This is a genomic window from Gluconobacter sp. Dm-44, from assembly GCF_018256175.1.
Taxonomy (GTDB): domain Bacteria; phylum Pseudomonadota; class Alphaproteobacteria; order Acetobacterales; family Acetobacteraceae; genus Gluconobacter; species Gluconobacter cadivus.
The window spans coordinates 173,015-230,685 of the sequence record NZ_JAERLZ010000004.1; the positions used below are offsets into that span (position 1 = coordinate 173,015).

The window sequence follows — 57,671 nt, forward strand, 5'->3', positions numbered from 1 at the left end:
ACCGTTCCGGCGATGATTGTGGCAGTCGTGCTTCTCACACTCGCCATTTTCTTCTTCATCCGACTTTCCCGAAAAACGAAGGCCTGAGGCCTTGCGAGCTTTCGTTCCACGTCTTCAGGAGCTTCCAGAAATGCAAAGATTGTGCCTGCTTTCCTGTGCCGCGCTTCTTGCGTTCGCATCCCCCCTGCATGCCCAGACGGTCGTCTCGGCTAATGATGCCCATTCCATTCTTCAGAATGGTGTGCAGGTCCTCCCCCACCCCCTCACACCGGACTCACTTTCCTTTCTTGAAAAAACATCGGACGGCATCTGGAAAGTCCGGACCAGCATCGATGTGCCTAGCAGCGTTGTCGGACCACCAACCGCTGTTACCTTCAGCCCGGACGGTAAAATCCTGGTCGTCTCCGCTGCATCCAAGGCTGATACGACAAGCGGAAAAATTGTTCCGGATGACGAAATCACGGTGATTGATGTTTCCGGTCCACAACCCAAAATCATCCAGCACATCGCATCTGCACCCGGCGCAACGACCCTGCGCTTTACACCGGATGGACATCACCTCCTCGTCGCCAACGGAAAATCCGACGTTCTGACATGGTTCTCATTCGACGGGCGAAACCTCAGCCAGCGACACGTCATTCCCCTGCCTGTCTCCGGATTTCCAGGGGGATTGGCCATTCTCCCGGACGGAAAGCGCGCCCTTGTCAGCCTGTGGCAGGCGGACAAAGTTTATACGCTTCATATTGAAGAAGATCAGATATCCGTCGATCCACATCCTTTAAACATCGCCCCAGGCCCTTGGAATATCCGGATCAGCCGGGACGGCCGTTACGCCGTCATGGGAATTCTGGGCCATGGCGAAGGTTTACCAGGCGCCCTTTCCGTTCTGGACCTGAAGAGCAATCCGATCCGTGAAATTCAGAGAGTTCCTGTTCCCAATGCGCCGGAAGGACTGGATATCTCACCGGATGGGCAGTATGTCGCCGTCGTTTCGCAGAACGGCTCCGCCCTGCCCCCTTCGTCGCCCCGCTATCATGAGAGGGGTATCGTGACGGTTCTCTCATTCCACGACGGACATCTGGCTCCCCTTGCCCAAGCACCTGGAACCTTATGGCCACAGGGGCTGACCTTCTCGCCTGATGGTCATGCCATTCTGGTTCAGGGTGTTATGGATCGCAGCCTCCTGACCCTGAACTGGAACGGAAATCAACTCAGCAAGGCAGGTGAAACGCCCCTTCCGGGTGGAGGCGCTGACCTCGAAAAGACATCGTCATGGTAAAAGCCGGATAAAATCTTTTGGTTGGGTGTTCCTTTTTGCTGCTCTTCGCGCGGAGCAGAAAGGCCTGTCCTCCCTAATATTCAGGGCCAGCTTTGAGCCCCCTGAGTGTCTGGGCAAACCACACACCCGTAAAAGACTGGTGGAAAGGCAGGCAGCGCCACGTTCAAGATTTGTCGCCGCGACATACCCGTTCCGGCAGGCAAAAGGGTATGTCACAGGACTAAGGCCCAGTCTGGAGCGATTACGAAACGGGTTCCGCGTATATCCGCGAAACCCGAAGCCAACTGAAGATCAGAAATGAACCCCGGCCTGCAACTCGAATGCACGCCCGAGAATGACATCGTAATACCGTGCCAGCCCCACTGTACCAACGTCTTTTGGCAAGGCATCAAACACATTGTTCATCATGAAATTCACATTGAAATTCTTGGTGATTTTATACCCGATCGTTGTATTGAAGTAAAAGAAATCCGGACGATTATTATCCGTTTCCGCATACTCTCCTGCCGTGACGTTGAACTTGGACGGGCCGTAATAAATGGTCTGCCACTGAATAAATAGCGGGCCACGAATATAGTTCAAATTGGCCGTAAATGAATCCTTCGGAGAACTGGTACTTCCTACTTCTGGGTAGGTTGTTCCCAGGAAAGTCTGGGTATTTTTGACGTAATGATTGTAATTTACACTAAGATCGAATGCTCCCCAGCTCTCAAACTGCCTGCCAAAACGCCGAAGCGGGAGATAGTATTTCAAAGAAGCCTCCAGCGCCTGCATGTGCTGGTTGGCGATATTCACAAACCCTTCCTCATAGCCTGTGACCTGATGGGTATTCGGATCGCGCGTGAACATATCGCAATAGGCATTGGGAAATGATTTTGAGTCGTAACAAGAACTCATAATATCACTGATCCCCAGATCCATGATTTCATTGCTGATTTTTACATCAACGAAGGATGCATCAAGCTGAAGTCCTGGTACGAAATGTGGGGTAAAATGGAAGGAACCCGTATAGCTGTGGGACACTTCGTTTTTCAGACGTGCATTGCCACCATCAGATCCATATATCCCGTAGTTGACGATATCTGACACAAAACCCGACGGAATACCCTGCTTCGCGCAATTCGCAGCGCGAATAGCCGGATTAGGACCAGACGCAATATCTTCAGCCGCACAGGGATCACTCGCCATGCTGTTTACGCGACTTTTGGGAGAAAACAGCTCCGTGACGGATGGATTACGGACTGACTGGGCATAATTTCCGCTAAATCCAAAATCTCTCGTCGGCCACCAGCTTCCCCCGAACATATAGGTCCAGTAACTGCCGGTCATAGTGTTGTAGATATACCGTCCATTCGCCGTTGCTGAAATATTATAGGCTCCGGGAACATGCATTGCCGGAGACACAATAGGAACGTCCAGCTCTCCAAAAACTTCATGCGTTCCGTAAGCGCCATAAGTATTGGGAACGGGAATTTCATCACCATACTGACGAACACTTCCATCCGCCAAGGTCTCGCCATTCAGAATGGACCCCGCATTGAAGTCATAGGACTCCCGGCGATGTTCATAACCCAGATCCCAGCGAACATCACCTGCGGGCAACCGCATGACCGTACTGTGCATTTCCGCCTGAATGTCAAACTGGGTATTCTTGTTCTTGGGATTGACCACCGATGTAATATAATTAAGCGCCGCTGGAGTTTCCTGCCCCCGCCCGAAGACATTCAGTGGCGCACAGGTTTCGCTGCGGGTTTTGGCCGTCGAATTGATGTAACCCGGCGCACAGCCAATCGTCCCATCAGGCAGCGTCACTGCATCCAGAGCATTAATGAGGTTGTTTGTATCAACCATCAGGGTGTGCGTATTGCTCAGATATGCGCTATATTCCCCTTTCACGCTCCAGTCGAAATGGCGACCGACCGCATTGAAATCGCCATTCAGACCGCCCTGAAAACGATACATCTGGTTGGTTGTGGTAAAAGCCCCTTCTCCGAAATCCTGATTGGCACGGGTGAGATAAAACGTGTCCGTGGGTTGGCCGGAGGCTTTCAGGGCATTCACGATGGTTGAACGCTCTGCTGATGTAAGAAACGGGTTTGACGTGCTCAGCACCAAATTTCCGTTAACGTAACTTTCTGGAGACGAATCGAAATTTGCTCGCGTCAGGGGAGAACCCTCAAAGGTGGCGGAGTAATAAAGCCCCTGGTTCACCGAACTTTTAGCCTCTCCCCTTTGATACCAACCCTGCCATGTCGCATGTAAATGGTCGGTAAAATCGTAATGACCCAGCGTCGTCAGGTTCAGGGATTGCTGAGGGGTATAAAGCTGATCATAATCTTCAAAAGAAAGACCATTGCCACCCGCTGTATAGTAATTACTCCGAGTTACTGTTCCCGTCAGCGGTACCAGAGATTTTCCATCCTGGCTAAACTGTAAGACTCCCCCACCTGCCGCTGCGATACCACCCGAGGCCACACCAAAAGTTGAAGGATTGAGGTTCCCGTTGACCAAGGGAATACCGGTAGCACTCAACTGACTAAAACGCTCATTGCGAGTCAGAACATAATAGTATGGAGAATCGCTGGTCTTGGCTGGCCAGAGATATGTTTCTGCCCCACTCCCAATAGTGTTGCGGCGATCGTTGTAAACCAGCCCATCGGCGTTCCGGTATTCAACATCGAATACGATACCACCTTTATCGTGGTCAAAGCCGGTCCCATATTTCAGATAGATTTTTTCTTTTCCACCATCCAGCTGTTGCGTCCAATCCCCCTGCGCATTGAAATCTACGCCCTTGAAATGATCATCCAATTGATAATTCACAACGCCTGCCACAGCATCAGCGCCATAAGCTGCGCCAGCGCCGCCATAACGCGTGTCAATTTTCTTTACGAGGGACGTAGGAATAGTGCCAACATCGACCTGCGAACCACTGCCAGCGCCATAAAGCGAAGCGGTCGCCCCTCCAACCATGCGCATGCCATCGATCAGCGTCAGGGTCCGCTGGTCTCCCAGCGCAAGAAGTCCGGTGAAGGTCTGTCCCGCGCCCCAAGATCCCTGACTACCGACCGGACTGTTGGAGGGGACAGAAAAAGCCGGGTTTTCACGCAGAAGAGCCATGCCAAGGTTGGAATACCCGCGGGCGCGCAACTGCGCCGCATCCAGCGTGCTTCCTGCCGTCACCTCATTAAGGCGCGTCTGCGAAAGACGTGTGCCCGTGACCGTAATGTCTTCACTATGCTCATTCAGAGTACCAGACGACGCTTGTAAAACTGTGGTGGATTTCTGACGCAGACCGTTTGTCGCGACGGCAGGAGAAGTCGAGAGTCCAGATGTTGGAGCGGCAGTCGTATCATGAGCAGTTGTTGCCTTCCGAACTACCTTCTTTTTATGCTTGGCAGCCTTAACTGCTCCGTGACGCGGAGAATCTGAAGTCGCGGCATAGGTATTCTCAATATTCCAGCCAGAAACCGTCATTGCGGCTCCAATCAGCAGTACCGCATTCAGTTTTGGTTTGGATGGAAGGCCCGTACACATGTCCATAAACTCCCCAATGCGCCACGGTGGCTGCAGGCAAAGCTTTGCCTTGGAATGAGTCCACCTCGCTTTATTTCGGTATCATTCCAAGTTTTGGGTCGTCTATTTCCAAAATGTTTTGACACATTAACCTTCGGTACATAGTGCTCTGGACCAAGCGAGCGGCACCGGTGCCTTACAGTAAGTCATTTTATGATCTTTACGCGTGCACAACCTCCGTTTCGATATCGCGCCGGTTATATTTCGGCTTCGACATGGGCGTGTTTTCAGTTATCAGCCCTTACCAGACTAAACTGCCAGACACTTTCGGAAGCCGGGCAGCGTCCTTTCAGCCCGCCTGCAACGTCCCGAATTTGCAAGCACCTGATTTCGTACACCTTGCCGTAAGCCGCGCGTACAAAGTCCTCGTCAACGGAAAACGGCGGCCCCTTCAGACAGGACTGATCATAAGTCAGCGTTACAAGCAGTTCGGGCACAGGACCGGTCAGGGCCAGAAGATGGGCGACATAAGCCCGCCGCAGATCTTCCGGAAGGGCAATCAGCGCAGCACGATCATAAATACCTTCCACCGGGCCAAGAAGATCCGGCGTCAGATCAAAAATATTGCCTGTAAAAATACAAATGTCTGAGGCCGAAAAACACCGCAGCGTCCCAACCTGCACGACATCAGGCGTAACACCGAGATCGCTGAAAAACCGCTCCACCGCAATCTCGCTGAGTTCACATCCGATCACCCGATACCCCCATCCGGCCAGCCAGACCATGTCCTGACTCATCCCACACAGAGGCACGAAAATCCGCGCACCGACCGGCAGATCCAGCGCACCGAAATGGCGGGTCAGAAGCGGATTGGCATGCGCTCCATGAAAGCCCGTCTCCCCACGTTCCCATTTTTCCTGCCAGAAAACGGCATTCGACGCTGCATCCATCACTCCGGCGATCCTCCTGTTCAACTTGGCCGATCCTGTGCTTTCTTCCCTCGATGAAGCAATGGCCTCTCCGGAGAAAATATGAGAAAAGCCCCGCATGGTCATGCTCACCCCCTCCCAGCGGCAGGCGCTTGATGAAATCATTGCCGCCCACGCCTCAGGACTGCCCACGCACCTGCTGACGGGATATGCGGGCAGCGGCAAGACGACCCTGATGCAGGCCGTCGCCCGGCATTTCATGGGCGAGAAAAAAGTCGTAGTCATCACGGCCCCGACCCACAAAGCCACGGCCGTCCTGCGCTCCAAAGTAGACCGGGACGTCGACTGCCGCACGATCCAGAGCCTGCTGAGCCTCCAGCCCTCCTCGCAGGGCACGACCACGACCCTCGTCCGCTCCAAGCGACCGCAGACGATCGCCGACGGTATCGTCATCGTCGATGAATGTTCGATGCTCTCTGCGGAATTGATGAACTGGATCCGCGATCTGCTGCGTTACTGCTTCGTGCTGTTCGTAGGCGACCCGGCCCAGCTTCCGCCCGTCGGGGAAGCCGCCTCCCCCTCGTTTTCCGTGCCCTCTCGTTCCCATCTCGACACCGTCGTACGACAGGCGGCAGGCAATCCGATCCTCGAAGCCGCGACCCTCATCCGCCAAAGCCAGGGCGGTGAAGCCGACTGGAGCTGGGTCCGCGATGCCCGTCAGGAACAGACCGGCCTGTTCCTGCCCAAGGATGTGGAAAGCTGGGTCCGCAAGGCGTTTCTGTCCGACGCGTTCGACGAAGATAACGACTGGTGCCGCTATCTGTGCTGGACGAATGCGCGGGTCCATCAGATCAACCGGATGGTCCGGCTCTGGCGCTATGGCGGCGAAACACCCACCCCCTTCATGCCCGGCGAGCGTGTCGTGTCCCGCGCACCGTTTTCCATCCAGCAGGAAGAAAGCGGCCCGCGTCAGGCGATCGCCACGAACGAGGAAGTCCTCGTCATGGACATCAAGCCCGGTCGGCTGTCCTACAAGTTCGAACTGTGCAAGGACGTTCCGGCGTGGGTCGCCGATCTGGCGTCATGGGAAGTCACGCTGCTGACGATGGCGGGCGAGGAAATTACCGGCCATATCGTGCAGAACCCGAAGGATCTGGAGGCCGTGGACCGGCGTCTCGTGCAGGAAGCGAAGCAGCAGCACCGCCGCTGGAGCCACCGTTTCGCCTTTCAGAATGCCCTGCTCCAACTTCAGGCAATCTACGCCATGACCGTCCATACCGCGCAGGGCAGCACGTTCAAAAACGTGTTCGTGGATCTCGGCGACATCGGTCGCCGCGCCCGGCAAAACCCGCTGGAGACGCAGCAGCTCTGCTATGTAGCGGTCACACGCGCGACGGACATGGTGTTCCTCGTCAACACGGCGGGTCTTTCCGTACAATAGGCCGCGACGCCCAGAGCGAGGCCAGAATGGACCCCGAAACGTTGTGCCAGACGGAGAACACCGCGCCCGGCAGTGCAGCCAGCGGGGAGAAATAAAGCCGCCCCAGTGTCGCGGCGAGCCCGGAATTCTGCATCCCAACTTCCAGCGCCAGCGTCCGGCAGACACTCTCGTCAAAACCGAGCAACCGGCCGCCCCAATAGCCACCCAGAAGCCCGATCCCGTTATGCAGGATAACGGCCAGCAGCATGATCGGACCAGCTTCTTTCAAGGACGGCCCCACACCCGCTACGATCGCCCCGATAATGAGCAGGATCGACACCATGGCCACCAGCGGAAGCGCAGGCTCGACCCGGCGCACCGCGCGATGCCAGAACGTGTTGAGCACAACACCCGCCAGAACGGGGAGCGCCACCATGGTTACGATGCTGCGAAACAGCGCCCAGCTATCCACCGCCACCCCTGCCGAGACATAGAACCGCACCAGAAGGGGCGTCGCCACGATCCCGACGAGCGTTGAAAATGCGCTGATGCTGACCGAAAGCGCCACGTCCCCGCGCGACAGATAGATCATGACATTGGACGCCGTACCACTCGACACGCACCCAACCAGGACCATGCCTGTCATCAGTGCAGGCGACAGCCCCAGCAGATGCGCGATCCCCCACGCCGCAAGCGGCATGACAAGATAATGCAGCCCCACCCCGGCCAGAACCGGCGTAGGCCGACGCAGGATACGGCCGAAATCGGCCGGTGTGAGCGACACGCCCATCGTGAACATAACAAACGCCAGAAGCGGCGTAATAAAGGGAACGAGCGTCAGGAACGCTCCGGGCAGAAGGAGTGCAAGCCCGGACACCACAATGGCCCAGAGCGGGAAAAGACGCATCACCACCGCAACCGGACCATTGCGCAGAAACATTCTTCAGGTGGCATTCGATCCCTCATGACAAAGAGGACAAAAAAGTCCTTATGCCGGGAGATGGCGATTGCGTCACCCACCCCGAAGAAATACCAGCCTGAAAAATGCCATTAACCTCAAGGTAAGGTCGAGCTGTCTTTATTGTTTTTGTGAGGAATCGAAGTCTGTCCATCAGCGTTTTCGGGAGTGGCCTGTGAGGCCTGTTCAATAACCCATGCAGTATCCATGACACCTGATCCGCCCACTCTGCTTGGGTACAGCACGGTTATTTTCCTGCTTCTGGGCGTCCATTTCATCCTGTCAGAATTTTCCGGCAGACGATGGTCCCGCATGGCGTGGTACGCTGCTCCCTTCTTTCTGGGCGCGATCTCGGGCCTGTTCTCCACTGTCCAGAGCATTCTGCCGGGACAGTGGGGGCTCCGGATGAGTTCCCTGTTCATGATCATGGCCTACGGAGCCGCATGGCAGGCCATGCGAATCATCCTCGGCTATCGCACCCGGGTTCTGCCGGTGCTGCTGGCCTGCATCGTCTTCTTTGTTCTGTCAGCCCTCTCGGGCCGGACAGGGCTGTTCCACATCCTCAGTACGGCCTGCCGTCTGGCCGCGCTTGCAATGCTCCACATTCTGGGACTTCGGAATCTGCGGAACGCAGACCAGATCAAAACCCCGGCACGGCGCAACCTGCAAAGACTTCTGACCCTCTATGCAGGGTTTTATCTTTTACTGGTGGCGCTCGTACTGTGGATGCCAGCTCCTCTTGGAGCCGCTCCAGCAACCATCTGGGCCGTGGCAACCTATAATTTCCTGACCGTTATCGAAGTAACGCTATTCGCTCTGGGCATGATTGCAATCCCATGGGAGCAACTGGCCTTCCAGCAGAAAGAACTGATCCTTCAGGACCCTCTGTCAGGCGGCGGCAATCGCCGGGCCTTTCAGGAGTGGCTGGAAAATGACGGAAAAAACTGCGCCCATGAAGCGCTTCTCATGGTCGATATCGATCATTTCAAAAACATCAATGACCTCCATGGCCACGCAATCGGGGATCAGATCATCATTACCATGGGGCGTGTCTGCAGGGATCTTCTTTACCCAACGACGAGCCTGTTCCGTATTGGCGGGGACGAATTCGTTATCGTTTTCCAGTGCGGGAGTGTCGACGAAATGCTCGCAACCGCCCAGCGCCTCCGCAATACGTTCTCAACCGAAACCCGTCTGATCGGAGAGGACGGTATCACGGCAACACTGAGCATTGGCGCTGCCCTCTGTCCGGGCACGGGGATCAGTCGAACAGATCTTCTAGCCCGGGCCGACAATGCTCTTTATGCCGCCAAACAGACGGGTCGTGATCGCGTGGTTCACTTTGCACAGGAAGAAGACAGTTCACTTCCGGGAATATAAGATCTTTTCGAGCCCTGTTCCTGAAAACCCGGACCTTCACTCTTTTCCAAGCGTTTTTGCCCTGACGTTCGAAGTCGAGATCAGAAGTTCCCGGTATCGGGCCAGTCCGGACCACCCCAGCGCGACGAGTAACCCCGCGACTGAAAATGTCGCAACCCAGACTGGAACTGCTGTCGACGCACGCTCCGCAAAACACAGTGCAAGCGCCGCGAGAGGCAAGACAAACCGGAACCCCCCTGCCCTTTGCAGCCACGCAGGTTTCTGAAGCCGCGCATACCGCAGCATTTTCGGCTCATGGCAGGCCTGCAAAAGCAGAAACAGGCTCCATAGAAACATGCAGAGAACAATCGTCACAGCCGACGCGCCATCTGGAACGAGACGAGCGCCAGAAAGAACGCCACCAGATCCGTTGCGGCAAAAACCGTCGGGACATGAAAAAATGTAACCCCCTGTCGGGTCGCAACGTCCAGCGGTGTCAGAAAAAGACCAAGCCCTGCCAGACAGAAAAGCTGAATTTTCCAGCCCTGAAACGGACGCCCCAGAAGGCTCCACACCATCCCCGAAACGGCACTGAGCACCCAAACGGCCAGAAAAACATGCCCTTCCGCAAGCGGACGGTCGTGGAAAGCGACAGGCAACAGACGATTGGCCCAGAAAAAAGCCAGTGCCCCCAGCGGCAAACCCACAACACTTCCGATAGCCAGACCTTCAGCAATCCGGAACATGAGCCGCTCCCCTGACTGACGACGGCGTTTCATCAGAAAAATGATAGAGCCGCTCGCGAACATGACGGCCCCCATGGCGCCCGAAATGAAATACAGCCAGCGCATGCCCACCCCCGTCCAGCGTGCGTAATGCAGCCCTTTCAGAACCTGCTCCGTATGGGTAATGGCGCCGGGCAGCAGGACATGACGCAGAACATGACCGTCCACCGGGCTGAAATCGACATGCTCGCGTGTCAGTAACGGGCCGGACGCATCGGTTCGGGATATGAGGATATTCTGCGGCTGGAACAGGATATATCCGGTCTGGCCCGCCCCAATCGTACGCTCGGCCTCCGCCACAAGGGGAGCCAGCGGGGGGAAGGTTGAAGGGATTGAAACAGCCGGTTTCTCGGATGTGTGGTGCGTGGATGGCGCAGAGGCCCGGAAAGCGTTTTCAACGGATGCGAGATAGGACACGGGCGGAAAAAGCGTCCGCGCACGAATGAAAGTGCCGCTATAGGCCATCAGAAGAATGAACGGCAGAAACACAACAGCCGCCACCACATGCACATCCAGCCATGCCCGCAATCTGGCGGCAAAAGGACGCAGAAGCATCAAGTCGGAGACGAGCCCTTTCAGATGGATGATGATGCCCGAGCCGATTGTCAGCAGAAGCGCCAGACCTGCAAACGCAACAACCGTTTCTCCGTAAACGCCGGAACGCATCGTGTAATGCAGGTCGTAGAAAAACGTCCCTCCGGCCGTAGCGCGGACGTTCAGACGTTCTCCGGTCTGTGGATTGTATGGAACGGTCAGAAACTCATGCCCGTCATGATGCTCCAGACGCAGATAGGGGTCCCGTGCGGAAGGCAGGGTTATGAACGGCTTTTCACCCTGCGCCAGCAGGTCGTGCACAGCAGGGAGCAGATGGTCCAGAGATTGCGGAGAAAATGCCTCTGTCTGCGGCGGGGCTTCCGGCTGGAGCCAGCGCGTCAGTTCGGTGTCGAACACGGCAAGACAACCCGAGGCAAACACGCAGAACAGCAGGAGCCCTGCGGCAAAACCGACCCAGGCATGCAGCCATCCCATCCGGGTACGAAGCGTATCCTGCATCACGAATGCAACAAAACGGCCAGAAGGGCTACAACGCCGACCGCTCCGGCAATGATCCCGCCACGCAACGGACTGCGTGTTCCGAAAGCGAGCAGAAACAGCAGCGGAAACGCAGCGACCGCAATCATCTGCCCCAGAACCGTCGCGTCATGCCGTACAGGAGGCCCCCATTTCAGGGCACCCAACGTGATGAAATGCGCCGCCATCCAAACCAGCGCAAACACGAACACCGCACGCCAGATCCACCGGCGCGCTGGCGACGACGCACGTCTCCCGGAACGACGGGAGGATACGGCTATGGGAGCTTCGGAGCCCATCAGAAATTCGAACGCAGGGTAAACATGAAATTCCGGGGCTCACCGTAATAGTTGTAATAATAGAAATTGCCGAGCCGCTGATAATAGCGCGTATTGGAGATGTTGTTGAGGTTCATGGTCAACGCCAGATAGCGGTTCCACTGATATCCGACCTGTGCCGAGGCGGTGATGTAACCGGACTGCGTGACAAGACGATTGGTGCCGAACGTCCCGCTCTGTGCATTGATGCCGCCCCCGATGCTCCAGATGTTTTTCTGCGCACCACGATAGGGTTCGAACCGATAATGCGTCCAGAGTTTCCACAGATGACGCGGCGAATTCCCGGCATAGGCAAGGCCTGCATTCGAGGGCGTGCCGTTATCAACGATGCGGTTATCGTTATAGGTATAACTGGCATTGATGTCCCATCCCGGCAGGGGACGGCCAATCACTTCGGCTTCCGCACCCTGACTGCGCGTTTTACCTGCCGCGACGTAACAGGTAGCGGTATGGCTCGGGCCACAGGTCGGGTCCAGATCGCTGTTGGCAATCGCATCGTTCCGCTGCACGATCTTGTATCCCGCCATCGTGAAGCTCAGCATCTGGTTGAACAGCGCACCTTTCATGCCGCCTTCAAGCTGCCCACCCCGCACCGGCTGAAGCTGGCGTCCGTCCACGCCATAGGCAGACTGGGGGCTGAACGTGTCCGTATAGCTGGCATAGAATGTGATGTGCGGCAGGACGTGATAGACCAGCGCGGCATAGGGCGTCAGGATACCCTGCTGGTCGATGGACGTGCTGGTCACGGCCCCCGGCACCAGATCGCGCGATTTCTGCACATATCCGCTGATGCGCCCGCCCAACGTCAGGAAAATGCTCGGCATGAGCTGAAAGCGCCCCTGCCCGTACACGCCCCACTGTTCGGTCGGCTGCCAGCTCCGGCTTTTGATGGAGGGGAGAATGGCCCCTGAAATGGCGCCATAATCGCTGATCGGCAGACCGGCCAGAGCCGCGTTTGTACGGGAATTGACGCTCGTTCCGCCGCCTTCATAGACATAGCGGTTATAATTCGCGCCGATCATAAGCGTATGCGTCCGGTTCAGCAGATGCAGCGGTCCGGTCAGATACCCGTCCACACCATCATTGGTTTCGCTGTAAATGGAGCGGGCCGCCACATAATTCGCTGTCTGCGCCTTGGCATTATAAGCGTTGATATAGCTGTATTGCAGATCAGTATCGGCCGTCCTGTGCCGCCCTGTGACACGCCCGACCCAGCCCGCACCAAAGCGCCGTTCGAGCTGCGCCATGACTTCGGTCGTCGGCACCTGCCCCTTGTTCCAGTCCGAGCCGATGAACGTATTGCGCGGCAGATTGAGGTCCGCCCCCGTACCGCTCATGCGCGGCAGGCCCATATAGCGGGTCGTGTCATTGGACTGCGACGTGACGGAAACGGTCAGGGTAGTACGCCGATCGATATGGACGTCTGTCACGCCATAGATCGTCCAGCGGCGATCATAGGCGTTTTTATAGAAGAAATCGCGATCGGTCCCGGCCATGACCAGACGGGCAGACACGATTTTCGAGTTTCCGATCGGCCCACCCACATCGACGCTGGCATGATAATTATCCCATGATCCGGCGCTGAAAGACGCATTGCCCTGAAATGTTTCGGTCGGGCGTTTATGGACGAAATTGACGCTGCCTCCCGGTGCGCTCGAACCCTGCAACACACCATCGGGGCCGCGCAGAACCTCGATCCGATCATAGATCGCAAGGTCGAACTGTTGGGCAAGCTGAAGACCACCTGTCGCGGGTGATCCATCATACTGGGCCGCGAGTTGGAAACCACGGGACGAAAACCCCGCCGTACCATCGCCATACAGATTGACGTTGACGCCCGCGACCTGTTTGAGCGCGTTGTCGACCGTGAAAAGATTCTGGTCCTTCATCTGCTGCGTGCTCAGAACAGAAATCGACTGCGGTACGTCTTCGGGCCGCAACAACATGCGCGTCGTAGACACCGCACGCACGGTATAGGTTCCAGTGCCGTCTGTGGTAGCGGTTGCACGATGTCCATGGACCAGAAGCTGCTCGACACTGCCGGGAACATCTGACTCTGCCGTTACGACAGAAGACGGTTTTTTCTTCGTGGAGACCTTCTTCTGCTCCTGTCCCGCCGCAGAGAAATCCACGGGCGCTGCCTGCGCCACAGCTTCCTCCCAGCCACCGGACAGCAGCGCGAGAGCATACAGGGTTTTTCTGAACCCCGTTCCCGGACGGGAACGTGAAGCCGGATTATTCCCTGTCTGCATCATACGCGCTTTCGAATGGTCGTTTCTCGGTGCCTCCTACAGAAGGACTGACGCAAACCTATATGAGAATAGTTCTTATTAACAGAGCGCTATTCCGCTTTTGTTGGCAAAAAAGCCTTTACGAAAACATACGAAACACTTTCGACGCCTGATACGGGGGCCCGGTACAGGAATAACCTTCCAGAAAGCTTCTGGAGATGATCCATCGAATCCAGAATATCATGCCGGAAAAACGAAACCGGACATCTTCATAAATCCCTGACAAAACGGGCCTTGCGGGCCATTCCGCCCCCCTTAAAACGATCATTGCATCACCCTGCATTTTTGGGTTTCCGTGATGCGATCAAAGTGCCAAAAGCCCTCGCATTCGGGACGCTCAGGTCACCGTTCCAGTCAGGAATTGCATCGTGTTCAAAACGCTCTCCGGCCCGGCCATTGCGGGTCTCTGCGCTCTGTTCGCATCGACCTTCATTGCGGTGACAACCGAAGTCGCACCGGTTGGCCTGCTGATCGACATGGCCAAGTCTTTCAACATCACCGAAGGTCATGCCGGATTGGCCGTGAGCGCCTATGCCCTGCTCGTCGCATTCGGGGCCGTCCCCATCACGATCGCCACGAGCCGCATGGACCGAAAGATGCTCATGGTGCTCTGCCTCGTCGGGTATGTCGTCTCCAACCTGATTTCCGCCATGGCACCCAGCTTCGGCATTCTCTGCGTCGGCCGGGCGCTGGGTGGCCTGTCTCACGCGCTGCTGATGTCCATTGCCGCCGCCTATACCGCCCATCTCGTACCCGAACGCATGACGGGACGCGCCATTTCGTTCGTTTTCGGAGGGACGTCTCTGGGGTCGGTTCTGGGCGTTCCGGGAGCCGCCGCAATCAGCCAGTTCACAAGCTGGCGTGTGGCACTCTACGTCATTGCAGCGCTGGCCGCGATGCTGACGATCTTCATCGCACTCTATCTCCCGCCCGTACGCGGCGCCGATACCAAAGCCCTCAAAGTTCCCACCCTTCGCTCACCCCATGCCGCGCGGATTTTCGGCATCGTAATCGGCGTGAACGCCATTTTCTTCTTCGCGCATAACCTGCTCTATACTTACGTCTCTCCGCTGCTTCTGGCGCATGGTCTGCCCGAACATCTGTTAAGCATTGCGCTGCTCATCACCGGACTTGTCAGCATTTCCGGTCTGTGGGCGGCAGGACAGGTCGTGGATCGCTGGCCTGCGGGCGGTCTGTTCGGTGGCGGCATCGCCATGCTGACTGGCATGACCCTGGTCTACGGACATTTGCTGTCCGCCTGGCCAAGCGTCGCGGCGATCGGGCTGTGGTGCATGGGCTATGCCGCCATTATTCCCTTCGTCATGTCCGGTGCCATCCGGGCCCGCGCGACCAGTGCGGACGTGGCGGGTGCTGCGGTCAACAGCAGCAGCAACATGGGCATCCTGCTGGGCTCGGCGATTGGCGGGCATCTTCTCAATACACTGGGATTTGCAGTGCTCTGCCCCGCCTCAGTGGTGATCGCTCTGGGCGGCATCCTGCTCGCAGCGTTCAACCCCGCTGCCTTTCCACGCAAACTCCAGCACGACTGACACACTCTATTCAGGCGTTGCGAAAACGCTCTTCAATTCCGCAACGCGCAGCCCGGATGGCCTCGGGTAGATCTTGTCCCTCGGCCAGTCCCGCCGCCAGAGCACTGGCAAGCTGACAGCCCGTTCCCCTCAACTCGAATGCAAAACGGGGAGAACGGAAAGCCACGGGAGGAGAATCCGTTTCATACAGGACATCCTCAGAAACCGAGGACGGCAGATCATGCCCGCCCTTGAGCAGAACACTCTGACAACCCCGAGACAGCAGCGCGTTGACGATTTCCTCGCGTTCCACCGCCGGAGCCATTCCCAGTGCAGCAGCCAGCGCCGCCAGTTCCGGCAGATTGGGAGTGAGAATAGTGGTTCGGGGCAGAAGCAGGGCGATCAGAGCCTGCATACCCTCCGGGTCCAGCAGCGCATGACCGGAGCTTGAACAGAGCACCGGGTCCAGCACCACCGGCACATCTGGCAGAAGTTCTGCGACAACACTGATCAGAGGCGCGTTGAACAGGGCACCGATCTTGACGGCCCCGATCCCCGTTTCCAGCGCCGCTTCAATCTGAACGGCCAGAAGCGATGGAGCGACAGGCTCCACCGCCAGAACGCGACGATCCGTCTGAGCCGTGACGGCGGTGACGGCAAGGCGGGCTGTCTGTCCAGACGCTTGAACAGACAGCAGATCCCGTGCAAGGCCAGCGCCCCCGCTGGAATCCATCCCACCGATCAGAAGAACAGGCCGCGTCATCGTCCCGTCGTTGCAATAAACGCAGGCACACCCGCCTGCGCGGAAAAGCGTTTGGCGGCCCGCCACGCCCGCAGACCACTCGCACAGACAAAGACGGTTCTGCCCGGCCCTCCAAGCAGAGTTTCGGAATGCTCAATCGGCCCGCGAACGGCCCAGGACACGGAAGGCGGTCCCTGTTCCTCCAGCCCCCGCAGATCGAAAACGCGGTCTTCCGCGCGGATCTCTTCGAGCCCGAGAATGAAGGGACCCTCATTTTCGGCAGAAACCGCAGTATCGAACCGGAAAGACGAACTTCTCCAGCGTTCCAGATCCAGCGTCATGATCTGCCCCAGCGGAGAAGGCTGCGTTTCAAGCAGAACGGACAGCACCATCTGTGCCTGTATGGCCCCGAGTGCCGCAACAGCAGGCCCCATCACACCGGCTTCCGCACAATTCGGCAGAATGGCGGGCAGATCCGGGAAAACAGCCCGGTAATCCGGGGCCGTGCCGCAGAACCCGCCCGCATATCCCGACCGTCCAAGCACCGAAGCACTCACGAGGGGCAGGCCCGCTTCAGCACACAGATCGGACAATAGATAGGTGACGGCCACACTGTCCGCCGCATCCACGACAACGGACACATCCGTCAGAAGACGCCGGGCCAGTGTCGGCTCCAGACGCTCCGCCACGGGTACGATCTGACAGTCCGGGTTCAGGTCCGACAGCCGATCGGCCACGCAGGCGGCCTTGAAACGGCCGATATCGTCCATGCGAAAGAGCGTCTGACGATGCAGGTTGCTCTCATCCACACGATCATGATCGACCACCGTGATCCGCCCGCATCCAGCACCGACAAGCGCGGGCAGAACAGTCGCGCCCAGACCACCCGCGCCCACAACCAGAACATGGGCCTCCAAAAGGCGCTTCTGGTCAGCTTCCCCCTGCGGGAAAAACCGGGTCTGCCGCACATAACGGCTCATCGTCTGTAGGCCTGCGTCGCGGCGACCCATTCCCGACACCGCGACACCGGGTCTTCCGCCTGCTGGATGTCCGTCACAACGGCCGCACTGTCCGCCCCCGCCGCAAAAACCCCTTCCAGACGCTCCGGCGTAAGGCCGCCGATGGCGACAAGCGGCGTCTCCCCGGCGCGGGTTTTCCAGTCCCGGACGCGCTCCAGCCCCTGCGGCCCCCATTTCATTTTCTTCAGCAATGTCGGATAGACGGGGCCGAGTGCGACATAGGCCGGTTTGAAGGACAGAGCGCGTTCAAGCTCCGCCGGGTCGTGAGTGGACAGCCCGAACCGGATGCCCGCACGCCGCAGAGCGTCAAAATCGGCGGTCTCCATATCTTCTTGCCCGAGATGGACGAAATCGCATCCCAGTTCCAGCGCCAGACGCCAGTAATCATTGATGACAAGCTGCGCGCCATGAAGGGCGCAGAGTGCCCGGGCATGGCGGATCTGACGGCGGAGCTCTGCGTCCGGCTTGTCCTTCAGCCGAAGCTGAACCAGACGCACACCACAGGGCAGCAGCGTTTCAAGGAGCGAAACGTCTCCCACCAGAAGATAAAAGGGATCAAGCGTCATCATACCAACTCCGCCAGACCGAAAACCGGGGTTGAGGCGCAGGCCATGTCCCGTCTGGGCATCAGCCCGGCCTCGAACGCGTCCCGCCCCGCCTGAATGGCACAACCGAACGCCCGCGCCATGGCCGCCGGGTCCACCGCCTTGGCCACCGCCGTATTGAGCAGAATGGCGTCCAGACCCATCTCCATAGCCTGTGCCGCCTGACTGGGTGCACCAATCCCTGCATCCACAACGAGCGGAATCCCGCTGAAATGTGCCCGCATGGTTCGCAGACCTTCAGGATTACGCAGTCCCTGCCCCGATCCGATGGGCGCGCCCCACGGCATCAGCACCTTGCATCCTGCTTCCAGAAGTTTTTCCCCCACGATCAGATCTTCAGTCGTGTAGGGAAACACCTCGAACCCCTCAGCACACAGCACGCGCGCGGCTTCGACGAGTGCGAACGGGTCCGGCTGAAGTGTGTCGGCATGGCCGATGACTTCCAGTTTGATCCACGATGTTCCAAACACTTCGCGCGCCATACGGGCCGTGGTGACGGCTTCGCGGGCCGTATGACACCCGGCAGTGTTCGGCAGCAGGCGGCAGCGGCTTTCGGACAGGATGTTCCGGAACGCGGCCCCCGCAGCGCCTTCCCGCCGCAGCGAAACCGTGATGATCTCCGCACCGGACGCCTCGATCGCCTCCAGCAACACCGCGGGCGACGGATACTGCGCCGTCCCGAGCATCAGCCGCGACGTCAGATCAACGCCGTAAAACATGTCAGCCTCCCTGCATCGGAGACAGGACTTCGACCTTCATGCCCTCGTCCAGACGGGTTGCATCACGCATGGAACGGGCAATGAAATCACCATTCAGGGCCGTGGCCACGCAGGGAGCTTCAAACCCCTGTTCGATCAGCAGGTCGGCCAGCGTCCGGGCCTGTGTCCTGATGAGCTCGCCGTTCAGATCAATCCGCATGCGCGTAAACCTCCGCAAGTTCTGCCACCAGTTGCTCGGCGCAGACGGGCGCCATCAGGAAACCGTGGCGGTACATCCCGTTGACGTAACTCCGCCCCCCGACATGGCGGACAGCCGGGATATTGTCAGGAAAAGACGGGCGCAGCCCCGCGCCCAGTTCAAGGATTTCAGCCTCGGCAAAGCCCGGATGAAGCGTGTAGGCCGCCGAAAGCAGTTCCATCGCCGCTCGCGCGGTCACCGGGCCGGGCCGGGCGCTTTCCACCATGGTCGCCCCGATCATGTACCGATCCCCATCCCTTGGCACAACGTAACAGGGAAAGCGCGGATGCAGCAGCCGGACCGGCCGCGTCAGCGATACGTCCGGGGCATGCACGATCAGCATTTCCCCCCGCACGCCGCGCAGATCGGCGAGACTGTCTCGGGCAGCCAATCCCCGGCAATCCACGACATGACCGCGCGGCGCATCCGACCGGAAGGTCACGCCTTTCGCAAGCAGCTTGTCGCGCAGGCTGGCAAGCGCTTTGCGCGGGTCCAGATGCGCTTCGGTCGGGAAAAACAGTCCGCGCGCAAACCGCCCCTCCAGATCCGACTCCAGATCGCCGGGAACGACCCAGTCGTGCTGCTGCGTGGCGCGCGCAAAACGATCCAGTTCGGCGCCGTCACGCGGCGGGGCAACGACAAGCGTGCCACGCTTTGTGACGCCCGGAACATGAGCCGCCCACCAGTCCACCGCTGCCTGTCCCTGCGCCACGATCAGGTCGGGCGCGCTTTCTCCCTCGCAGAACGGGGCCAGCATTCCCCCCGCAAACCGTGATGCCGCCTCTGGACTGCCCTCCGGGACAATGACTTCCACGTCAAGACCCCGGTCGGAAAGAGCCGTGGCGCAACATAGCGCCGCAACCCCCTCCCCCAGGACGGAATGGATCATTCCGCCGGTTCCGTCACGGGTACATAAAGCGCGCCGCCTTCCCGGAACTTCCCGGCCATTTCTTCCATCCCAGCCTGCTTTTCCGCTTCCGCCCGGATGTCATGGGAGATCTTCATCGAACAGAATTTCGGCCCGCACATCGAACAGAAATGCGAGACCTTATGCGCCTCTTTCGGGAGGGTCTCATCATGCATAGACCGCGCCGTATCGGGGTCCAGTCCCAGATTGAACTGGTCTTCCCACCGGAACTCGAACCGCGCGCGGGACAGCGCATCGTCACGCATCTGCGCGCCCGGATGTCCCTTCGCCAGATCCGCCGCATGCGCTGCGAGCTTGTAGGTAATGACACCAGTCTTGACGTCATTGCGGTCCGGCAGACCCAGATGTTCCTTGGGCGTCACATAACAGAGCATCGCCGTGCCGAACCAGCCGATCATGGCCGCGCCGATGGCGGAGGTGATGTGGTCGTAACCCGGCGCAATATCGGTCGTTAGTGGGCCAAGCGTGTAGAAGGGTGCCTCGTGGCAATGTTCGAGCTGCTTGTCCATGTTGGCCTTGATCTTGTGCATCGGCACATGGCCCGGCCCCTCGATCATGACCTGACAGTCCTTCGCCCAGGCGATTTTTGTCAGTTCGCCAAGGGTTTCCAGCTCTGCGAACTGCGCGGCGTCATTGGCATCTGCAATCGAACCGGGGCGCAGGCCGTCGCCCAGCGAGAACGACACGTCATAACGGCGGCAGATATCGCAGATTTCATCGAAATGCTCATACAGAAAGCTCTCGCGATGATGATGCAGGCACCATTTTGCCATGATGGAGCCACCGCGGGAAACGATGCCCGTCACGCGGCGGGCCGTCAGCGGGATCATGTGCAGACGGACACCGGCGTGGATGGTGAAATAATCCACCCCCTGCTCCGCCTGTTCGATCAGTGTGTCGCGGAAAATTTCCCATGTCAGGTCTTCCGCAATTCCGCCGACCTTCTCCAGCGCCTGATAGAGCGGAACCGTCCCGATCGGCACGGGTGCGTTGCGGATGATCCAGTCGCGGATGTTGTGAATGTTACGGCCCGTCGAGAGATCCATGACCGTATCCGCGCCCCAGCGGATGGACCACACCATTTTCTCGACTTCTTCTTCCATCGAAGACGTCACGGCCGAATTGCCGATATTGGCATTGATCTTCACAAGGAAATTACGGCCAATAATCATCGGTTCGAGTTCGCAATGATTGATGTTGGCGGGAATGATGGCGCGACCCGAGGCAATTTCCTGCCGCACGAATTCCGGCGTCACGAAATCCGGGATGCTGGCTCCGAAATCCTCGCCGTCGCGCGCCTCTTTCAGGGCTTCCGTCCGGCCGATATTCTCGCGAATGGCGACGAATTCCATTTCCGGCGTGATGATCCCCGCACGGGCATAGGCCATCTGTGTGACGGCGCGATCTCCAACAGCCCGCAGAGGACGGCGCTGCTGCGGAAAGCTCGGTGTCAGCCGATCCCCCTGTGCAAAACCGTTATCGGCTGCCGTGATCGTCCGCCCCTCATACTCTTCCACGTCCCCACGATCGCGAAGCCAGTTTCCCCGGCTGTCCGACAGGCCCTTTGCAATGTCGATGCTGACGGAGGGATCGGTATAGGGGCCTGAACTGTCATAGACATTCAGCGGACATTCACCCGAAACCGCAATCTGCCGCAGCGGCACCGCGATGTCATGATGCACGCCACGGACATGGATCTTGCTGGAAGCCGGCAGAGGGCCGGTCGTAATAGCGGGAATGGAAGCGTTCATGTGGTGTCTCCTCAAGCGCACTCGAAAAGACCCAAGAAACGTGAGGCAGAAAGGGAGCCGCTGCCCCCAGTGCCCGATCACGGACACGGAAAAGGCCAGATCGGCCCGAGAGGGACATGCCCTCCGGTCTTCCTACGCCAGCATCAACTGGGTCAGGTTCAAAGGGTCGCCTCACCGTGGCGCCGGTTTCCCGACGTCACCAATTGGCCTCTCAGTCCCCTAGGCGGGACTCCCCTGACAGGAAGCGACAGTGCTGGAGAAGCGTCAGAAGATCAAGAGCAGAGTGCGTCTGCCGTGCTCTTATGGTTCTGCAGCATGAGTGGGAGAATTATCTGACCACATATCTCGATGGATCTTCCATTTGCCATCCTGCTTGAGCAAAACGATCGTCTGTTTGCCGCGCTCGATAACCTGACCTTTGGTATCAAGCATCCTGATTTGAGAAAGGCTGGTTGCAGCATTTTCGCCACCATAAATCTCATAGTGATCGAATGTGGCACCGCCAACGAGATCAGGCCGCAAGGTCTTCTCAAAATAAGCAAGAATGGCAGCGCGACCGGAAATTGGGTCCGCGTTGGGGGGCAGTAGTCTGGCGTCATCAGTGTAAAGACGCGAAATTGCCTGAAGATCGCCCTTGGCGAGATCGGCAGCAAACTGCTCGGTCACAGCCTTCACGGCAGCCACATCCGGCGATTGCGTGCTGGCCGCCATGGCAGGTGCGCATTGCAGAACGAGCGCCATCGAGGCGCCGAGAAAAGAAGCGAACGGTTTTGTAAATATCATGACAAATGTCCCGGTGATAAAAAGTCGTTGAAGCGATCGGCCCTGTATTTCAAAGCTGTGAACAGCCGCCATCGACCACCAGTTCTGTGCCGACGACATATTGGGATTCGTCGCTTGCGAGGTAGAGAACTGCAGCGGCGACTTCTTCAGCCCGGCCCATGCGTCCAAGAGGAACGCTCGCAGCGAACTGGGTTTTGAAGTCTTCCACTTCGGCTTCAGAAAGACCGATCTTGTTCAGAAGCGGCGTTTCGATCCCGCCGGGTGCGACCGCGTTGACACGGATTTTGCGACCGAGCAGCTCATAGGACCAGCTCCGCGCGAAAGACCGGACTGCCGCTTTGGCGGCGGCAACCAGCGACAGGGCATGTTTGCCGGTCTGGTCGATAAACGAGGTCGTCAGAATAACGGATGCCCCCTCACGCAGTACGGGGAGTGCCGCCTGCATCGTGAATACGGCACCTTTGACACTGACATCCATGACGTCGTCATACTGACGTTCATCAATTGACTGTAAGGGTGTCGGAATGACGTAACCGGCGTTCACAAACAGAATATCGAGGCCGCCGAATGCCTTCTGGACCTTGTCCGCAACGGAGATCATGGCGTCGACAGACCGCACATCGGCCGCCAGAACCAGCGCCTCTCCGCCCAGTTCTGCATGCACATCGGCAAACCGGGTTTCATCGCGCCCCGTGACGGCAACACGCGCTCCTTCTGCGACAAACCGCTTTGCAGTCGCAAGGCCGATACCGCTCGTACCGCCCGTGATGAGGGCAGTTTTTCCCGAAAGTCTCATATCAGATCCCCATATTAGAAAAACGTGACAGGCGTCCCGGACGCGATCACCGTTCCCGTTGATCCTATCAAAACGGGTTATGACCTAAAGGACATATTTCCCTCTCTTTAAGACATATCGCCTTGCTATCCACATATGGCGCAAAACAAGGGAAATAGGTCCTTTAGGAAATTCTCACAGAGCATTACGTCTCAAGACCGTCCAGAAACCAGCCCTATGGGGCAGGAGACATGAGGAGACGGAGATGCTTGAAATTTTCGATGAAACCTTCCCGGAAGAATTGACCGAGGCAGGGAGCGCACGGCGCCGCATGATGCTCATGGGGAGCGCTGCGATTGCTGCAACGGCGGCAACGCGCCTTCTGCCGGAAAGCGCACGGGCGGCCGTGTCGGGGACAGCCGAAAAACCTATAGATTTTCTGTTTGCGATTTATCCGAACGGAACACTTCTTGATTTTGCCGGCCCCAACGAAATCCTGTCGCGCATTCCCAACACGAATGTTCGTTTTGCCAGTCCTGAGGGCGGTTTCGTCACGCTGGAAAAGGGCATTGTTTTCGGGCCAACGGAAAAGCTTTCCGATATCGACAAGGTCGATGTCATTTGCGTGCCTGGCGCCCTGAATCTTTCGGCCATGATGAAGCCCGAGACACTGGGGCATGTCCGGCGTCTGTCCGAGACGGCGAGATATGTGACCTCCGTCTGTACCGGCTCTATTATCCTTGCGGCTTCAGGGGTTCTCAAGGGGCGGCGAAGTGCCTGTCATTGGGCATTTCTGAACATCCTCAAAGAATATGGGGCCATTCCTGATCCCGCGCGTATTGTGAAGGATGGACGCTTCATGAGTGGGGGCGGAGTAACGGCCGGTATTGATTTCGGTCTGGCGATCGCAGCTGAACTCCGTGGGGCGCAAGCCGCGCAGGAAGTACAGCTTCTTGTGCAGTATGATCCGCAGCCACCTTTTCATGCTGGCAATCCTGCGGAGGCACCCCCGGCAATTCGTGACGTGGTTTATAAAAAACTTCCGGGCTCTCAGAACGGCCTGATGCGCCCGGTTCTTTAATCTGTAGAGACCAGATACGCACCAGAAAATGGTGCGTATCTGTTTCAGGCCGCAGGAGATGGCAGAGTGTCGTCGGCGATCCATTCTCCGTGAAAGCCAAACGGCACCCGGACCGGCAGGCGTATTGTAGCGACAGGCTCCCCAGTAAAATCCTGAGCATCCAGAATAACAACATCGCTCAGATTTCGGGCCGCATCGTACACATAAGACATGATCCAGCCTTCATCTTCGGCAAGTGCCTCTGGCTTGCGCACGAAGATGGGCTCTAACGTCATGCGGTCGGGGCCATAATGATGGATTTCCGTGGTTCCCCGCAGCATGTCGTGTTTCATGGCAGGTCCGAAACGTACGTCCCGCCCCCAGTGAGCTGTATAGCCGAAGCGATAGGACTGACCGCCGAACCGGTCATTGATCCGTGGGAACTCAGTTCCGTGATCGTCAAGAAGCATCTCGCTCAAGCGCCCGGAGCGCCGGTCTAGCGTCCAGCGGACGAGCGTGGGCGCGCCTTCGTTCGGGCCATTGTGATCACGCTCGAACATCCGGGGATGACGCACGAGATCGATGATTGTCAGATCCCCATCGTCATAGGCATTCACGAAATGGAAAACGAAGCAGCGTGGGGCTTCGAACCACTGAATGTTCGTGCCGTCTTCATTGCGGGGCAGCAGCCCGATCCGCGCATCCCGTCGCTCATCCCAGAGCCAAGGGAATTTCGCCTTCGCATGTTCGGGCTGAAACGTAACCGGCAGATCGGGGATGACGATGAACGACGCGGTAAATGCCATATCATGGATTAGTGGAATATGGGGCAGATCGATCCGTGCTTTCGTCGTGGCATATCCGTTCTGGTCGAGCGAAATATAGCGAACCGGCTGTCCGGGTTCATAGGCAAGAGCGTGCTGTTCGCCGGTTATGGGATCGAATTTTGGATGGCCGGTGAAGCCGGCTTCAAGAGTCCCGTTGAAATCCGCACGCGCGACGCTTTCCAACTCATAGTTCAACTCGACTGGAAGGCTGCCCGCTTCGACAACAGCATAGAGTTTTCCTCCAACACTGGTAAAATTCGTGTTCACGCTGCCATCGCGCAAACCCATGCCGGGCCCTTCGAGCGGTGGCAATTTCAGAGCGGCGACCACGGACGCATCCCTGACATAGCGGCTGCGATACCACTCTGCCCTTCCCTTACGCAAACGCAGTCCATGCGCCATGCCTGACCCTGAAAACCAGTGATATTGCGCAGGGTCTGGAACACTGACGGGGTTGGGACCGATACGCAGAAGCCGACCATTCAGGGCTTCAGGAATATGGCCGATAACCTCCAGATCGAAAGCGGTCGTTTCAATCTCGATCGGTTTGAAATTATTGGCGAGATAAGGCCCCCCGGAATGCGTGGGCGCATGGGATTTCGAGATTAGAGTCATGACGATGTCCTATGTGATAGATCATCACATCGTCATTCGTTGATCCAATGTCAACTTAAATGTTATACATCATCACATGAAGCAAATCACAGACGCAAAACCCTCCGGTGCTCGCAAAACCTATCATCATGGTGATCTGCGGAAGGTATTACTTGATGCAGCCTTAGCGGAAGTCGCCGCTCATGGGGCGCAGGGTCTTTCCATGGCATCGCTGGCGCGCAGGGCTGGCGTTGCGCAGTCGGCGCCGTACCGCCATTTCAGCGACCGTGAAGACCTCCTTGCTGCCGTTGCGACGGATGGATTTGAACGCTTCACCGAGGCTCTTCTCGAAGCCGCGTCGGACGGAGACGACGTGACCGCGCTGAACAGGATGGCGGTCGCCTATCTCGTGTTCGGGGAGAGGAATGTGGAGCTTTATCGCCTCATGTTCGCATCGGGTCTGGTTCCGGGGGCGGCACCCGATAGCGCCCTGAAGCGCGCAGCAAACACCAGTTTTCAGCCGCTTCTTGATCGCGTCCGGACCTCAGACCCGGCGGCATCACCTTTGTCGGCACATGTCAGATGGGGACAACTTCATGGTCTGGTCATGCTGAAGGCCGACGGGTTTATTCATGATCCGTTGGAGGCACTGGTGGGTGTCCTCTCTCTTTAAGATCATACCCTCGTCATCACTCAGCCTGAACTGTCCTGACGACCTGCGCGCCGGATCGCCTGCGGCGGGTGGCCGTGCAGCTTGACGAAGGCGCGGCGCATGCGCTCCGGATCGGAAAAACCCACGGATTTTGCGATCTGCTCAATCGGTTCCGACCCGCTTTGCAGGCGGGAACAGGCTGCCTCCACGCGCAGACGCTCGACCGCTCGGGCCGGTGTCTCGCCCGTCTGACTGCGAAAGGCACGCCCGAACTGGCGCACGCTTAACCGTGCTGCTTCCGCCAGACGTTCGATCGGAAGCGGCTCGACCAGATGTTCCCGCGCGAAGGCAAGCGCCATACGGATGCGGTCCGATTCCGGCTCCATCTGGGACATGGCCGAGAACTGCGACTGCCCACCAGAGCGCCGATAAGGGACGACAAGCTCACGGGCGACGTCGCGGGCGATTGCAATGCCGTGGTCGGTTTCAATGAGGGCCAGTGCCAGATCGATCCCCGCGGAAATCCCTGCGGACGTCCATACATTATGGTCCGAGATGAAGATACGGTCGGCCTCAACCTTGATCTGAGGATAACGCTGTTGCAACTCCGGTGCGAGACGCCAATGCGTCGTTGCGCGGCGGCCGTCGAGCAGCCCGGTTTCCGCCAGCAGGAAGGCACCTGTGCAGACGCTCGCGACGCGGACGGTTCGTGCCGTAAGATCCTTTGCAGCAGCGATGGCGTCGGGGTTTTGGAAAGGCCCGATGTCTCCACCGATGAACAGAACCGTGTCAAAAGCCGTGTCGCGGCTGGATTGCGTGTCGATGGGAACCCCAGAGCTCCCGACGACGATGCCTCCGGGTTCGGAGATGACCGTCAGCCGGTACGCCCCACCCTCAATGAGGGTGTTGGCCTCTTCGAAAGCCCCCAAAGGGCCTGCGAGATCGAGAATCCGGTGGTTCTGGCAGATAAAAAATCCGACGTGATGCATAGTCCTGATTTAAGGGAAAAATAAAATTCAGGCCATAGATTTCTTATTGTCCCTCGAAAGCGAGATCAGCTTGCACGAACGAAAATCGCAGCTTCACGCTTTCACAATCAATATCCACACAGGATTGTAACAGCGAGACAGATCGCGCCATAAACAATCAGAAAAATCCACGGCAAGGAGGAAAGAATTACCTCCACGACCGCATGCAGACTTCTGAAATTATGTTCAAAATCTGTACTGCCGCTCCGCTTGATCTCTCTTTTCATGTCTCGGCACACCGTTTGACGAACGCGTGCATCACGTCGAAACCCAGCGCGAACAAACCCATGGGCTCCATAACGTAAAACACGGTCAACTCAGCCGCAGTAAACGCCAGATGAAAACAGTGCGCTTTCACGACACACCTCCAGAAACAGGTTCCAGCCAGATCAGCCGGTCAGTGCCTGTTCTTTTAGGAAGCGATTCTTTCACACGTATGTCGCAAATATCTCGGCCCTGAAATATGGCCGTACCGTCAATTCCGAACAGCTCAGCCCCCACCGGAATCAAATGAGGACATCAATAGAATGGCGGGGCATGAAGAATGTGTCTGAGCTGAAATAAAGCGCTCATATAAGAGACATCATGAGTAGAAGCTGGTGTGATATCAGGAGAGAATGACAGTCATGCCTCATCTCCTTATCGTGGACGACGACAGGGACATTCTCTCCCTGCTCACCCGATTTCTCGGCAAACATTCCTATACCGTCTCGGTCGCAGAGGATGGTCCTGCCATGTTCTCATGCCTGGGTTCAGAAACAATTGATCTGGTCATCCTTGACGTCATGCTGCGCAACGAGGATGGCTTCAGTCTCTGCAGACGCCTCAGAACCAGCTCCAACATTCCGGTCATCATGCTCTCTGCGATGGCCGAGCACACGGATCGCGTTGTCGGTCTCGAGATTGGAGCGGACGACTATCTCACCAAACCCTTTGACCAAAGGGAACTGCTGGCCAGAGTAAAAGCTGTCCTCCGCCGAACAGCAGACAGGACTGACAGCATTCCTGTGAGCGAAGCGCGCCCGATCCTGTCTTTCGGAGGCTGGCGCCTGGACGTCGCACGCAGGGAACTCCGCTCGGAAGATAATGCGCTCGTTCTTTTGTCTGGTGGAGAGTTTGAGCTTCTTCTGGCTTTTGCAGAACATCCCCAGCGGGTTCTGACCCGCGACCAGCTCCTCGATCTGGCAAGGGGGCGAAATCATACGGCATATGACCGCAGCATCGATGTTCAGATCAGCCGTCTGCGCCAGAAGCTGGAGGAAGACCCCAAAAATCCAATCGTGATTCGGACTGTCCGGAACGGTGGCTATCTGTTCTCTCCGGAAGTCAAACGTCTGTGACCCGTCTTCGCTGGTTTGAAGACACCATTACACGCCGTCTGGTGACGACGGTGGCTCTGGCCGCAGCCACAACGGTCGGGTTGTTGCAGTTATTCTTCCTGTTTGGTGGGCACTGGGCACAACCCAACATCGAGCAGACCGGCCTTCTTCAGGAAGTCGCTGCCATCACACGCGTCATTACGGCGGCTCCTGCAGCTGTACGCCCGAAAATTGCGCAGGCGGCTTCCACCGAAGGTTTTCAGTTCAAGTGGTTTGCCGCAGACAGCCGTACCGCGGAAATGCTGAAAACCGCGCATTATAATCCGTATGAAGTCCAAATGGGACATGATATCATTGCATCCCTTATCGGCGGAACGACAAGAAGCATGGACGCATTTTCCGTCGATAATCCCGTCGCGCAGGCTCCTGATATTTCCGTTGATCCTAAAAAATATCCTGATGCATCGTTTATGGCCCTACAGCTCGACGATGGAAGCTGGCTGGTCTGTGCCGCTTTGGTGCGATACTGGGGTTTTTTCTGGCGCGAACGCCTCTTGCTGGAATTCGCCACGATTGCCGCATGGGTGATTGCCGTCTCTCTCATTGCCTCTCGCCAGCTTTCCAGGCCCATCGAAAATCTGGCGAAAGATGTTCGTCTTGCCGGAATGAACCCATCATCCGCTCCCATTCCGGCAACCGGTCCGCGCGAACTTCAACTGGTTGCCCAGACGATCAACGCCATGAGGGATCAGATCCAGAAATTTATCGCGGCACGCACCACCATGCTGGCAGCCATCTCGCACGATCTCAGAACGCCACTGACGCGACTGCGTCTCCGAGGAGAGTTCATCGACGATATGGAACAGCAGGCACGGCTGTTCCGGGATGTCGACGAAATGCAGGCCATGGTCGATGGCGCCCTGTCGTTTTTCAGGGATGATGCTGTCTGCGAAGAGATGACGACCTGCGATCTTCCAGGGATTTTACGAACCATCGTCAATGATTTTGCGGATCAAAACATTATTCTCGAATATTCCGGACCCGTAAGGGCAACCTCTCAGGGCCGTCCTTTTGCTCTCAAACGCGTTTTTACCAATCTGGTCGAAAATGCCGTCAAATATGCCACGGTTCCTTCCCTCGAACTGAGATGCATGCCAACGCAGTCTGTCATCACGATCAGGGATCATGGTCCAGGCATCCCTGACGATCAGATCGGGCGAATTTTCGAACCCTATTTCAGAGGCGACAAATCCAGAAATCGGGAAACGGGCGGCATTGGTCTGGGGCTGACATCCGCCCTCAGTATTGTCCAGACCCATGGCGGCGAAATCAAAGCGTCCAATCACCCGGAAGGCGGCCTCGAAATTCAGGTTATTTTACCGAAAACACCCTCAGATTTCCCTGATCGCATCGTGGCGATATTTTGAACCGACACCAGTTTTCCTGTATGGAAAATTATCACTGAAATAATATTTCATCCTCGACATAATAGCGAGATAATCTAGAAATCCTCGCCAGATAAACCTCCTCCAGCAGCGTCGCTTCTACCAGCAGAGCGATCTGCACACTCAGTGTTCTGCTGTGGGGAGAGTTAAAAATGACATTATTACCTGCGCCATATCGCGCCCAGTTTCGTCAGGCAGCGCACGCACGGGTTCTGCCCGTTGCAGAAACGTTTTCACGCTCCCGGTTCGGACACTTTGCAAGCACAATATTGCTCATATCCAAGCCCCACATGCGAATCACCGCCTACAACGCTCCCATGATGGCGTTACTCGCGCTCACCGGTTGCGCCGGGCAGAACGTAACGCATTCCGGCTTCCTGCCAGAAAAAACCTACGGCGACATGACGCCGCAAAAGGGACACGTTGACGACCATATCTACGTTAAACCCGGTCTGGATGCCTCAAAATACCAAACCGCTGTCATTGATCCCGTGACCTGGCATCCGGTGGCCAACGCCCCCCATCTCAAACCGGAAGTCGCGGCCCGCATGACAAATGCCTTCACAGCCGAAATCAAAAAGAATATCGGCAAGATCTATACAGTCGTTGATGCATCCGAGTGTGGAACCTGCGCGGACGCCGTTCATATCCGCGCCGCCATCACGAATATCCGTCGCAGCAAATGGTATTACAATGCCATTCCCGTTGTCGCCGGGTTTGCAGCCGGTGCGGCTGGTGGTGGCCTGCCCCCTATTCCACCCCCGTTTCCCGGCGGAGCCAGTGAAGAACTGATAGCTGTCGATGGCGCAACCGGAGAAACCTTGATTGCAATCGCGACCTATAATAACGGAATGCCCTGGAATATGATGGGCCAGTGGATGCCATATCTGCATGCCAAACGGGCGTTCCGTCTTGCTTCAGAGCTTCTGCTCGAAGAATTCAAAAAGAGTGGCGCACCACCGCTTCCGGAAAAATAATACTTCCCCCGGAATGACTTTTACCGAAGCGGAGATAATGATGAAATCTCATAGCCTGTGATCCCGCCCGTCATGCCTTTTGGAAGATGGCCGGCAAAACAGCCGATAAAATCGGACTCTGCTTCAAACCACCAATGGTCCGTTCAGGACCGCGGCACCACACCGGCGCGCTTTATGACAAGGCTGAGCGCTGTACCCTTGTGAAAAGCGATATGGCCGGTTTTAAGACTCTCTATTTCATATTGAGGTTGCTCTGACGTTGCATGATGCTCATAGCCATTGACCAAAAAATGCGCCGAATGGACGGCTCTGATCCGTCCACTGACATATCCCGCTTCTGAGTTCCAGGAGACGATATCTCCAATTTCAAACACCTGCGATTGCATAGAAACTCCTCATCCTGTGTGAATTACGAAAGAAGAGCGAGATCCTCCACCTGCCCTTACCAGCTGTAAGTGATCTTTCCGCTGCCACCGCTCGTGGTCATTCGCCCGCCATACTGCCCGACATAATCCACCGAGACATCAAGACGATCCGCCAGTTTCGCGGTCAGACCCGTCTGAACCACGGCAGTATCAATCGAAAGCGGCACCCCGGTCACATCCATTCCATAGCCCTGAGCCTGCGGAGCAAGACGAAAGCTTTCCTTCGCCGTCATATCCGTCATGCCAAAAGCCCGACGATAGGCCGCGCTCAGATGCGGCGCCACCGTCACACCTGCGACATTCAGACGCGTTGCCACCTTCATGCCAAAGGCCGAATAGCCAATGCTCTGATCCATCCCTTTGACCCGCAGCGCCGCCACACCACCATGCTCTCGCACGTCTTCAGACTGGTAATTGACATAAGCCATCCGTACGAAAGGCTCGAACTCCACCGGCGTGCCCGCCGCCTGAACGGCAAAACGATATCCCGTCTCTCCATAAAGCTGTCCGGTCCCGCCCAGAGAATTGCTGCTGACATGCGCATCATATCCCGAAATGCGGATATCACGACGGGTATTCAGCACATTCCAGGTATAGTCGGCTCCCAACTTCAGCGTGATCAGCGCATCCTGCGTCAGGCCACCCACACGCCATGCAGTCCCCCCATAGGCGCCCAGTGTGACATTATTGGAATGGCCGCCCGAACTGCGACCGCCCCCATTGGAGAACATGCTCCGACCGTAAGCCAGCAATCCACCCACACGCCATTCCCCGACCCTGGTATCGGCCCCCATGATCCAGCCAACGGAATTGTCATTCAATCCGACAGTTCCCGCGGATGATGCATTATGTCCCATGGCCCCATAAACGGTGCCCCAGGTGCTTAAACCCCGTGCAGGTGCGGTGTCACAGATGTTGGTATGTGCGCCCTTCGTGCCGGAAATCTGCTGCTGCAGATCATCATCCGCACAATCCAGCCGGTTCAGCGCAGCATTGCGGATATAAAAACTGTCATTGACCATCGCGGTCCGCGTGCTGGCATGAATTTCACCCGACAGGGCATCAAGCGCGCGATAACGCTGCTGGTTCTCAAGCCCCGCAACCAGATTGGTCAGAGCACCTGCCTGGGCAATATTGGCGATTCCGTCCAGCCCGTATCCGGCCATCGTCTGGTTACGGGTCGATGCACCGTAACCGAAACTCAGGACCGTATTCCGCTGCAAGGCAATCTGCACTGAATTCGAAGCAGAATAGGTCGGCTCGACAAGCTGGATCAGCGAATGGGTCTGGACGAGACCGCTCTGGTCATAATGGGCAAATGTTCCACTCACGCCCCCGGACGCCTGAACAAGCGTATAGGACTGGCCGGTTCTGAGGTCTGCCCCCGGCAGTGCCGTCACCACCAGTGTCGCATCCGGTTTGATCGTCAGCACGCCGGAAAGACTGACCTGACTGGAATTCTGGTCAGCCCCCACATTCGCCGCGAAGGTCGAGCCGCCTTCCATGGTAACGTTTCCATTGACGCGCAACGTCCCGAACGAACTGGAAGCCGTCTGCCCTGGCCGGAATAGCCCGAAAATATCCGCGCTCCCGATTACACCCGTTCCTGTCACGGACGTTCCGCTGGCAACCGTAACGGCAGAATTCTCAAGATTGCCCATCACCGACAGGCTTCCCTGTTCAACATTCGTCGAACCCATCAGTGCTGAACCGTCACCGGTGTAAACCAGCGCACCCGCCCCCTGTTTGACGACTGCACCTGCACCAGACATCGCATTACCCAACGTGCCGTCAGTCGCCTGATCCACGACCAGTGTCGTGCCCTGCGCCGTGCTGATTGTCCCCGTCCCGAAGCTGGACACGCTCCCGACCAGCGTTCCGCCCTGGATATCGGTGCCACCGGCATAGGTGTTCACACCGGACAGGGTAAGAGTATTCCCGCCCATTTTCGTAACCGATCCGGATCCGCTAATATTCTGAGAGACGGTCACATCATCATCCCGATATACGGTCAGATTTGAGGACGCATTAACCAGCTGGATCTGAGAGCTGTTATTGATCGAGCCGCTGGTGCCACCATAATAGCCAAGCTCAAGTGTTCCTTCGTTGACAATTGTCGCGCCAGTGTAAGTATTCGTCGCTGTCAGGGCGACTGTTTTATCGCCATCTTTGATCAGATCGCCTGTACCCGTGATGATATTGCTGACCATCTCAGGCCCGGCCGTCTTCTGGCCTGTATAATTGTCCTGACTGATACGCAGCGTCGCATCATTCTGGATCACCCCAACACCCCGCAGGCTCAGCGGAGAAGCGGCAAGGGTTCCCTGCTGGATGATCGTGTTGACGACCGGCCCTGCGCCATGTGCGTACTGATTGTCTCCCGTCAGCGTCAGGGTTCCGCTACCCGTCTTGACGAGATTGCCCGCCCCTGTGATGGCGCCGGTCAGACGGGTGTTGAAACGCCCCGTATCAATCGTTGACGCGCTATTACTGCCGAGGCTGATGTTGACCGAACTGCTCAGATCAGCATTGACATCCCGCAACGTGCCGCCAGACAACGTGAACGTGTAGTCCTTCGACGTGCCCGTCGCCTGAATTCCGTTTGTACCCCCGACTTCCAGAACACTCCCGGCCCCCAACCAGACGGGGTTTGCTCCGAGGCCGTTAGCAGCATCAGGCTGGCCGATGGTAAGTTTTCCATCAACATGTACAAGAGCGATCCCACCGGACTGCCCCGTTGCATTCAGTGCCGCATTACCGCCCCCTGAACCGAGCGTCAGATCATTCGTAACGAGACGGCTTCTATCCGACGCGCCATAGGACGTCAGGTTGATGGTCCCCAAGGTGCCATCTCCCAGACCAGCACTGACAGAAGCAGCAGAAACCTGAGCATCTGAGGAAATATTAAGAGTCGATCCGATATAGGCATCAGGTGCCGCACCGATGACAAGCGACTGGTCCGCATTCAAAGAGGAGCCCGAGCCGGAAACCATTACCAAAGCAGCCCCGGCCGGAGGCGCTCCCGCGGTAATGCTCTGGGCCGAAATCTGCGCTCCATTGCCAATCGTCAAAGCTCCGCTAGCAATAACCGGAGAAGCATAAGACTGACTGGCCGCGGCCCCCTGAAAGCTTCCTCTGATTGTCTGAGTGGCTGCAAAAGCCCCAACAGGAGTAAAACTCAGGGTCGAAACCGTCGCCAAAAGGAGGCAGCTCAGCCCCCGGCTTTTCTGAATGACAACATGTGGAAGACCCTGCAGGCAAAGCATTAATCGCACCTCGTTAAAAATATCTTTCCAAGAAAAAGATATCTGGGTAATAAAAATTATCGTTATTTTGCGGAAAATGTCTCAAACGTAAAGGCGAAAAATTTTATTCCCCTTTACTGCGACCTGATGAAAGTACAGATTTTACACTCTTCACACCCAAATCTACTGGGTTCTTGATGCTATAATGAGACTATAACCAAGACGATAAAGTCCTTTGTCCGTTTAGCGCTTTTCTCAGCGGCATATCAGACATTGAGGCCAGCGAGGCGCAGAGCGATGGCAGGAGCGCGTCTGTTCGTGAAGTTTGTTTGCGCGGTCACATTCGGCCGGAATACGGTCATCAAGACCGACCATAAAAACTCAAGCAGCTGACCAAACATGCGAGAGAAACTCAAAACCTTGAGAAACAGATCGCGCTGCTCCCCAAGGTTCTGAACTCATGAAAGTCTTAGAACTGGATCGCGTTTTAGAAACCCGTCGAGAGCGTCACCATCGCACTGAAAGGCACCTGAAGATAATAACTCGGAGCAGAACCAGCTATTGTGCCGCCGAAAACACCCTTCGTCGCATTGGCATTCGTTGTAAAACCATAAACGCCACTGCGGAACTTGGCCCCCGTCAGGTTCTGCATATTGAGCTGGATCTGCGGCGATTTCAGGAAACCCGCGTTATGGAAACGGTATCCCATACCGACATTGTTCGTGATGTATTGCGGAATGGCGTTATCGTTCGTGAACGTGGCGTACTGCTTGCCCACATACTTGACCTGCCCGGAAAACCAGAAGCTGCCATCGTCATAATCAATGCCAATCCCTGCCATCTCATGCGGCGAGCGAATGGCCGTCTTACCCTTGGTCGGCAGATAGTCCGAGGTCCCGCCGATCGTGGTCGCCGCGATATTGTTGTCGATGGTTGAATGCAGATATTCAAACGTGACGTAGGGACGCAAGTGATGCCAGATCGGACGCGTGCTGAGCTGGACATCCACACCGCGTGTCGTCTGGCCACCGGCATTGACGGTCTGGCTGTAAGACGCCCCACTCAGGTAATAGTTGAGGGACTGCTGGCGGTTCGACAGATTATAGTTAAAGAAGGACACCGACCCGACAATGACATCGCCATTATAGCGATACCCCAGTTCCTCCTCGATCGTATATTCAGGATTGCTGGGGCCGCCAATCTGCGTCCTTTTTTTTGCAGTTCCATAATAATCGACAAGAGAGGTATTGGACGGCATTTTGAAATTGGTGCTGCCAGATACATAAATCTGGTTCTTGCGATCAAAGTTCCAGGACAGCCCGATCTGCGGCAGCGGCTCAGCGCTATGCAGGTTCCGGTTATACTGCGTGCCGGGGGTATAGTTATAAGTCCGACGCGTGACCATCGCCTCTTTGAAACCCAGATCAATCTTCAGGCGATCGTTGAAATATTTCATCTCATCGCCGATGAACAGCATGTTCACCTGCGTCAGGGTCAGGAAGTTGCGAACCTTGTAATCCTGTCCTGTCGTCGTCTGAAGAATACTGCTCGTCCCCCAGATATTGGATGGCTCTCCAGTGGACTGATTCACGCGGCCATAAGGCGAGAACTGAAGTTCGTTGGAATATTCGTACCACCACCCAATGGAAAGATCATGATGATGGTCGGGCTTGTAGTGCAGGGAGAGCGTATTACCCGTCCGGAACTGTTCCTGATTGGACGGCGTCAGGGCCAGAGCGCTACTGGCACCATTCAGATCCAGTGCCACAGACTGATTACCAAGGCCCGTCGAGGCATTCACCAACCCTGCGCCGGTGCCGTTTCCAATCCCATGCCAGAAATAGACAGAATCCTCGATTGTGATTTTCGGGGAAACCACAATATGGGTCGGAAGTACCGCAACCACGTTACGGAAAGGATTGACGTGCAAGCGGTAATAATTGGCACCTGAGCTCACGCCAGTATAATACGCCGCGTAATCGTTGCTGTAACCGGACTTCAGATAACTGGGCAGGCTCGGGTTCAGATAGGAATCATTGACCTGATCGTTATACGAGACCGTCAGGCCGGTATGGCTTCCGTTATTGAAATCTTTTACGGCCTTGAAGTCATAATGAAACTTCTCCGCCTGCCCTGCTCCGCGATACTGGTTCGCTTTTGTATGGCTGAAAGCGAACATGGCCCGAATACCGCTGTTTCCGATATAGCCGGAATTCAGGCGTAGAAATTCGCGGAACGTATCGAACGATCCGAAAGAGACATCCAGAAGTCCTCCCGCACGCGTCGTCGGATTTGTCATGACCATACTGGTCAGACCGGCGGACGCATTCACCACGGGGCTGTTAAGATCAACCGAACCCGGCTGGAGCGAAACACTTTCCAGATCTTCGGATTCCAGCACTTCGTTCGCATAGAACTGGCCGCCGCCAATATCGTTCAGGGGCGCGCCATCGAGCATCCAGCCCACTTCGCTCTGGTCAAACCCCCGGACATTGACCTGCCCGGAATACAGTCCCGCCGGATCCTGCTGTGCGACATTCACGCTTGGCAGCATGGCAATCAGCTGCTGAACATTCGCAGAAGGCATCTGCTTGGCAATAAAATCGCGCGTGACCGTCTGAACGGCCTTTGCCGCTGTCTCGACCCGCATCAGACCGCCGCCCGGAGAACGCGTCCGCGTGCTGCGTCCGGCAACGCTGATTTCCTCAACCCGCCCGGACGCCGTCATGTCGTGTGCAGGGCTTTTCACGGCCGGTGCGGGCGAGGTTGCGGCCTTGGCCGCCCCCGATGTCGGCCTGCTACCGGAAGGCGCGGCACGAGACGGCGTATGAGACTTATGGCCTGAAGACGCCGCATGGGCGGCCACGCTGGCCAATGCTGTACCCGCCAGAAGCGTTACATAACAGGTTCGGATAAAAGGAAGCGACATGGAAACGCGTTTTCCTTCAAAGGACATATCCTGCAACGTTCTGCTGCGGATGAACGGAACTGAAACATTACGAAGCTGACTAAACAGTCAAATTAGTAGCAAGCCTGACGGCAGGACACAATGATTCGAGTCCGCAACAGATAATTTTTACACCAAATTGTCACACAACACGGTTCAGACCCAGATACAGCCCGAACCCGATCAAAACCCCTGCAAACCAGGACACATCTCCCAATGCATGCAGGGCCGGGACCACCTGCCCTGCAGATGCGACGACGCCCCCAACCGCCAGCGTAATGAGTGCCGGCACATGCCAGCCCGCCAGACCACCATAAACATCGCAATGTCGGTAAAGCGCACCAACATCCAAAGTCTGCCGCCGGACAATATAATAATCAGCCAGCATAATGCCCGTCACGGGCCCCAAAGTCCCACCGATAATATCAAGCATCCGGTAGATATTGTCCGCATGATCGAACCAGAGCCAGGGCATGAAGAAAACGCCCAACCCAAGAACAAGCCGACTGGCCCGATTGAAATCGAGATACCGGGGAAAGAGATTGATCAGATCGTAAGACGCGGGAAGAATATTAGCGACTACATTGACAGACAATGTCGCCAGAATGAGCGTCGCCCCGCCAATTACCGTCACAAGCGGCTGATTGAGCGCAAGAAGAAGCTCCGTCGGATTCCAGATCGGCCGCCCGAACAGCAAAACCGTCGCCGATGTGGTGATGATGGCCATCGGTGTGAAAACAAGCGCCGTCAGAGGCAGCCCGATGGCCTGCCCGACAACCTGATCGCGCTGCGACCGGACAAACCGCGAGAGATCCGGAATATTCACGGCAAACGTCGCCCACATCCCGATCATCCCCGTTACGCCCAGCGCAAACGTCGCCAGAAAGGCCAACCCGTGGAGCCGGGAGGGAACGGAAAACAGCGGCCCCAGACCGTGCCCCACCCGTAGTCCCCAGACCGTCGCCACAAGCCCTACGACAATGACCAGCGGCCCCGCGACAAGCTCGAAATTCTTGATACGATGAACCCCATGGCTCGAAATCCAGGCATGGAGCGCCCAGATAATCGCCATCGCTGCCCAGCGCTTTTCCGGCATTCCCAGAACAGGCGTGCTGAAAGACGCCCATGTCGTACTTAACGTGGAGAGGATGGCATCCATCGCCTGTGTCGCGGCATAAGCCTGAACGGAAAACCAGAAAACCGCACAGAAGCCCCGCAAAATGACCGGAATCTGCGCGCCCTTCGGCCCGAAGGCGGAACGGATCAGAACACAGAACGGAATCCCGTATTGTGTTCCGGGCCGCGCATTGAACCACATCGTGACAAACAGGATCGCATAGGCAACAGCCACAACCTCCAGACATTCCCATGCCGAGAGACCAAGAGCCATAAGACCCGCCGCCGCTTCATAGGCCACGATGTTATGGACCATTCCCATCCAGACTGTGGCCATGTTCAGCCACGACCAAGTCCGTTTCTCCGGCGCAACCGGGGCGAGTTCCTCATTATAGAGATCTGCTGCAAAACCCGCCGTCATCAACGCTCCTCTCCCAGTCTGAAAAATCCGCCCCCGCGCCTGTCAGAGACGGCTATCCGTCTCCAGCACAGCCCGAAGAAGCACATTTGCCCCCGCCGTCACATCGTCAGGCTCAGCGCTTTCCTCTTCGTTATGGCTCAGTCCTCCGGCACACGGTACAAAGATCATCGCAGTCGGGGCAACCTGCGCCATATAAGTCGCATCATGGCCCGCTCCCGAAACAATCCGCTGCGCCGGATAGCCCAGTGTATCAGCCGCACGCGCAACAGACCCAATACATTCGGGGTCGAACTGAACCGCAGGCGTATCCCACACCCGCTCGATCTCCACCGTCAACCCGGCCTTTTCAGCTAGGTCCGACGCCTGTGCGTAAAACGCCTCTTCCATTTTCTGGACGATACGATCATCAGGATCACGGAAATCAACCGTAAAAAACACTTCTCCCGGAATAACGTTACGACTGTTCGGCCTGTTCTCGATCAGTCCGACCGTTCCAACTGAATCCGGCCCATGCGCCAGCGCAATGGTCTGCACCGCATCAATCATGCGCGCGGCCGTCACCAGAGCATCAGCCCGCAATCGCATGGGCGTGCTCCCGGCATGAGCGTCCTGTCCCCTGAGCGTGACCTCATACCAACGCATGCCCTGCACCCCCGTCACGATCCCGATCGTTTTATGCTCGACCTCAAGGATCGGCCCCTGCTCGATATGCAGTTCAAAATACGCCGCCACAGGATGCGCGCCACAGGCTTCCGCTCCCCGATATCCAATGCCCTCAAGCGCGTCTCCGAAGCGCACGCCCTCCCGATCCTTCGTATCGAGCGCCTCCTGCTCCGTGAACACACCTGCAAACACACCGGACGACAGCATGGCGGGCGCAAAGCGCGACCCCTCCTCGTTCGTCCAGTTGATCAGTTCGATCGGATGACGGGTCTCCCGCCCCGTTTCATGCAACGTGCGCAGCACCGCCAAACCACCGAGAACACCAACGATTCCGTCAAATTTTCCACCCGTCGGCTGCGTGTCGAGATGACTTCCCATCGTTATGGGCGGCAGCGTATTCTCCATTCCCGGACGCCGCGCAAACTGGTTCCCCATGGAATCATGAGACACCGTACATCCCAACGCCTCGCAGGCCCGGACAAACCAAGCCCGGACCTGACGGTCCTCCTCCGTCAGGGCAAGGCGCCTGATCCCGCCCTTCGGCGTCCCCCCAAACCGGGCCGTCTCCAGAATATCGTCCCAGAGCTTCGTGCCATTCACGGTAACATTGCCAACCGCGCCAGATGCATCCTGTGTGCTCATTGTCGTTCTCCGTTTTCGGGTTTTTGCGGACCGTAGCGATCAGCCCGCTTTTGCGGGGATCTTGCGCATTGGATTGTTGGGATGCTCGTTCCATGTCTGCACGCCCTCAACCGGCTGCGGCACCATCGTGATGCAATCATCCACCGGGCAGACATGCGCACAAAGGTTACACCCCACACACTCCTCATCAATGACTTCATAATGACGCTCACCATTCAGCAGCGTCTTGGAAATGGCCTGATGGGACGTATCCTCACACGCGATATGGCAAAGGCCACATTTGATGCAGGCCTCCTGATCAATCGCCGCAAGCGTTCTGAACTTCAGATTGAGCTGGTTCCAGTTGACGAAGTTCGGAACCGCACGTCCCGTCACATCCGCAATCGTCTCAAAGCCCTTCTCGTCCATCCAGTTTGACAGACCATCGATCATGTCTTCCACGATCCGGAATCCGTAGTGCATCGCAGCCGTACACACCTGAAGGGACGTCGCCCCCATCACCAGAAATTCGGCCGCGTCCCGCCAGTTCGAAATCCCACCGATCCCCGAAATCGGCAGAACGGACGTATCGGGCGTCCGGGCAATCTCCCCCAGCATCCGCAAAGCGATCGGCTTCACCGCAGGCCCGCAATAGCCGCCATGCGTGCCCCGCCCGTCCACAACGGGCATAGGCGCCATCGCATCCAGATCGACCCCAACCACGGACTGAATGGTGTTGATCAGCGAAACCGCATCAGCCCCCCCACGCAGAGCAGCCCGCGCCGGATTGAGAATATTCGTGATATTGGGCGTCAGTTTCACAATCACCGGCATCCGCGTGTACTGCTTGCACCACCGTGTGACCATTTCCACATATTCCGGAACCTGCCCAACCGCAGAGCCCATGTTCCGTTCGGACATGCCGTGCGGACAGCCGAAGTTCAGCTCAATACCATCCGCACCCGTTTCCTCGACCAGCGGCAGGATGCGCTTCCAGCTTTCCTCTACACACGGAACCATGATGCTGACGATAATGGCCCGGTCTGGATAATCCTTTTTGACAGCTTTGATCTCCGACAGATTGACCGCCAGCGGACGATCCGTGATGAGCTCGATGTTGTTCAGCCCGGCCATGCGCTGGCCATTATAACGCGTGGCCCCGTAACGGCTGCTGACATTCACAACCGGCGGGTCCTCGCCCAGCGTCTTCCACACCACGCCACCCCAGCCGGCTTCCAGCGCCCGGCGGACATTATATTCCTTGTCGGTCGGAGGCGCCGAGGCCAGCCAGAACGGATTGGGAGAACGGATACCAGCAAAATTGATGCTCAGATCGGCCATGTCTCAGTTCCCTGCCTTCATCAGATCCGTCGTGATGGCTTCAGCCGCATTACGGCCATCGCGAACAGCCGCCACAGTCAGGTCCTCGCCAGCCGTGCAATCTCCACCGGCATAGACGCCTTTCATGCTTGTCCGCCCCTCGGCATCCACCCTGATGCGTCCAGCTTCGATCACGATATCGTCCTCCGCCAGAGGGTCCGGCAGGAACAGTTGTCCCACTGCTTTGAGAACCATGTCCGCCTCAAGCGTATAGTTTCCCTGATCGTAAACCGCCCGCCCATCCTTCACGACACCACGGGCGAAAGTGACGGACGCAACGCCGTCCTCGGTTCCATCAATCCTCACAGGAGCCGACCAGTACCGGATCGTAACGTCGTTCGTCTGCGCCCATTCCTGCTCCACCATAGTCGCAGACATGTTCTCCGCAGCCCGGCGATAAACCAGCGTCACCTCTTCCGCACCCAGACGCTTTGCCTGCACAGCGGCATCAATGGCGGTGTTCCCACCCCCGATCACAACCACACGCCGCCCGACAGCAACATCCGATTTCGTCGGAGACGCCCGCAGCTCTTCAATAAACTCCACGGCATTATGCACGCCCGGGAAATACTCCCCGGCAATCCCCAGCGCCCTGACCCCCGCATGACCAATCCCGAGGAACACGGCATCATAGTCTGCCCTCAGAGACGTTAGTGTCATATCCCGGCCAAGCAGCATCCCGGTTTCGATCGTGATCCCACCGATGGACAGAACGAATGCCACTTCCTTCTGTGCGAATTCATCCGCCAGCTTGTAAGCGGCAACACCATATTCGTTCAGACCACCGGCTCTGGCGCGCGCATCGAACACCACAACATCATGCCCCTGCATCGCCAGCCGATGCGCGCAGGCCAGCCCCGCAGGCCCCGCCCCCACAACAGCAATCCGCTTGCCTGTCAGGGGTGCCCGACTGAACGGCTGCTTGCCCGTCCGCATCTGCCAGTCCGTGGCATGACGCTGAAGCGCCCCGATCTGGATGGGCCGGTCTTCCTGCGTATTACGGACACATTTGCCCTCACACAGGATTTCCGTCGGACACACCCGCGCACAGGCTCCACCGAAAATATTCGACTCCAGAATGGTCCGTGCCGATCCCGGAATATTCCCTGTCGAAATCTTTTTGATAAACCCCGGAATATCAATCCCGGTTGGACACGCCTCAATACAGGGCGCATCATAACAGAAGTAACACCGATCGGATTCGATGGTGGCCTGTCCCGCCGTCAAAGGCGGATGCGCGTCCGAAAAATTCCGTGCCAGCATGTCCAGAGGCAGGCGGTTTGCAGCGATATTTGGAGTCTGATCCACGAAGAAAACTCTCCATCATGTGCATTTCGTGACACACCATGACTGAATTCAGACCGATTACGCAACGTAAACTTGACCACACGGTCAAGAAATTACACTCTCCTCAGGCAACAATCATTTCCCGACCACCAAACAGGGAGACATTTCTTTGCTGAAATCACCCCCGATCCTCAATATCGTTGCAGAACCCCAGAACCAGACGCAGGATGGTCTGCAAACCCGCCTCGAAATCGACATCACGCAACACTGCATGACCCGTCAAAGCCGTCATCTGCGTGCTCATGTCCGCATAGGCCTGCGTCATTGACCAGATGGCAAACATCAGATGGGTCGGATCAATGGCTGGCATCTGGCGCTCCGTGCGCCAGACGTCAAATGTCCGTGCCCGTCTCGCCACATGCTCTCGCAGGGTTGTAGACAGATAATGATGGATATTGCCCGCACCCTGCAAAAGCTCGTAGGCAAAAATCCGCGATGCATCCGGGCGCTCGCGGGAAAACGCCATCTTGGCCCGGATATATCCCTCAAATCCTTCCTGCGCCTGCCGTTCCGGCACCAGCCAGTAATCGGCGTCCTGCAGCCAGAACGTCATGATGTTTTCGAGAACGCTGCGATAAAGCTCCTCTTTCGTCCCGAAATAGTAATGGATATTCGGCTTGGGAACGCCAGCTTCGCGGGCAATTTCATTCATGCTCGCCCCGCGGAAACCATGTCGGCCAAACACACGCTCAGCCGCTGCGAGAATGGCCGCTTCAGCCGCCTGCCGCGGCGCGCCCGGTCCGGCCCTGTGAGGAGGAGAAAGAGTCTCTGTCATCCCGACATCGTTCTCCCCTTTCCGCCCGCTGACAAGACCGGGCGCGTCCTGATTAACCGAAATCCCGCTTTCCCCCCTCCTGTGCAAGGATAAATCATGCTCCTCATCCGTGGTGGCACCGTCGTAACGGCCGAAACCTCCCACAGGGCGGATGTCCTGTGCGACGATACACGCAGGATCGTCGCCATAGGCCCTGATCTGGAAGCGCCCTCAGGCTGCGACATCCTGGATGCAGGGGGCCTGCTGGTCATGCCCGGCGGGATCGACCCGCACACCCATATGGAAATGCCCTTCATGGGCTCCATCGCAAGCGAAGATTTCTATACAGGCACCTCCGCAGGCGTCGCCGGTGGCACGACGACCATCATCGATTTCGTCATCCCCGAACCCGGACATTCCCTGCTCGGCGCATGGAAAGACTGGCGCCAAAAAGCGGAAAAATCCGTCTCCGATTACTCATTCCACGTCGCGGTCACGCATTGGGACGAGAAAGTCCACGAAGACATGGGCACCCTGACCCGGGACTGCGGCGTCAATTCCTTCAAGCACTTCATGGCCTATAAAAACGCCCTGATGGTGGATGATGACGTCCTGCTGCGCTCCATCAGCCGCGCGCTTGAACTCGGTGCCTTATGCAACATCCATGCGGAAAACGGTGACGCCGTCGCCTATCTTCAGGCCGATCTCCTCAGTCGCGGCATCACCGGCCCGCAGGCGCACCCCCTCTCCCGCCCGCCCGCCGTGGAAGGAGAAGCCGCCCAGCGTGTCATCGCCATCGCAGGACTGCTCGGCGCCCCGATCTACATCGTGCATGTCTCAACACAAGAAGCCACCGCCGCCATTGCCGCGGCCCGCGCCCGCGGTCAGCGTGTCTATGGCGAAGTTCTGGCCCAGCATCTCGTAATCGACGACAGCGTCTATGAAAACCCGAACTGGCTCGGCGCGGCTCAACATGTCATGAGTCCGCCCTTCCGCCCCAAACACCATCAGAAAGCCCTCTGGGCCGGGCTGGCTTCCGGCCAGCTTCAGACCACTGCCACCGATCACTGCTGCTTTTGTGCAGGACAGAAGGAACAGGGTCTGAACGATTTTACGAAAATTCCGAATGGCACCCCCGGCATCGAAGACCGGATGAGCGTCCTGTGGCACCACGGCGTGCGGACCGGAAAACTGACCCCGCAGGAATTCGTGGCCATCACCTCCACCAACACGGCGAAGATCTTCAACATCCACCCCCGCAAGGGCAGCGTCTCCGTAGGCGCGGACGCCGATCTCGTCCTGTGGGACCCGCAGGCCAGCCGGACGGTCTCGGCAAAAACCCACCACCAGAATGTCGATTACAACATCTATGAAGGCCTGACCCTGACCGGTCTGGCCCGATACACCATCAGCGGCGGCAAAATCGTCTGGGCCGATAACGACCTGCGCGTCACACGCGGCGCAGGCCAGTATGTGGAGCGGCCCTGTTTCAGCCCGGACATGCAGGCCGCTCTCCACCGCAAAGAGACTCCCTGAGCTCAAACCCGGATCAGGGAAGCCCTGATCCGGAAACGCCAAAGTCTCAGGCGCTCAGTCAGGCTTCTTTCCGCCCAGTTCGCCCGTCAGAAACTGGGCACGACCATAACCGAAAGACCAGTGGGCATCTTCGTTCTCGACAACGGAGATCATCACGTCCGAAGGCGCAATTCCACAGTCGGCCTCCAGCCGCTCCACCAGCAGTCGATAAAACAGCGCATTGGCCTCTTCCCCGCGCGGCCGACTGAACATCTGCAACAGCACGACGTTTCCGGTCCTCGGAATATCCAGTCCCGTATCCTCCACAATCATGCGCGACGGCTTGTGCTCCGAAACGATCTGATAGCGGTCTCCCCGCGGCACCTTGAACGCCTCCAGCATGGCCTCATGGGCCGCATCGAGAAGCGTCTTGATTTCACCGTCGGAACGGCCTTCGACAAGATGGAAATGCAGAAGTGGCATGTCATGTCCTCACTGGGTATGGTGTTCAGGAAACGGACTGGATCAGACGGCGAACACCATCGATCATTCCGCGAAGCTGCTCTGGCGTCGAAATAAACGGCGGTCCAAAGGAAATCGTATCGCCCGTGCAGCGCAGAAGCAGCCCTTCGCGCAGACCGCGCTCGAAAATAGCCAGCCCCCGCGCACCGGGCGCCCCCTCGGCAGGGAACAGATCCACCCCCGCCGTCAGCCCTATATTGCGGATGTCCTTAACGGCCGGCAGATCGCGTAACCCATGCACGGCCTCTTCCAGAACCGGCTCCAGCGCACGGACCCGCGCGAAAAGGGATTCTTCTTCCATGACATCCAGAACCGCATGGGCCACCGCCGTCGCCATCGGATGGCCGGAATAGGTATAGCCATGCGCAAACTCGATGGCATTTTCCGGGCCGGTCATGAACGTGTTGTAGATTTCATCCGTCACAATCACGCCCCCCATGGGGATAATGCCGTTCGTGACCGCTTTGGCGAACGTGATCATGTCCGGCTTCACGTCGAAACGCTGCGCCGCGAAGTTTTCGCCCATACGGCCAAAACCCGTAATGACCTCGTCGAAAATCAGCAGGATGCCGTGTTTCGTGCAGATCTCACGCAGCTTTTGCAGATACCCCACAGGCGGCACGATCACTCCCGTCGATCCCTGCACTGGCTCCACGATCACCGCCGCAATCGTCGACGCATCATGCAGCCCGACCAGACGCTCCAGATCTTCGGCATGATCCGCGCCCCATTCCGGCTGCCCGCGCGAAAACGCCATGTGTTCGGGATTGTAGGTATGCCGCAGATGATCCACCCCCGGCATCATGCCCGAAGCGAACATCTTGCGGTTCGGGACAATCCCGCCAACGGACATGCCGCCAAAACCAACGCCATGATAGCCGCGCTCACGCCCGATCATGCGAAAACGCTGCCCTTCCTGACGCAGCCGATGATACCCCAGCGCAATCTTCAGCGCCGTATCCACCGCCTCGGAACCGGAATTGGCGAAAAAGACATGATCCATTCCATCTGGCGCCAAGCCCGCGATCCGCTCCGCCAGATGGACCGTCTGCGGGTTCGTCAGCTGGAACGGCGGCGCATAATCCAGCGTCTCGGCCTGCGTCTTCAGCGCCTCCACGATCCGGGGGTGCGCATGCCCCAGCGGCGAACACCACAACCCCGAAAGCGTATCAAAAAGCTCCGTGCCATCCGGCATATAATAATAAGGCCCCTTCGCAGACGTCAGAAGCCGCGCCTGCGGATCGGCCCGAACCCGACGATTGGCCGTAAAGGGCATCCAGTACGTACCCTTGCGGAGGGTCTCGATACAGTCAAATTCATTGGTCAGCTTCGACACGATACGCCTCACAGACTGATGATGGGTGCATCCATGACCGGCCCTGATGCGCCAGCGCCGTCACATCTGAAAAAGGCTATCCTGAATAGGAACGGAACTGAATATATACAGTCAGGGAAATATGAGCCTAATCTGTACTGCCAGAACGACCGGTACAGTCAGCACCATGATCCAGCCCCTGATTCAGACAGACCCCCATTCCCCCACCCCGCTCGTCACCCAGATCGTCCAGCAGGTCAAAGCCTTCGTCCGCAACCACGACTGGACACCCGGCACCCGTCTGCCCTCCATCCGTCACCTTGCCAGACAGTGCAGTATCAGTCCTCTTACCGTTTCCAATGCCTATAACCGCCTTGTCGCCGATGGTGTTCTGGAGGCCCGACGCGCCAGCGGGTTTTTCGTCCTCAGCCAGGAGCATCCACCGACTGATGGTCTCGTCGCGCTTGCGGACATCACTCCATCCATCGACTCCTCATGGATGCTCCAGCGGGCTTATGAAAACAACGCCTCCATCATACAGGCGGGATGTGGATGGTTGCCGGACAGCTATCTTTTCCGCGAAGGGATCCGTCATGCCCTGACGGCTCTGGGGCGTCGTCCCGATCCGGAGATGTCGGGCTATGGTAATCCTTATGGCCATACCGGTCTTCGGGAGCTGATCCGTTTGCTCCTGCTGCGGCAGGGCATCAGATGTGACCTGTCGGCACTCATCCTCACGCATGGTGCCAGTCAGGCTCTGGAGCTGAGCATCAGATGTCTGACCCAGCCGGGAGACACCGTTCTGGTGGAAGACCCCGGTTACTGCAACCTCTTCCCAGCTCTTGAAGCCCTTGGCCTCCGGACGCTCGGCATCCCGCGCCTTCACGATGGCCCCTGCCTGGCGACACTGGAACGTATTGCCAGAACGGAGCAGCCGAAAGCCTTTATCCTCAACACCCGGCTGCATAACCCGACCGGTACGAGTTGCAGCCCCTCTGTCACGCATCACGTTCTCAGTCTGGCCGAGCGTCATGATTTCATGATTATTGAAGATGACATTTTCGGCGGTCTCGCGGATGAGAATACCCCCACTCTGGCACATCTGGACCAGTTACACCGAGTCATTTTCATCAGCAGTTTCTCAAAAACGATTTCGCCGGGACTGCGGGTGGGGTTTCTGGCCTGTCCTCCGACAATCTCAGCCCGGATCCTGCGCCTCAAGATGGCCAGCAGTCTGACAAGCAGCTCCATGAACGAAGCCATCGTCCATACCATTCTTGCAGACGGACGATACCGGCTGCATTTGGAGAAATTGCGGGAAAAGCTGACCAACGCTCGAAAAGCAGCCATATCGTCGCTGGAAACTGCCGGCCTCGAAATTTTCTCATACCCCGACGGTGGCATGTTCCTGTGGGCCCGCTTTCGCACAGGGCTGGATCCTGTCCCAGTTGCCCGGAAAGCTGCAGAACAGGCCATCATGCTCGCCCCAGGTTTTCTATTCAGTCCAGATCAGAATCACACTCCATGGCTCCGTTTTAATGCCAGCCAGATGCATGCCCCACAGCTTTTCCACTTCCTGAAACGGCACTGCATCATCCGGTGATTGTCTTGGATAAATACTTTTCTGTGTTTTTTAAATTAATGAGAAGTTCAGCTTCTACGAAATCTGGCACAATAAAATGAAGCACGACGATCCAAAAAGTCGTCCATGTCTTTACATTTTCCCGCAGCATTAAGGACAGCCTGAACACTACGCTCGGAGACACTGTCTCATCTGTAGCGTCGCTGAGATCGTTAACCGTGATCTCGCACTTCCTCGCCAAATCCTGTTGAGAGTCGTGGAGACAGAGTACAAGGCATCTCCACAATTGAGTGGCAGATCAGATCTTTATTATCTCATTGAATTCAAGACACAAAAAGAGAAATTCTTCCTTTCGGCAGTAAAAAAGAGCGCACATCTTCCGTCAAGAACGGACCGACAACACTACAGGCCCCACATAGAAAACCAACATTATCGTTAAATAGTTATTAAAGTAACCATGATCACGATAATAAATTGACACCTATCTTCAACGAATTTAAATTATAAAATAATTATGTATTAATCCTTTCCAAGGAAAATCACATTGTCACTATCTTTCTGTGTTGTCGGAGCAGGTTTTAGCGGAGCCGTCATAGCCCGCCATCTTGCAGAACAGGGGTATAAAGTCACTCTTGTTGACGAACGCTCGCATATCGGTGGCAACTGTCATACAGAACGCGATGCAGAAACTGGCATAATGGTGCATCGGTATGGCCCGCACATTTTCCATACTTCCGATCAGCGCGTTTGGGATTATGTGAGACGATTTGGAACATTTCATCCCTATATCAATCGCGTTAAAGCCATTTCACAAGGGAGCGTCTATTCTCTCCCGGTCAATCTACTCACCATCAACCAATTTTTCAGAACTGTTATGGGGCCCAAAGAGGCCAGAGAGTTTATCGCCGGGAAGGCTGACAAGTCTATTGTAGACCCTCAATCCTTTGAAGAACAAGCATTAAGCATGATAGGACCAGAACTCTACCATGCCTTTTTCCATGGATATACACGCAAGCAATGGGGCTTAGACCCCAAGGAATTGCCAGCATCCATCCTTAAAAGACTTCCATTGCGTTTCAACTATGACGATAATTATTTTAATCACACGTATCAAGGAATGCCGGAAGAGGGATACACCTCAATAATACAGAATATTCTTAACGTTGACGGTATTGAAATCAGAACCTCCTGTTCTTTTGAAGAAATTGATGAGAAATTTTCCCACGTTTTTTATACGGGGCCGATTGATCGTTATTTTAAGTTTGAATTAGGTCGTCTTGGGTACAGGACGCTCGATTTTGAACGATTTACTGTCGACGGAGACTATCAAGGGACTGCCGTTATCAATTATTGTGACGAGCAGGTTCCTTTTACGCGAATCTCTGAGCACAAACATTTTGCACCATGGGAGCAAAATAAATTTTCAAAGACGGTGTGCTTTAGAGAATATAGCAGACTTTCTGAAAAAAAAGACGTTCCTTATTATCCGATCCGGCAAGTCAATGAGAAACGCATGTTAAACAGTTATATAGAGCTTGCCCAACAACAAAAGGGCATCTCTTTTCTTGGCCGTTTAGGAACTTATCGTTATCTTGATATGGATGTCACTATCAACGAAGCCCTCATGGCTTGCGATCAAATCGATAGCGCTTTAAAAACTTCACCTTCAAACATCCCTTCTTTCTTTATCGATCCGCGATGAGGAATATTCGAAACTTCTGGTTGCCAAAGCCATGGCCAGAGCTCCTTCAATAAAAGTTTTTACTGAAGTCTTGAAAGTAAAAACTTTGGAATCCACTGCTCTTTGCCCAAAACCCATCAAAAATAGAGGTAAGTAATGATCAGAGTTTTTGTCCAGATGAGCTATGGATATGGCGCCAGAAACTGGAATAACCGATTCCGTCAGGGAAAGATTCTCGGCACCAATGAGCCTTATGCTTATGGATACCACCGAGCCAATTCAGATAAAATTAAAGTAACATACTCTGAAGATATCGTAAAAGAAAACCCGATTCAAAAATCTGTTCGCTATGCTGCACGGTTAATACTTGGCTTCGATTTTATACAGGTCTGGAGAAACCGCAAAGAAATCGCAAACGGAACAGATGTGGTTTGGACCTACAATGAATCGCAGACACTTGGAGTTATGCTCTTAAAAAAATTATTCTCTCTGAATAAGATTAAAGTTATCGGACAAAGCGTATGGCTGATTGATAAGTGGCCTAAAAATAAAATTAGGCAAATGCTTTATCGATGGCTCTTGAGGGATGTTGATGTCCTGACTTTTAATAGCAAAGTAAACTCTGACATTGCAAAAAGAATGTTCCCGAATAACAGAATTGAATTTACAAAATTCGGAATACGCTGCGACGAAATGATTCCGTATTCTGAAAAAAATACGGGAAATATTATAGCTGTTGGTAACGATCGTTCACGAGACTGGAATACGCTCGCTGTTTGCGCCTCTCATATGAAAGATGAGAAATTTTTCCTCGCTACACAAAGTGCCTCCGCAATCGCCATTGCGGGCAAGCACCCCAACATGATCATTGCCGGCTTAAAGACCAATGATGATATGGCTTCTTTCTATGATAAAGCTATTCTAGTTATCGTTCCATTGGAACGTAATAACTATGTAAGCGGCCTGACGGTTGTAGAGGAATCTGGAGTTATGGGTGTTCCATGTATTGTAACCGATACTGGGGGGCTTAGAGACTACTTTAATGATGACATGGTCTATTTTGTTCCTCCCAACGATCCAGAAGCGCTACGTAATGCTATAAAATTTCTTTTGGACAACCAGGATAAACGTGCGCAGATGGTAAAAAATATACAAGATTATATGAAAAATTCTCTCAACAGTGAAACCTATGCAAAAGAATATGTTGATATCACCATGGATCTGAATAGATCATATCATTGGATATAAGTTTATCTTTAAATAATAAGAATATTACTTTTATATTTGAAATAGCTGGACGGCATGGCTCTTTCGTGAACGTCTGACGCAGTGTGGCATTGGAAGGCTCTTCGGGTACTCAATGCCATACTGCTCAACGCCGGTTACTTGCCTATATCGGGCGGGTCGATATCATCTATACTATGCGTCACTTTCTGTTTTTGGAGAGGATTCACGTCATCGCGTAACAATCCAGAACCAAGGCTCTACATTTTGCAACAGATCCACGACAAAAGCACCATCGATTAATAGTTTTTCAGTCCCTCCATTTTGTGAAATAGGTTCCTGATTTCCATAATTTTTCCAGACATCATTCATGAGACTATGACCTTCCGGGTAAAGTCTTGCCGGGATTCAAAATCCCTTTGGGATCAAAGGCCGTCTTGATGGCCAGCATCATGTCCAGAGCTGAAACGTTTTTATGCCGCGCCATGGAAGGCAGTTTGCAAAGACCAATACCGTGCTCCGCCGAAAATGTTCCACCCATGTCAACTGCGAGTGCATCAATAGCAGCGCGTAAAGCTGCTTCGACGATAGGATCGTTTTTTGAAGGCCACACCGTATAATGGATGTTTCCGTCTCCAAAATGCGCGACAGCAATATCACTAAATCCGGGATCAATCGCCCTCATTATTTCTGGAATGCGGTCCATATATTCCGCGATGCGTTCCAGCGGTACGGCAATATCGGTGTCAATTACCGGGTGCCTGTGAAAAGCGAGTTCAGCAGCAGCCTCTCGAAGCGCCCACATCTCCTGACGTTGCATATCGCTTTGTGCGATAACGGCATCCGCCAGGATCCCCCGCTCCAGGGCGTCAGCCAGCACTGTTTCCAGAAGTTCTTCCAGTGCTTCATTTCGCACGGTTGCAAGCTCCACCAGTAAAACCGCAGGATAGGCGGTATCGAAAAACCGGCGCGCGGTCGGCATGAGTTTCTCATATCCGGCAACATAGTTGCGAGACATGAATTCGTAAGCCGTCACTGCATTTCCCGATGCATCCTGAAAAGCATTCAGCAATGCAGGCGCTACTCTCAGATCCTCAAGCGCGACGAGTGCGGTCGCGTGATAGGCCGGACGAGGATGCAGCTTCATGATGGCCGCGGTGATGATCCCGAGTTGCCCTTCCGCTCCGATGATAAGATCACGCAGATCAAAGCCGGAATTGTCCTTTTTCAAGGCTGTCATAAGATCGAGGATGCGTCCATCCGGCAGCACGACTTCAAGCCCAAGACAGAGATCGCGCACATTCCCATAACGCAGGACATTGCTTCCTCCCGCATTGGTGGAGAGCACCCCTCCCATCATCGCCGAACCCGCAGCACCGAATGCGAGGGGGAAGGTCAGCCCGTCTTGTTCGACAGCCGCATCCAATGCTGCGACAATCACACCCGCTTCGACAACGGCCACGCGGGCATCGCGCCTGATTTCGCGAATTCTGTTCATTCGTTCAACGGAAACCAGAATGGACCCCGGACCGTAAGCGCCTCCATTGAGGCCCGTATTTCCGGCAATCGGAACGACAGGAATACGGTATTGATTGGCAAGACGAAGGACGGCCGCAACTTCCTCGCACGTTCCGGGACGAACGACGGCAAAAGGTCTGCCTTCGAACTGTCCTGTCCAGTCCTTCGCCCAGCGATCCGTTTCGTTTCCCGTAAAGATCTGCTCTGACCCGACAATCGCCTGCAATCTCGCATGAAGCGCCTGTATGCGGGCATCCATTTCCATCATCATTCCCGTCCTGAACTCATATTTCGATCCATACGCCCCTCAGTCCTCACCACATCCGTCGAATATTTGTTCCGAAAACCGGAGATCATACGGACGGCCGAACTGCATTCCGCCAAGCTCGTGCCACTACATATTCCAGAGATTCTTTATGCCTGATCGTTTCGATCAAAACTTTTTTCAAACACCTCATACAGGCGGTCAAGGGGTATAAGCTGAATAAATACTGAGAGGTCCAATTCTGATTATACCAGTGGATTTAGAGCGAGATTCTGCTGTTTGTATCGCTTATCGTTTCAGCATCACACCAAATTCCCTGGCTGGAACGGAACTGCCGATATGCTGACGAAAAACGGTTATAAAATCCTTCTTCTGTCGGGTTGTGCGCTGTACTTTCAGCCGTCGCTCGCGGCATCGAGCACAAAAAGCGGGAAACCTGCTTTCATACACAATGCTCCGCGAGCCAAAGCCACTCTCCCCCAGACCAAGAAAGCTGCGCCTCCTCATAAAGACGAATATATCTCGGTCCATAAACAGGTGGTTGGCGCCAACGGTGTTACGAACACGACACCGGGCGGAGGCCTCATGCCTGTCCAGACGGCCGCAAAATCAATCAGCGGCGTCTCGCGTGACTATATCGCCAAACAGTCCCCAACAGCCAACGCCGTCACCCTGCTTGCGATGAGCCCCGGTGTGGTTGTTTCGACGAATGATCCTCTTGGCCTCAGTGACCGGATGAACGTCTCCATTCGTGGTCTGAACCAGACCGAACTTGGCACGACTTACGAAGGTATGCCCGCAGGCGACCGCCTTTATTACACGCCCTTTGCCACCGAATGGTCCGATACGGAAAACATCAGCCATCTCGACGTTTCTCAGGGCTCTCCTGATATTGATGCACCTGTCTACAACTCGGTAGGCGGGCAGATCCGGGCTTCGGCGCGGCAGCCTTCCCGCAAAGCTGGCGGATATATCGACCTCAGTGGTGGTAACAAATCTCTCAACCGGCAGTTTATCCGCCTCGACAGCGGCGAAATCGGACATACCGGGATTCGGAACTACACATCCTTTTCCCATACGGAAGTGAACAACTGGCGCGGGTCAGGCAATACGAAGCGCTACCATGTTGATAGCCACTTCCTGAAGGAATGGGGCCATAACAGCATCGCCCCGTTCTTCGCATGGAACTGGATGCGCACGGACGTCTACACCAATCCGACCCTCAGCCAGTGGAAGCAGTACGGTATTTCCTACAATTATGCCGGAAAATACTCTTACGGAACCTCTAATTACTACAAGCTGCGCTTCAACCAGCGGCAGAACGTCATCGCCGCCATACCGACGGAGTTCGAACTCCTGCCGGACCTGACATTCAAGATCACGCCGTACATCATGTATACGCGTGGCTTCATCAACAGCGGCGCGAACGTTAACGGGAATTCGATGTTCGTCGGAGACCAGTCGGTCGGCACGGTACAACTCCCCTACAGCGTCAACAATGTCGCCACGGTGGAAAACGTCGATGCCTATACTCAAACTGCAGGAGGCCAGAACGCGACCCTGACCTGGAAGCATAAATTCAACACGCTTCAGGTCGGTTACTGGTACGATTACTTCGACCACAACGAAAACACCTCGTACACGCCGGTCGAACCGAACGGCAACGTGATGAACGAGTATGGCGGCAATCCGATCAAATCGTCTTCAGGAACGGTTATCGGGACCTATAACGGCCATCTCATCCAGCAGACAAACGCCATTTTCATCAACGACACGATGAAATTTTTCAACGATCGCCTCGTGCTGAATGCCGGGTTCAAAGAAGTCATGGTCTCCCGCCATGCGACCAGCGCGCTGCCTGGGCCGACTTATGCCGTCAATAAAAACGATGCCGAACCGCTACCGCAGCTTTCGGTCAGCTATCGCATTACGCCGCATGACCAAGTGTATTTCAGCGCCTCGACGGCTTTCAAGGAACCGGCCGCACTGAGCGCCTATGTCGACATCTACAGCGCCACAACGGGGAAAAAGACCAGCAGCCATTCGAGTAATCTCAAACCGGAATATTCGATTTCCGAAGAGATTGGATACCGCCATTACGGCGCAGTCAATTTCTCGGCGGCAGCGTTCAATTACAATCTGACCAATCGCCAGATTTCCAGCATTACATACGTCAACAACAGCCCGCAATCCTTCTCGGTCAATGGTGGCGGCCAGACGATCCGTGGCGTACAGGCGGAACTGAGCCTTCCGGCATGGCATCATTTCTCTCCGTATATTTCGGGTCAGTACCTCCATTCCGAAATGGGCAACAATATTCAGGTCGGAAACGACTACCTGCCAACCAAGGGGAAAGCTTCGGTTCTTGCCCCGAAATTCACCGGCTCCATCGGTCTGAGCTATGATGACACCCGTTTCTTCGGGAACTTCACATTCAACTATGTGGATTCACAATACAGCACCTTCATGAACGACCAGAGCATTCCTGCATTCAAAACGGCCAATCTTTCGGCTGGCTATCGTTTCCAGAAAATCGGGCCGGCCCAGCATCCGCAGATCCAGCTTAACCTGATGAATATCGGTGACGAGCATTATCTGTCCGGCGTCAACGGCATTGCCACAAATGCCCATGCGACAAAGGGTATTTTCGGGACGGCGATTGCGGCAGGTACGCCGACCTATTACGTCGGGGGCGATTTTGCAGTCGCATTCTCCCTGAGTTCCGACTTCTAACGACGATGCACATTTCAGATGCTCCCCTGCCCGTCCGGCATGGCATGGTGCAGGCAGGGCGGCACTGGAATAATCCCTGGCTTGTTCTTGGACTGGTGCTGCTCCCGGCAACATTTCTGATGGCCATCGATAAACAGACGATGGTTGTCATGGCGCCCCGCATCCAGAGCAGCCTTGGTTGCAGTCTGGGGCAGATCAGCAACATCATTTCCGCTTACTCCTTCACCTATGCCCTGTGTCAGCTTCCGGCCGGGTGGGTATGCGGCAGGCTGGGAGCGGCCCGGACTTATGCACTGGCGTGCCTGTTCTGGTCCTTCGCTCTGCTCGCCACTGCATTTGCAAGCACGATCTGGGAGTTGGTGCTGTGCCGCGCCCTTCTCGGCATGGGTCAGGCGCCGGACTGGACCGCCGCCCTGATGACCGTGCAGCAACGTTTTCGCACCACTCATCGCTCTTCTGTCATTGCGATTCTTCTGGCAGCGCTTTCTTTGGGGGCAGTCGTCGGCGCACCTCTTTCGGTTTTTCTCATGACGTCGTTGTCATGGCAGCTATGTTTTGCGATCTACGGAATAACCGGGGTCCTGCTCTTCGGCATCCTTCTGGCCTATGCCCTGAAAGCAGAAGACCCTTCCATACAACAACAGCAGGCAGTTCCGGTGGAGCCGTTCGCTCTGTCCCGCCTGTATACAATCGGAGGGGCCTATTTCTGCCTGATGGGGGTCGAAGGATTCTTTCTGGCGCTGTTTCCCCTCTATCTGCGGAATATGTTCCATCTGAACATGAGCCATGTCGGGTGGTATGTTTCCGCCTCATACCTCATTATCCTGCTCTCAAAGCTACTGGGAGGCTTTGCCTCGGACCAGCTGCTCCACGCGGGCCTGTCGCAGTGGAGCGCCCGTGTCCCGCTCGGAATTGCTGGTCTTGGCGGGGGAACCGCCTTTCTTGCTGTGGCCCTGATGACATCACGCAGCGCCGCTATGCTTCCGCTCGCACTTGTGGCCGCAGCCTTTCTGGGGCTGGGTCAGATTTCGATCTGGGCCTGCGTGCAGGAATTTGGAGGATCATCCACGGCACAGCTGTCGTCGTGGACGCAGTTCTTGGGAAACCTGTCCGTTGCCGTGGTGCCGCTCGCCATGTCCTGGAGTGTTACGATCCTGGGAAACTGGGGGATGGCTGACGGATTTCTGGTCTTTCTGGGACTTACGGGGATTGGGGCTCTGGCCTGTGTCCGAGCGCCCATCAGGACCTGAGGGTGAGGTCTCCGATCAGGAGAGCAACGGCGGCGCGGGTGGGTTCGATCACGGGGCGCTGGCAGATATCTTCCAGATACGGCTGAAAATGCGCCATGCCTGCACAGCCCATGAGGATCGTGTCCGCGCCCTGATCGACAAGGCGTTTTGCCGCATTAACCATCCTGTCGAGCAGAGCATGATCCGTGGCTCCGGCGGCTGTGGTGCCGA

Annotated in this window: 46 protein-coding genes and 1 riboswitch (2 of these 47 running past the window's edge); of the genes, 16 read left to right on the forward strand and 30 right to left on the reverse strand. The window is 56.1% G+C overall.

The features are described from left to right. Both JK213_RS07235 and JK213_RS07240 read left to right on the forward strand, forming a co-directional pair. A protein-coding gene (locus tag JK213_RS07235; RefSeq protein WP_194262656.1) for a cytochrome c crosses the window boundary here: on the forward strand, nucleotides 1–87 show its 3' portion. It extends 1,344 nt beyond the left edge of the window; only the last 87 of its 1,431 coding nucleotides appear in the window; the start codon falls outside the window, past its left edge; it ends in the stop codon at nucleotides 85–87. A gap of 43 nt (nucleotides 88–130) precedes the next feature. Further along, nucleotides 131–1,279 carry a YncE family protein gene (locus JK213_RS07240; RefSeq protein WP_194262655.1) on the forward strand — a complete coding sequence of 383 codons (1,149 nt, stop codon included), beginning with the start codon at nucleotides 131–133 and terminating at the stop codon, nucleotides 1,277–1,279. 291 nt (nucleotides 1,280–1,570) lie between these two features. Here the strand turns inward: JK213_RS07240 and JK213_RS07245 are convergent, their stop codons facing one another. Further along, nucleotides 1,571–4,756, reverse strand: a complete 3,186-nt coding sequence (locus JK213_RS07245) for a TonB-dependent receptor domain-containing protein (protein WP_194262654.1) — start codon at nucleotides 4,754–4,756, stop codon at nucleotides 1,571–1,573. Nucleotides 4,757–5,082: 326 nt separating this feature from the next. Further along, a complete protein-coding gene (tmpT, locus tag JK213_RS07250; RefSeq protein WP_211571329.1) occupies nucleotides 5,083–5,745 on the reverse strand; it encodes a thiopurine S-methyltransferase in 663 nt (220 codons plus the stop codon). A 97-nt stretch (nucleotides 5,746–5,842) separates the two neighbouring features. Between tmpT and JK213_RS07255 the strand changes: the two genes are divergently transcribed. Beyond that, nucleotides 5,843–7,165 carry an ATP-dependent RecD-like DNA helicase gene (locus tag JK213_RS07255; RefSeq protein ID WP_211571315.1) on the forward strand — a complete coding sequence of 441 codons (1,323 nt, stop codon included), beginning with the start codon at nucleotides 5,843–5,845 and terminating at the stop codon, nucleotides 7,163–7,165. On the opposite strand, the gene JK213_RS07260 is transcribed toward JK213_RS07255, so the two are convergent. Then, nucleotides 7,137–8,084 (reverse strand): bile acid:sodium symporter family protein, encoded by a 948-nt coding sequence (locus tag JK213_RS07260; RefSeq protein WP_211571316.1) that lies wholly within the window; start codon nucleotides 8,082–8,084, stop codon nucleotides 7,137–7,139. The genes JK213_RS07255 and JK213_RS07260 overlap by 29 nt on opposite strands. 225 nt (nucleotides 8,085–8,309) lie before the next feature. Here JK213_RS07260 and JK213_RS07265 point away from each other — a divergent pair, with 225 nt between their 5' ends. Next, complete coding sequence (locus JK213_RS07265; protein WP_211571317.1) at nucleotides 8,310–9,482, forward strand: diguanylate cyclase; 1,173 nt, start codon at nucleotides 8,310–8,312, stop codon at nucleotides 9,480–9,482. 350 nt (nucleotides 9,483–9,832) lie between these two features. Here the strand turns inward: JK213_RS07265 and JK213_RS07270 are convergent, their stop codons facing one another. The 3 genes from JK213_RS07270 to JK213_RS07280 form a co-directional block, all read right to left on the reverse strand. After that, nucleotides 9,833–11,299, reverse strand: a complete 1,467-nt coding sequence (locus tag JK213_RS07270; protein ID WP_211571318.1) for a PepSY domain-containing protein — start codon at nucleotides 11,297–11,299, stop codon at nucleotides 9,833–9,835. After that, a complete protein-coding gene (locus JK213_RS07275; protein ID WP_349291792.1) occupies nucleotides 11,299–11,523 on the reverse strand; it encodes a hypothetical protein in 225 nt (74 codons plus the stop codon). Before JK213_RS07275 ends, JK213_RS07270 begins: the two co-directional genes overlap by 1 nt. A gap of 92 nt (nucleotides 11,524–11,615) precedes the next feature. Beyond that, entirely contained in the window at nucleotides 11,616–13,910 is a 2,295-nt protein-coding gene (locus JK213_RS07280; protein WP_228125530.1) for a TonB-dependent siderophore receptor, read from the reverse strand. Between the two features lie 401 nt (nucleotides 13,911–14,311). Here JK213_RS07280 and JK213_RS07285 point away from each other — a divergent pair, with 401 nt between their 5' ends. After that, complete coding sequence (locus JK213_RS07285; protein ID WP_194262711.1) at nucleotides 14,312–15,496, forward strand: MFS transporter; 1,185 nt, start codon at nucleotides 14,312–14,314, stop codon at nucleotides 15,494–15,496. Between the two features lie 10 nt (nucleotides 15,497–15,506). Here the strand turns inward: JK213_RS07285 and JK213_RS07290 are convergent, their stop codons facing one another. The 9 genes from JK213_RS07290 to JK213_RS07330 all read right to left on the reverse strand — a co-directional run bounded on the left by JK213_RS07290 (nucleotide 15,507) and on the right by JK213_RS07330 (nucleotide 23,056). Then, entirely contained in the window at nucleotides 15,507–16,238 is a 732-nt protein-coding gene (locus JK213_RS07290; protein ID WP_194262649.1) for a PfkB family carbohydrate kinase, read from the reverse strand. Further along, nucleotides 16,235–17,197, reverse strand: a complete 963-nt coding sequence (locus tag JK213_RS07295; protein WP_249200451.1) for a HesA/MoeB/ThiF family protein — start codon at nucleotides 17,195–17,197, stop codon at nucleotides 16,235–16,237. The genes JK213_RS07290 and JK213_RS07295 overlap by 4 nt, the downstream gene beginning before the upstream one ends. Then, nucleotides 17,194–17,805, reverse strand: coding sequence for a thiamine phosphate synthase (locus JK213_RS07300; protein ID WP_194262647.1), 612 nt, complete (start codon nucleotides 17,803–17,805; stop codon nucleotides 17,194–17,196). Before JK213_RS07300 ends, JK213_RS07295 begins: the two co-directional genes overlap by 4 nt. Next, a complete protein-coding gene (locus JK213_RS07305; RefSeq protein ID WP_194262646.1) occupies nucleotides 17,802–18,560 on the reverse strand; it encodes a thiazole synthase in 759 nt (252 codons plus the stop codon). The genes JK213_RS07300 and JK213_RS07305 overlap by 4 nt, the downstream gene beginning before the upstream one ends. Before the next feature lies 1 nt (nucleotide 18,561). Beyond that, a complete protein-coding gene (gene thiS / locus JK213_RS07310) occupies nucleotides 18,562–18,759 on the reverse strand; it encodes a sulfur carrier protein ThiS (RefSeq protein WP_194262645.1) in 198 nt (65 codons plus the stop codon). After that, nucleotides 18,749–19,687 (reverse strand): FAD-dependent oxidoreductase, encoded by a 939-nt coding sequence (locus tag JK213_RS07315; protein ID WP_211571319.1) that lies wholly within the window; start codon nucleotides 19,685–19,687, stop codon nucleotides 18,749–18,751. The genes thiS and JK213_RS07315 overlap by 11 nt, the downstream gene beginning before the upstream one ends. Continuing rightward, a complete protein-coding gene (thiC, locus tag JK213_RS07320; protein WP_211571320.1) occupies nucleotides 19,684–21,477 on the reverse strand; it encodes a phosphomethylpyrimidine synthase ThiC in 1,794 nt (597 codons plus the stop codon). The genes JK213_RS07315 and thiC overlap by 4 nt, the downstream gene beginning before the upstream one ends. 112 nt (nucleotides 21,478–21,589) lie before the next feature. Further along, a riboswitch (TPP riboswitch) is annotated at nucleotides 21,590–21,723 on the reverse strand. A 54-nt stretch (nucleotides 21,724–21,777) separates the two neighbouring features. Beyond that, a complete protein-coding gene (locus JK213_RS07325) occupies nucleotides 21,778–22,332 on the reverse strand; it encodes an SgcJ/EcaC family oxidoreductase (RefSeq protein WP_194262642.1) in 555 nt (184 codons plus the stop codon). Continuing rightward, nucleotides 22,310–23,056, reverse strand: coding sequence for an SDR family oxidoreductase (locus JK213_RS07330; RefSeq protein ID WP_194262641.1), 747 nt, complete (start codon nucleotides 23,054–23,056; stop codon nucleotides 22,310–22,312). Before JK213_RS07330 ends, JK213_RS07325 begins: the two co-directional genes overlap by 23 nt. Nucleotides 23,057–23,300: 244 nt before the next feature. Here JK213_RS07330 and JK213_RS07335 point away from each other — a divergent pair, with 244 nt between their 5' ends. Next, nucleotides 23,301–24,116 (forward strand): DJ-1/PfpI family protein, encoded by an 816-nt coding sequence (locus tag JK213_RS07335; RefSeq protein WP_194262640.1) that lies wholly within the window; start codon nucleotides 23,301–23,303, stop codon nucleotides 24,114–24,116. A gap of 44 nt (nucleotides 24,117–24,160) precedes the next feature. Here the strand turns inward: JK213_RS07335 and JK213_RS07340 are convergent, their stop codons facing one another. After that, the gene (locus JK213_RS07340) at nucleotides 24,161–25,537 is read right to left on the reverse strand and encodes a carotenoid oxygenase family protein (RefSeq protein WP_194262639.1); all 1,377 of its coding nucleotides are present in this window, start codon (nucleotides 25,535–25,537) and stop codon (nucleotides 24,161–24,163) included. A gap of 76 nt (nucleotides 25,538–25,613) precedes the next feature. Here JK213_RS07340 and JK213_RS07345 point away from each other — a divergent pair, with 76 nt between their 5' ends. Further along, nucleotides 25,614–26,189: a TetR/AcrR family transcriptional regulator gene (locus tag JK213_RS07345; protein ID WP_194262638.1), complete on the forward strand. Its 576-nt coding sequence runs from the start codon at nucleotides 25,614–25,616 to the stop codon at nucleotides 26,187–26,189. A gap of 20 nt (nucleotides 26,190–26,209) precedes the next feature. Here the strand turns inward: JK213_RS07345 and JK213_RS07350 are convergent, their stop codons facing one another. Then, a complete protein-coding gene (locus JK213_RS07350; RefSeq protein ID WP_194262637.1) occupies nucleotides 26,210–27,157 on the reverse strand; it encodes a GlxA family transcriptional regulator in 948 nt (315 codons plus the stop codon). A 656-nt stretch (nucleotides 27,158–27,813) separates the two neighbouring features. Here JK213_RS07350 and JK213_RS07355 point away from each other — a divergent pair. The 3 genes from JK213_RS07355 to JK213_RS07365 all read left to right on the forward strand — a co-directional run bounded on the left by JK213_RS07355 (nucleotide 27,814) and on the right by JK213_RS07365 (nucleotide 30,937). Continuing rightward, the gene (locus JK213_RS07355) at nucleotides 27,814–28,536 is read left to right on the forward strand and encodes a response regulator (RefSeq protein WP_211571321.1); all 723 of its coding nucleotides are present in this window, start codon (nucleotides 27,814–27,816) and stop codon (nucleotides 28,534–28,536) included. Beyond that, entirely contained in the window at nucleotides 28,533–29,942 is a 1,410-nt protein-coding gene (locus JK213_RS07360) for a cell wall metabolism sensor histidine kinase WalK (RefSeq protein ID WP_194262635.1), read from the forward strand. Before JK213_RS07355 ends, JK213_RS07360 begins: the two co-directional genes overlap by 4 nt. A 308-nt stretch (nucleotides 29,943–30,250) precedes the next feature. After that, complete coding sequence (locus JK213_RS07365) at nucleotides 30,251–30,937, forward strand: DUF3313 family protein (protein ID WP_228125529.1); 687 nt, start codon at nucleotides 30,251–30,253, stop codon at nucleotides 30,935–30,937. 143 nt (nucleotides 30,938–31,080) lie between these two features. Here the strand turns inward: JK213_RS07365 and JK213_RS07370 are convergent, their stop codons facing one another. The 8 genes from JK213_RS07370 to JK213_RS07405 all read right to left on the reverse strand — a co-directional run bounded on the left by JK213_RS07370 (nucleotide 31,081) and on the right by JK213_RS07405 (nucleotide 43,877). After that, complete coding sequence (locus JK213_RS07370; protein WP_194262634.1) at nucleotides 31,081–31,323, reverse strand: DUF2945 domain-containing protein; 243 nt, start codon at nucleotides 31,321–31,323, stop codon at nucleotides 31,081–31,083. A 56-nt stretch (nucleotides 31,324–31,379) separates the two neighbouring features. Then, nucleotides 31,380–34,433: an autotransporter domain-containing protein gene (locus JK213_RS07375; RefSeq protein ID WP_194262633.1), complete on the reverse strand. Its 3,054-nt coding sequence runs from the start codon at nucleotides 34,431–34,433 to the stop codon at nucleotides 31,380–31,382. A gap of 661 nt (nucleotides 34,434–35,094) precedes the next feature. Then, nucleotides 35,095–37,536 (reverse strand): TonB-dependent receptor, encoded by a 2,442-nt coding sequence (locus JK213_RS07380; RefSeq protein WP_194262632.1) that lies wholly within the window; start codon nucleotides 37,534–37,536, stop codon nucleotides 35,095–35,097. Between the two features lie 160 nt (nucleotides 37,537–37,696). After that, nucleotides 37,697–39,091 (reverse strand): NCS1 family nucleobase:cation symporter-1, encoded by a 1,395-nt coding sequence (locus JK213_RS07385; RefSeq protein ID WP_194262631.1) that lies wholly within the window; start codon nucleotides 39,089–39,091, stop codon nucleotides 37,697–37,699. Between the two features lie 42 nt (nucleotides 39,092–39,133). After that, complete coding sequence (locus JK213_RS07390; RefSeq protein WP_194262630.1) at nucleotides 39,134–40,396, reverse strand: Zn-dependent hydrolase; 1,263 nt, start codon at nucleotides 40,394–40,396, stop codon at nucleotides 39,134–39,136. 39 nt (nucleotides 40,397–40,435) lie between these two features. Next, the gene (preA, locus tag JK213_RS07395; RefSeq protein WP_194262629.1) at nucleotides 40,436–41,716 is read right to left on the reverse strand and encodes an NAD-dependent dihydropyrimidine dehydrogenase subunit PreA; all 1,281 of its coding nucleotides are present in this window, start codon (nucleotides 41,714–41,716) and stop codon (nucleotides 40,436–40,438) included. A 3-nt stretch (nucleotides 41,717–41,719) separates the two neighbouring features. Continuing rightward, nucleotides 41,720–43,018: an NAD(P)-dependent oxidoreductase gene (locus JK213_RS07400; protein ID WP_194262709.1), complete on the reverse strand. Its 1,299-nt coding sequence runs from the start codon at nucleotides 43,016–43,018 to the stop codon at nucleotides 41,720–41,722. A gap of 202 nt (nucleotides 43,019–43,220) precedes the next feature. Beyond that, nucleotides 43,221–43,877, reverse strand: coding sequence for a TetR/AcrR family transcriptional regulator (locus JK213_RS07405; RefSeq protein ID WP_194262628.1), 657 nt, complete (start codon nucleotides 43,875–43,877; stop codon nucleotides 43,221–43,223). 96 nt (nucleotides 43,878–43,973) lie between these two features. Here JK213_RS07405 and hydA point away from each other — a divergent pair, with 96 nt between their 5' ends. Continuing rightward, on the forward strand, nucleotides 43,974–45,392 hold the full coding sequence (gene hydA, locus JK213_RS07410) for a dihydropyrimidinase (protein ID WP_194262627.1): 1,419 nt from the start codon (nucleotides 43,974–43,976) through the stop codon (nucleotides 45,390–45,392). Nucleotides 45,393–45,446: 54 nt separating this feature from the next. Here the strand turns inward: hydA and JK213_RS07415 are convergent, their stop codons facing one another. Both JK213_RS07415 and JK213_RS07420 read right to left on the reverse strand, forming a co-directional pair. Continuing rightward, nucleotides 45,447–45,854 (reverse strand): tautomerase family protein, encoded by a 408-nt coding sequence (locus JK213_RS07415; RefSeq protein ID WP_194262626.1) that lies wholly within the window; start codon nucleotides 45,852–45,854, stop codon nucleotides 45,447–45,449. 25 nt (nucleotides 45,855–45,879) lie between these two features. Continuing rightward, nucleotides 45,880–47,169, reverse strand: a complete 1,290-nt coding sequence (locus JK213_RS07420) for an aspartate aminotransferase family protein (protein WP_228125540.1) — start codon at nucleotides 47,167–47,169, stop codon at nucleotides 45,880–45,882. Nucleotides 47,170–47,395: 226 nt separating this feature from the next. Here JK213_RS07420 and JK213_RS07425 point away from each other — a divergent pair, with 226 nt between their 5' ends. From JK213_RS07425 to JK213_RS07435, 3 genes are all read left to right on the forward strand, one after another. Then, on the forward strand, nucleotides 47,396–48,811 hold the full coding sequence (locus tag JK213_RS07425; RefSeq protein WP_194262624.1) for a PLP-dependent aminotransferase family protein: 1,416 nt from the start codon (nucleotides 47,396–47,398) through the stop codon (nucleotides 48,809–48,811). A 523-nt stretch (nucleotides 48,812–49,334) separates the two neighbouring features. Then, nucleotides 49,335–50,492, forward strand: a complete 1,158-nt coding sequence (glf, locus tag JK213_RS07430; protein ID WP_194262623.1) for a UDP-galactopyranose mutase — start codon at nucleotides 49,335–49,337, stop codon at nucleotides 50,490–50,492. Between the two features lie 135 nt (nucleotides 50,493–50,627). Further along, complete coding sequence (locus JK213_RS07435) at nucleotides 50,628–51,719, forward strand: glycosyltransferase (RefSeq protein ID WP_211571322.1); 1,092 nt, start codon at nucleotides 50,628–50,630, stop codon at nucleotides 51,717–51,719. 207 nt (nucleotides 51,720–51,926) lie between these two features. On the opposite strand, the gene JK213_RS07440 is transcribed toward JK213_RS07435, so the two are convergent. Next, the gene (locus JK213_RS07440; RefSeq protein ID WP_194262621.1) at nucleotides 51,927–52,067 is read right to left on the reverse strand and encodes a hypothetical protein; all 141 of its coding nucleotides are present in this window, start codon (nucleotides 52,065–52,067) and stop codon (nucleotides 51,927–51,929) included. A gap of 4 nt (nucleotides 52,068–52,071) precedes the next feature. After that, on the reverse strand, nucleotides 52,072–53,472 hold the full coding sequence (locus tag JK213_RS07445) for an FAD-binding oxidoreductase (protein ID WP_194262620.1): 1,401 nt from the start codon (nucleotides 53,470–53,472) through the stop codon (nucleotides 52,072–52,074). 591 nt (nucleotides 53,473–54,063) lie between these two features. Between JK213_RS07445 and JK213_RS07450 the strand changes: the two genes are divergently transcribed. Further along, the gene (locus JK213_RS07450; protein WP_194262619.1) at nucleotides 54,064–56,211 is read left to right on the forward strand and encodes a TonB-dependent receptor; all 2,148 of its coding nucleotides are present in this window, start codon (nucleotides 54,064–54,066) and stop codon (nucleotides 56,209–56,211) included. Nucleotides 56,212–56,216: 5 nt separating this feature from the next. After that, nucleotides 56,217–57,461, forward strand: a complete 1,245-nt coding sequence (locus tag JK213_RS07455; protein ID WP_194262618.1) for an MFS transporter — start codon at nucleotides 56,217–56,219, stop codon at nucleotides 57,459–57,461. On the opposite strand, the gene JK213_RS07460 is transcribed toward JK213_RS07455, so the two are convergent. Further along, on the reverse strand, nucleotides 57,451–57,671 hold the final stretch of the coding sequence (locus JK213_RS07460) for an aspartate/glutamate racemase family protein (protein WP_194262617.1). Its footprint extends 433 nt past the window's final position; only the last 221 of its 654 coding nucleotides appear in the window; its start codon lies off the right edge, out of view; the stop codon is at nucleotides 57,451–57,453. The two genes, JK213_RS07455 and JK213_RS07460, sit on opposite strands and share 11 nt — an antisense overlap.

Excerpts from the sequence above, each read along its gene's own strand:
- JK213_RS07440 (WP_194262621.1), bottom strand. The coding sequence starts at position 52,067 with ATGAATGATGTCTGGAAAAATTATGGAAATCAGGAACCTATTTCACAA.
- JK213_RS07305 (WP_194262646.1), bottom strand. The coding sequence starts at position 18,560 with ATGTTTTACGGCGTTGATCTGACGTCGCGGCTGATGCTCGGGACGGCG.
- JK213_RS07325 (WP_194262642.1), bottom strand. The coding sequence starts at position 22,332 with ATGGCGGCTGTTCACAGCTTTGAAATACAGGGCCGATCGCTTCAACGA.
- JK213_RS07255 (WP_211571315.1), top strand. The coding sequence starts at position 5,843 with ATGGTCATGCTCACCCCCTCCCAGCGGCAGGCGCTTGATGAAATCATT.
- JK213_RS07415 (WP_194262626.1), bottom strand. The coding sequence starts at position 45,854 with ATGCCACTTCTGCATTTCCATCTTGTCGAAGGCCGTTCCGACGGTGAA.
- hydA (WP_194262627.1), top strand. The coding sequence starts at position 43,974 with ATGCTCCTCATCCGTGGTGGCACCGTCGTAACGGCCGAAACCTCCCAC.
- JK213_RS07400 (WP_194262709.1), bottom strand. The coding sequence starts at position 43,018 with ATGCTGGCACGGAATTTTTCGGACGCGCATCCGCCTTTGACGGCGGGA.
- JK213_RS07295 (WP_249200451.1), bottom strand. The coding sequence starts at position 17,197 with ATGAGCCGTTATGTGCGGCAGACCCGGTTTTTCCCGCAGGGGGAAGCT.
- JK213_RS07370 (WP_194262634.1), bottom strand. The coding sequence starts at position 31,323 with ATGCAATCGCAGGTGTTTGAAATTGGAGATATCGTCTCCTGGAACTCA.
- JK213_RS07365 (WP_228125529.1), top strand. The coding sequence starts at position 30,251 with ATGCGAATCACCGCCTACAACGCTCCCATGATGGCGTTACTCGCGCTC.
- thiC (WP_211571320.1), bottom strand. The coding sequence starts at position 21,477 with ATGAACGCTTCCATTCCCGCTATTACGACCGGCCCTCTGCCGGCTTCC.
- preA (WP_194262629.1), bottom strand. The coding sequence starts at position 41,716 with ATGGCCGATCTGAGCATCAATTTTGCTGGTATCCGTTCTCCCAATCCG.
- JK213_RS07260 (WP_211571316.1), bottom strand. The coding sequence starts at position 8,084 with ATGTTTCTGCGCAATGGTCCGGTTGCGGTGGTGATGCGTCTTTTCCCG.
- JK213_RS07405 (WP_194262628.1), bottom strand. The coding sequence starts at position 43,877 with ATGACAGAGACTCTTTCTCCTCCTCACAGGGCCGGACCGGGCGCGCCG.
- thiS (WP_194262645.1), bottom strand. The coding sequence starts at position 18,759 with ATGCGGATTGATCTGAACGGCGAGCTCATCAGGACACAGGCCCGGACG.
- JK213_RS07455 (WP_194262618.1), top strand. The coding sequence starts at position 56,217 with ATGCACATTTCAGATGCTCCCCTGCCCGTCCGGCATGGCATGGTGCAG.
- JK213_RS07330 (WP_194262641.1), bottom strand. The coding sequence starts at position 23,056 with ATGAGACTTTCGGGAAAAACTGCCCTCATCACGGGCGGTACGAGCGGT.
- JK213_RS07380 (WP_194262632.1), bottom strand. The coding sequence starts at position 37,536 with ATGTCGCTTCCTTTTATCCGAACCTGTTATGTAACGCTTCTGGCGGGT.
- JK213_RS07290 (WP_194262649.1), bottom strand. The coding sequence starts at position 16,238 with ATGACGCGGCCTGTTCTTCTGATCGGTGGGATGGATTCCAGCGGGGGC.
- JK213_RS07345 (WP_194262638.1), top strand. The coding sequence starts at position 25,614 with ATGAAGCAAATCACAGACGCAAAACCCTCCGGTGCTCGCAAAACCTAT.
- JK213_RS07420 (WP_228125540.1), bottom strand. The coding sequence starts at position 47,169 with ATGCCCTTTACGGCCAATCGTCGGGTTCGGGCCGATCCGCAGGCGCGG.
- JK213_RS07390 (WP_194262630.1), bottom strand. The coding sequence starts at position 40,396 with ATGAGCACACAGGATGCATCTGGCGCGGTTGGCAATGTTACCGTGAAT.
- JK213_RS07280 (WP_228125530.1), bottom strand. The coding sequence starts at position 13,910 with ATGATGCAGACAGGGAATAATCCGGCTTCACGTTCCCGTCCGGGAACG.
- JK213_RS07315 (WP_211571319.1), bottom strand. The coding sequence starts at position 19,687 with ATGATCCATTCCGTCCTGGGGGAGGGGGTTGCGGCGCTATGTTGCGCC.
- JK213_RS07355 (WP_211571321.1), top strand. The coding sequence starts at position 27,814 with ATGACAGTCATGCCTCATCTCCTTATCGTGGACGACGACAGGGACATT.
- JK213_RS07300 (WP_194262647.1), bottom strand. The coding sequence starts at position 17,805 with ATGATGACGCTTGATCCCTTTTATCTTCTGGTGGGAGACGTTTCGCTC.
- JK213_RS07425 (WP_194262624.1), top strand. The coding sequence starts at position 47,396 with ATGATCCAGCCCCTGATTCAGACAGACCCCCATTCCCCCACCCCGCTC.
- JK213_RS07340 (WP_194262639.1), bottom strand. The coding sequence starts at position 25,537 with ATGACTCTAATCTCGAAATCCCATGCGCCCACGCATTCCGGGGGGCCT.
- JK213_RS07350 (WP_194262637.1), bottom strand. The coding sequence starts at position 27,157 with ATGCATCACGTCGGATTTTTTATCTGCCAGAACCACCGGATTCTCGAT.
- JK213_RS07240 (WP_194262655.1), top strand. The coding sequence starts at position 131 with ATGCAAAGATTGTGCCTGCTTTCCTGTGCCGCGCTTCTTGCGTTCGCA.
- JK213_RS07435 (WP_211571322.1), top strand. The coding sequence starts at position 50,628 with ATGATCAGAGTTTTTGTCCAGATGAGCTATGGATATGGCGCCAGAAAC.
- JK213_RS07265 (WP_211571317.1), top strand. The coding sequence starts at position 8,310 with ATGACACCTGATCCGCCCACTCTGCTTGGGTACAGCACGGTTATTTTC.
- JK213_RS07385 (WP_194262631.1), bottom strand. The coding sequence starts at position 39,091 with ATGACGGCGGGTTTTGCAGCAGATCTCTATAATGAGGAACTCGCCCCG.
- JK213_RS07335 (WP_194262640.1), top strand. The coding sequence starts at position 23,301 with ATGCTTGAAATTTTCGATGAAACCTTCCCGGAAGAATTGACCGAGGCA.
- JK213_RS07445 (WP_194262620.1), bottom strand. The coding sequence starts at position 53,472 with ATGGATGCCCGCATACAGGCGCTTCATGCGAGATTGCAGGCGATTGTC.
- tmpT (WP_211571329.1), bottom strand. The coding sequence starts at position 5,745 with ATGGATGCAGCGTCGAATGCCGTTTTCTGGCAGGAAAAATGGGAACGT.
- JK213_RS07450 (WP_194262619.1), top strand. The coding sequence starts at position 54,064 with ATGCCTGTCCAGACGGCCGCAAAATCAATCAGCGGCGTCTCGCGTGAC.
- JK213_RS07245 (WP_194262654.1), bottom strand. The coding sequence starts at position 4,756 with ATGACGGTTTCTGGCTGGAATATTGAGAATACCTATGCCGCGACTTCA.
- JK213_RS07270 (WP_211571318.1), bottom strand. The coding sequence starts at position 11,299 with ATGCAGGATACGCTTCGTACCCGGATGGGATGGCTGCATGCCTGGGTC.